This window comes from Nocardioides ochotonae (genome assembly GCF_011420305.2).
In the GTDB taxonomy this organism is placed as follows: domain Bacteria; phylum Actinomycetota; class Actinomycetes; order Propionibacteriales; family Nocardioidaceae; genus Nocardioides; species Nocardioides ochotonae.
This window is the reverse complement of record NZ_CP061769.1, coordinates 3,969,256-4,023,152: the sequence shown is the minus strand read 5'-3', so window position 1 is coordinate 4,023,152 and position 53,897 is coordinate 3,969,256. Positions and strand designations below refer to the sequence as shown.

General features: G+C 73.6%; 62 protein-coding genes (2 of these 62 only partly in view). 32 read left to right on the top strand and 30 right to left on the bottom strand.

All coding sequences use genetic code 11. The features are described 5' to 3' along the window. Both HBO46_RS19345 and HBO46_RS19340 read right to left on the bottom strand, forming a co-directional pair. Positions 1–151, bottom strand: the beginning of a protein-coding gene (locus tag HBO46_RS19345) for a (Fe-S)-binding protein (protein ID WP_166134616.1). 3,386 nt of this gene lie to the left of the window's left edge; only the first 151 of its 3,537 coding nucleotides appear in the window; the start codon lies at positions 149–151; its stop codon lies off the left edge, out of view. Positions 152–427: 276 nt separating this feature from the next. Then, positions 428–1,789, bottom strand: coding sequence for a choice-of-anchor P family protein (locus tag HBO46_RS19340; RefSeq protein ID WP_166134613.1), 1,362 nt, complete (start codon positions 1,787–1,789; stop codon positions 428–430). A gap of 198 nt (positions 1,790–1,987) precedes the next feature. Between HBO46_RS19340 and hutH the strand changes: the two genes are divergently transcribed. The 4 genes from hutH to HBO46_RS19320 are packed head-to-tail and all read left to right on the top strand — an operon-like array spanning position 1,988 to position 5,859. Further along, entirely contained in the window at positions 1,988–3,529 is a 1,542-nt protein-coding gene (hutH, locus tag HBO46_RS19335) for a histidine ammonia-lyase (RefSeq protein ID WP_166134611.1), read from the top strand. Then, positions 3,526–5,172: a urocanate hydratase gene (gene hutU / locus HBO46_RS19330; RefSeq protein ID WP_166134609.1), complete on the top strand. Its 1,647-nt coding sequence runs from the start codon at positions 3,526–3,528 to the stop codon at positions 5,170–5,172. Before hutH ends, hutU begins: the two co-directional genes overlap by 4 nt. A gap of 59 nt (positions 5,173–5,231) precedes the next feature. Beyond that, positions 5,232–5,519, top strand: coding sequence for a DUF1330 domain-containing protein (locus tag HBO46_RS19325; protein WP_166134607.1), 288 nt, complete (start codon positions 5,232–5,234; stop codon positions 5,517–5,519). Positions 5,520–5,562: 43 nt separating this feature from the next. After that, positions 5,563–5,859, top strand: a complete 297-nt coding sequence (locus tag HBO46_RS19320; RefSeq protein WP_166134605.1) for a hypothetical protein — start codon at positions 5,563–5,565, stop codon at positions 5,857–5,859. A gap of 68 nt (positions 5,860–5,927) precedes the next feature. On the opposite strand, the gene HBO46_RS19315 is transcribed toward HBO46_RS19320, so the two are convergent. Then, positions 5,928–6,920, bottom strand: coding sequence for an NAD(P)/FAD-dependent oxidoreductase (locus HBO46_RS19315; protein WP_166134603.1), 993 nt, complete (start codon positions 6,918–6,920; stop codon positions 5,928–5,930). A gap of 65 nt (positions 6,921–6,985) precedes the next feature. Here HBO46_RS19315 and HBO46_RS19310 point away from each other — a divergent pair, with 65 nt between their 5' ends. Continuing rightward, complete coding sequence (locus HBO46_RS19310) at positions 6,986–7,558, top strand: helix-turn-helix domain-containing protein (protein ID WP_224769258.1); 573 nt, start codon at positions 6,986–6,988, stop codon at positions 7,556–7,558. 1 nt (position 7,559) lies between these two features. On the opposite strand, the gene HBO46_RS19305 is transcribed toward HBO46_RS19310, so the two are convergent. Beyond that, positions 7,560–8,090, bottom strand: a complete 531-nt coding sequence (locus HBO46_RS19305) for a cupin domain-containing protein (protein WP_166134601.1) — start codon at positions 8,088–8,090, stop codon at positions 7,560–7,562. A gap of 71 nt (positions 8,091–8,161) precedes the next feature. Between HBO46_RS19305 and HBO46_RS19300 the strand changes: the two genes are divergently transcribed. Both HBO46_RS19300 and HBO46_RS19290 read left to right on the top strand, forming a co-directional pair. Further along, entirely contained in the window at positions 8,162–8,368 is a 207-nt protein-coding gene (locus HBO46_RS19300) for a hypothetical protein (RefSeq protein WP_166132902.1), read from the top strand. A gap of 324 nt (positions 8,369–8,692) precedes the next feature. Further along, entirely contained in the window at positions 8,693–8,881 is a 189-nt protein-coding gene (locus HBO46_RS19290; RefSeq protein ID WP_166134599.1) for a DUF1918 domain-containing protein, read from the top strand. Between the two features lie 24 nt (positions 8,882–8,905). Here the strand turns inward: HBO46_RS19290 and HBO46_RS19285 are convergent, their stop codons facing one another. Beyond that, entirely contained in the window at positions 8,906–9,559 is a 654-nt protein-coding gene (locus HBO46_RS19285) for a class I SAM-dependent methyltransferase (RefSeq protein ID WP_224769257.1), read from the bottom strand. Between the two features lie 183 nt (positions 9,560–9,742). Here HBO46_RS19285 and HBO46_RS19280 point away from each other — a divergent pair, with 183 nt between their 5' ends. The 3 genes from HBO46_RS19280 to HBO46_RS19270 are packed head-to-tail and all read left to right on the top strand — an operon-like array spanning position 9,743 to position 11,227. Next, positions 9,743–10,414, top strand: a complete 672-nt coding sequence (locus HBO46_RS19280; protein ID WP_224769256.1) for a class I SAM-dependent methyltransferase — start codon at positions 9,743–9,745, stop codon at positions 10,412–10,414. 40 nt (positions 10,415–10,454) lie between these two features. Continuing rightward, on the top strand, positions 10,455–10,853 hold the full coding sequence (locus tag HBO46_RS19275) for a rhodanese-like domain-containing protein (RefSeq protein WP_166134595.1): 399 nt from the start codon (positions 10,455–10,457) through the stop codon (positions 10,851–10,853). Between the two features lie 32 nt (positions 10,854–10,885). Then, on the top strand, positions 10,886–11,227 hold the full coding sequence (locus tag HBO46_RS19270; protein WP_166134593.1) for a DUF1801 domain-containing protein: 342 nt from the start codon (positions 10,886–10,888) through the stop codon (positions 11,225–11,227). Between the two features lie 10 nt (positions 11,228–11,237). Here HBO46_RS19270 and HBO46_RS19265 read toward each other — a convergent pair whose 3' ends face one another. Beyond that, positions 11,238–11,687: a MarR family winged helix-turn-helix transcriptional regulator gene (locus HBO46_RS19265; RefSeq protein ID WP_166134591.1), complete on the bottom strand. Its 450-nt coding sequence runs from the start codon at positions 11,685–11,687 to the stop codon at positions 11,238–11,240. A 72-nt stretch (positions 11,688–11,759) separates the two neighbouring features. Here HBO46_RS19265 and HBO46_RS19260 point away from each other — a divergent pair, with 72 nt between their 5' ends. Further along, positions 11,760–12,410 (top strand): maleylpyruvate isomerase family mycothiol-dependent enzyme, encoded by a 651-nt coding sequence (locus HBO46_RS19260; protein ID WP_166134589.1) that lies wholly within the window; start codon positions 11,760–11,762, stop codon positions 12,408–12,410. Between the two features lie 29 nt (positions 12,411–12,439). On the opposite strand, the gene HBO46_RS19255 is transcribed toward HBO46_RS19260, so the two are convergent. Then, the gene (locus tag HBO46_RS19255) at positions 12,440–13,024 is read right to left on the bottom strand and encodes a TIGR03086 family metal-binding protein (RefSeq protein ID WP_166134587.1); all 585 of its coding nucleotides are present in this window, start codon (positions 13,022–13,024) and stop codon (positions 12,440–12,442) included. A 91-nt stretch (positions 13,025–13,115) separates the two neighbouring features. Here HBO46_RS19255 and HBO46_RS19250 point away from each other — a divergent pair, with 91 nt between their 5' ends. Further along, positions 13,116–14,120 carry an NAD-dependent epimerase/dehydratase family protein gene (locus tag HBO46_RS19250; protein ID WP_166134585.1) on the top strand — a complete coding sequence of 335 codons (1,005 nt, stop codon included), beginning with the start codon at positions 13,116–13,118 and terminating at the stop codon, positions 14,118–14,120. Here HBO46_RS19250 and HBO46_RS19245 read toward each other — a convergent pair. Together HBO46_RS19245 and HBO46_RS19240 are read right to left on the bottom strand one after the other, a co-directional pair. Beyond that, positions 14,108–14,815 carry an alpha/beta hydrolase gene (locus tag HBO46_RS19245; protein ID WP_166134583.1) on the bottom strand — a complete coding sequence of 236 codons (708 nt, stop codon included), beginning with the start codon at positions 14,813–14,815 and terminating at the stop codon, positions 14,108–14,110. The two genes, HBO46_RS19250 and HBO46_RS19245, sit on opposite strands and share 13 nt — an antisense overlap. Before the next feature lie 51 nt (positions 14,816–14,866). Continuing rightward, entirely contained in the window at positions 14,867–15,073 is a 207-nt protein-coding gene (locus HBO46_RS19240) for a hypothetical protein (RefSeq protein WP_166134581.1), read from the bottom strand. Between the two features lie 93 nt (positions 15,074–15,166). Between HBO46_RS19240 and HBO46_RS19235 the strand changes: the two genes are divergently transcribed. Together HBO46_RS19235 and HBO46_RS19230 are read left to right on the top strand one after the other, a co-directional pair. Beyond that, entirely contained in the window at positions 15,167–15,748 is a 582-nt protein-coding gene (locus HBO46_RS19235) for a dihydrofolate reductase family protein (RefSeq protein ID WP_166134579.1), read from the top strand. A 73-nt stretch (positions 15,749–15,821) separates the two neighbouring features. Continuing rightward, positions 15,822–16,667 carry a hypothetical protein gene (locus HBO46_RS19230; protein WP_166134577.1) on the top strand — a complete coding sequence of 282 codons (846 nt, stop codon included), beginning with the start codon at positions 15,822–15,824 and terminating at the stop codon, positions 16,665–16,667. Between the two features lie 105 nt (positions 16,668–16,772). On the opposite strand, the gene HBO46_RS19225 is transcribed toward HBO46_RS19230, so the two are convergent. The 8 genes from HBO46_RS19225 to HBO46_RS19190 all read right to left on the bottom strand — a co-directional run bounded on the left by HBO46_RS19225 (position 16,773) and on the right by HBO46_RS19190 (position 23,627). Continuing rightward, positions 16,773–16,916, bottom strand: coding sequence for a hypothetical protein (locus HBO46_RS19225; protein WP_166134575.1), 144 nt, complete (start codon positions 16,914–16,916; stop codon positions 16,773–16,775). Between the two features lie 107 nt (positions 16,917–17,023). Beyond that, positions 17,024–17,896, bottom strand: coding sequence for an HpcH/HpaI aldolase/citrate lyase family protein (locus tag HBO46_RS19220; protein WP_166134573.1), 873 nt, complete (start codon positions 17,894–17,896; stop codon positions 17,024–17,026). A gap of 1 nt (position 17,897) precedes the next feature. Then, positions 17,898–18,986: an HpcH/HpaI aldolase/citrate lyase family protein gene (locus tag HBO46_RS19215; protein WP_166134571.1), complete on the bottom strand. Its 1,089-nt coding sequence runs from the start codon at positions 18,984–18,986 to the stop codon at positions 17,898–17,900. A 90-nt stretch (positions 18,987–19,076) separates the two neighbouring features. Then, positions 19,077–19,661, bottom strand: coding sequence for a DnaJ family domain-containing protein (locus tag HBO46_RS19210; RefSeq protein ID WP_166134569.1), 585 nt, complete (start codon positions 19,659–19,661; stop codon positions 19,077–19,079). A 45-nt stretch (positions 19,662–19,706) separates the two neighbouring features. Continuing rightward, positions 19,707–21,182, bottom strand: a complete 1,476-nt coding sequence (locus tag HBO46_RS19205; protein ID WP_166134567.1) for an MFS transporter — start codon at positions 21,180–21,182, stop codon at positions 19,707–19,709. After that, entirely contained in the window at positions 21,179–22,519 is a 1,341-nt protein-coding gene (locus HBO46_RS19200; protein ID WP_166134565.1) for a M20/M25/M40 family metallo-hydrolase, read from the bottom strand. The genes HBO46_RS19205 and HBO46_RS19200 overlap by 4 nt, the downstream gene beginning before the upstream one ends. A 45-nt stretch (positions 22,520–22,564) precedes the next feature. Next, positions 22,565–22,822, bottom strand: coding sequence for a DUF6458 family protein (locus tag HBO46_RS19195; RefSeq protein ID WP_166134563.1), 258 nt, complete (start codon positions 22,820–22,822; stop codon positions 22,565–22,567). 190 nt (positions 22,823–23,012) lie between these two features. Then, positions 23,013–23,627, bottom strand: a complete 615-nt coding sequence (locus tag HBO46_RS19190) for a nitroreductase family protein (protein WP_166134561.1) — start codon at positions 23,625–23,627, stop codon at positions 23,013–23,015. 16 nt (positions 23,628–23,643) lie between these two features. Here HBO46_RS19190 and HBO46_RS19185 point away from each other — a divergent pair, with 16 nt between their 5' ends. The 5 genes from HBO46_RS19185 (at position 23,644) to HBO46_RS19165 (ending at position 30,652) form a co-directional block, all read left to right on the top strand. Continuing rightward, entirely contained in the window at positions 23,644–24,834 is a 1,191-nt protein-coding gene (locus HBO46_RS19185) for an allantoate amidohydrolase (protein WP_224769255.1), read from the top strand. Next, positions 24,831–26,162, top strand: coding sequence for a formimidoylglutamate deiminase (locus HBO46_RS19180; protein ID WP_166134559.1), 1,332 nt, complete (start codon positions 24,831–24,833; stop codon positions 26,160–26,162). Before HBO46_RS19185 ends, HBO46_RS19180 begins: the two co-directional genes overlap by 4 nt. Then, entirely contained in the window at positions 26,159–27,322 is a 1,164-nt protein-coding gene (gene hutI, locus HBO46_RS19175; RefSeq protein WP_166134557.1) for an imidazolonepropionase, read from the top strand. The genes HBO46_RS19180 and hutI overlap by 4 nt, the downstream gene beginning before the upstream one ends. A 163-nt stretch (positions 27,323–27,485) precedes the next feature. Next, on the top strand, positions 27,486–27,629 hold the full coding sequence (locus HBO46_RS19170; protein ID WP_166134555.1) for a hypothetical protein: 144 nt from the start codon (positions 27,486–27,488) through the stop codon (positions 27,627–27,629). 92 nt (positions 27,630–27,721) lie between these two features. Then, positions 27,722–30,652, top strand: a complete 2,931-nt coding sequence (locus HBO46_RS19165; protein WP_166134553.1) for a helix-turn-helix transcriptional regulator — start codon at positions 27,722–27,724, stop codon at positions 30,650–30,652. Between the two features lie 152 nt (positions 30,653–30,804). Here HBO46_RS19165 and HBO46_RS19160 read toward each other — a convergent pair whose 3' ends face one another. After that, positions 30,805–31,062: a GlsB/YeaQ/YmgE family stress response membrane protein gene (locus HBO46_RS19160; RefSeq protein ID WP_207950245.1), complete on the bottom strand. Its 258-nt coding sequence runs from the start codon at positions 31,060–31,062 to the stop codon at positions 30,805–30,807. 54 nt (positions 31,063–31,116) lie between these two features. Next, entirely contained in the window at positions 31,117–31,839 is a 723-nt protein-coding gene (locus HBO46_RS19155; RefSeq protein ID WP_166134551.1) for an SDR family NAD(P)-dependent oxidoreductase, read from the bottom strand. A 127-nt stretch (positions 31,840–31,966) separates the two neighbouring features. Between HBO46_RS19155 and HBO46_RS19150 the strand changes: the two genes are divergently transcribed. Genes HBO46_RS19150 through HBO46_RS19140 form a run of 3 tightly spaced genes read left to right on the top strand, consistent with a single transcriptional unit; the run spans position 31,967 to position 34,889 of the window. Beyond that, the gene (locus HBO46_RS19150; protein WP_224769254.1) at positions 31,967–33,340 is read left to right on the top strand and encodes a flavin-containing monooxygenase; all 1,374 of its coding nucleotides are present in this window, start codon (positions 31,967–31,969) and stop codon (positions 33,338–33,340) included. Next, positions 33,337–33,939: a TetR/AcrR family transcriptional regulator gene (locus HBO46_RS19145; protein ID WP_207950244.1), complete on the top strand. Its 603-nt coding sequence runs from the start codon at positions 33,337–33,339 to the stop codon at positions 33,937–33,939. The genes HBO46_RS19150 and HBO46_RS19145 overlap by 4 nt, the downstream gene beginning before the upstream one ends. A gap of 38 nt (positions 33,940–33,977) precedes the next feature. Beyond that, positions 33,978–34,889 (top strand): alpha/beta hydrolase, encoded by a 912-nt coding sequence (locus HBO46_RS19140; RefSeq protein ID WP_224769253.1) that lies wholly within the window; start codon positions 33,978–33,980, stop codon positions 34,887–34,889. Between the two features lie 13 nt (positions 34,890–34,902). Here the strand turns inward: HBO46_RS19140 and HBO46_RS19135 are convergent, their stop codons facing one another. Beyond that, complete coding sequence (locus HBO46_RS19135; RefSeq protein WP_166134545.1) at positions 34,903–35,157, bottom strand: hypothetical protein; 255 nt, start codon at positions 35,155–35,157, stop codon at positions 34,903–34,905. Positions 35,158–36,001: 844 nt separating this feature from the next. On the opposite strand from HBO46_RS19135, the gene HBO46_RS19130 reads away from it, so the two are divergent. Beyond that, entirely contained in the window at positions 36,002–37,399 is a 1,398-nt protein-coding gene (locus HBO46_RS19130) for an HNH endonuclease signature motif containing protein (RefSeq protein WP_166134543.1), read from the top strand. A gap of 36 nt (positions 37,400–37,435) precedes the next feature. Beyond that, positions 37,436–37,834, top strand: coding sequence for a hypothetical protein (locus HBO46_RS19125; protein WP_166134541.1), 399 nt, complete (start codon positions 37,436–37,438; stop codon positions 37,832–37,834). 44 nt (positions 37,835–37,878) lie between these two features. Here HBO46_RS19125 and HBO46_RS19120 read toward each other — a convergent pair whose 3' ends face one another. Genes HBO46_RS19120 through HBO46_RS19090 form a run of 7 tightly spaced genes read right to left on the bottom strand, consistent with a single transcriptional unit; the run spans position 37,879 to position 43,781 of the window. Then, positions 37,879–38,667, bottom strand: coding sequence for an acyl-CoA thioester hydrolase/BAAT C-terminal domain-containing protein (locus tag HBO46_RS19120; RefSeq protein WP_224769252.1), 789 nt, complete (start codon positions 38,665–38,667; stop codon positions 37,879–37,881). Between the two features lie 21 nt (positions 38,668–38,688). Then, positions 38,689–39,156 carry a GNAT family N-acetyltransferase gene (locus HBO46_RS19115; protein WP_166134539.1) on the bottom strand — a complete coding sequence of 156 codons (468 nt, stop codon included), beginning with the start codon at positions 39,154–39,156 and terminating at the stop codon, positions 38,689–38,691. Between the two features lie 42 nt (positions 39,157–39,198). After that, positions 39,199–39,678 carry an anthrone oxygenase family protein gene (locus HBO46_RS19110; protein ID WP_224769251.1) on the bottom strand — a complete coding sequence of 160 codons (480 nt, stop codon included), beginning with the start codon at positions 39,676–39,678 and terminating at the stop codon, positions 39,199–39,201. Positions 39,679–39,683: 5 nt separating this feature from the next. Further along, a complete protein-coding gene (locus HBO46_RS19105) occupies positions 39,684–40,868 on the bottom strand; it encodes a sulfotransferase family protein (protein ID WP_224769250.1) in 1,185 nt (394 codons plus the stop codon). Beyond that, positions 40,865–41,710: an SDR family oxidoreductase gene (locus HBO46_RS19100; protein WP_224769249.1), complete on the bottom strand. Its 846-nt coding sequence runs from the start codon at positions 41,708–41,710 to the stop codon at positions 40,865–40,867. Before HBO46_RS19100 ends, HBO46_RS19105 begins: the two co-directional genes overlap by 4 nt. Beyond that, the gene (locus tag HBO46_RS19095) at positions 41,707–42,906 is read right to left on the bottom strand and encodes a hypothetical protein (RefSeq protein ID WP_166134537.1); all 1,200 of its coding nucleotides are present in this window, start codon (positions 42,904–42,906) and stop codon (positions 41,707–41,709) included. Before HBO46_RS19095 ends, HBO46_RS19100 begins: the two co-directional genes overlap by 4 nt. Beyond that, the gene (locus HBO46_RS19090; RefSeq protein ID WP_166134536.1) at positions 42,903–43,781 is read right to left on the bottom strand and encodes a TIGR03619 family F420-dependent LLM class oxidoreductase; all 879 of its coding nucleotides are present in this window, start codon (positions 43,779–43,781) and stop codon (positions 42,903–42,905) included. The genes HBO46_RS19095 and HBO46_RS19090 overlap by 4 nt, the downstream gene beginning before the upstream one ends. Before the next feature lie 99 nt (positions 43,782–43,880). Between HBO46_RS19090 and HBO46_RS19085 the strand changes: the two genes are divergently transcribed. From HBO46_RS19085 to HBO46_RS19075, 3 genes are all read left to right on the top strand, one after another. Further along, positions 43,881–44,351, top strand: coding sequence for a nuclear transport factor 2 family protein (locus HBO46_RS19085; RefSeq protein ID WP_224769248.1), 471 nt, complete (start codon positions 43,881–43,883; stop codon positions 44,349–44,351). An 8-nt stretch (positions 44,352–44,359) separates the two neighbouring features. Then, a complete protein-coding gene (locus HBO46_RS19080) occupies positions 44,360–44,854 on the top strand; it encodes a nitroreductase/quinone reductase family protein (protein ID WP_224769247.1) in 495 nt (164 codons plus the stop codon). A gap of 118 nt (positions 44,855–44,972) precedes the next feature. Further along, positions 44,973–45,530 carry a hypothetical protein gene (locus HBO46_RS19075; RefSeq protein ID WP_166134532.1) on the top strand — a complete coding sequence of 186 codons (558 nt, stop codon included), beginning with the start codon at positions 44,973–44,975 and terminating at the stop codon, positions 45,528–45,530. Positions 45,531–45,536: 6 nt separating this feature from the next. Here the strand turns inward: HBO46_RS19075 and HBO46_RS19070 are convergent, their stop codons facing one another. Next, positions 45,537–46,475, bottom strand: coding sequence for an EamA family transporter (locus tag HBO46_RS19070; RefSeq protein ID WP_166134530.1), 939 nt, complete (start codon positions 46,473–46,475; stop codon positions 45,537–45,539). 40 nt (positions 46,476–46,515) lie between these two features. Between HBO46_RS19070 and HBO46_RS19065 the strand changes: the two genes are divergently transcribed. After that, positions 46,516–47,022 (top strand): MarR family winged helix-turn-helix transcriptional regulator, encoded by a 507-nt coding sequence (locus tag HBO46_RS19065; RefSeq protein WP_166134528.1) that lies wholly within the window; start codon positions 46,516–46,518, stop codon positions 47,020–47,022. A gap of 21 nt (positions 47,023–47,043) precedes the next feature. Here the strand turns inward: HBO46_RS19065 and HBO46_RS19060 are convergent, their stop codons facing one another. Then, entirely contained in the window at positions 47,044–47,892 is an 849-nt protein-coding gene (locus HBO46_RS19060) for an aldo/keto reductase (RefSeq protein ID WP_166134526.1), read from the bottom strand. 64 nt (positions 47,893–47,956) lie between these two features. On the opposite strand from HBO46_RS19060, the gene HBO46_RS19055 reads away from it, so the two are divergent. Together HBO46_RS19055 and HBO46_RS19050 are read left to right on the top strand one after the other, a co-directional pair. Beyond that, the gene (locus HBO46_RS19055; RefSeq protein ID WP_224769246.1) at positions 47,957–48,442 is read left to right on the top strand and encodes an NUDIX hydrolase; all 486 of its coding nucleotides are present in this window, start codon (positions 47,957–47,959) and stop codon (positions 48,440–48,442) included. A gap of 9 nt (positions 48,443–48,451) precedes the next feature. Continuing rightward, positions 48,452–49,837 (top strand): CapA family protein, encoded by a 1,386-nt coding sequence (locus tag HBO46_RS19050; protein WP_166134522.1) that lies wholly within the window; start codon positions 48,452–48,454, stop codon positions 49,835–49,837. Between the two features lie 7 nt (positions 49,838–49,844). Here HBO46_RS19050 and HBO46_RS19045 read toward each other — a convergent pair whose 3' ends face one another. Beyond that, entirely contained in the window at positions 49,845–50,648 is an 804-nt protein-coding gene (locus HBO46_RS19045; RefSeq protein ID WP_224769245.1) for a M28 family metallopeptidase, read from the bottom strand. A gap of 338 nt (positions 50,649–50,986) precedes the next feature. On the opposite strand from HBO46_RS19045, the gene HBO46_RS19040 reads away from it, so the two are divergent. Then, on the top strand, positions 50,987–52,054 hold the full coding sequence (locus HBO46_RS19040) for a hypothetical protein (protein ID WP_166134518.1): 1,068 nt from the start codon (positions 50,987–50,989) through the stop codon (positions 52,052–52,054). Positions 52,055–52,278: 224 nt separating this feature from the next. Beyond that, positions 52,279–53,897: the 5' portion of a molecular chaperone DnaK gene (gene dnaK / locus HBO46_RS19035; RefSeq protein ID WP_166134516.1), read on the top strand. The gene runs 232 nt beyond the window's last position; only the first 1,619 of its 1,851 coding nucleotides appear in the window; the start codon lies at positions 52,279–52,281; its stop codon lies off the right edge, out of view.

Here is a 53,897-nt window from a genome sequence, read left to right as displayed (position 1 = left end):
TCGTCCAGGAGCGGCGCCCCGGCTGGTCGGTGCGGCCCGTGGTCGGGCCACCGACGCGCAGGGTCGCAAGGATGCTGCGGACGGCGATCGCGGTCATGGTGACGGCGACGACGGTGAAGGCCAACGAGACAACGATGGCGAAGATCTGCATGGACTACGGCTCCTCGTCGTGGTGCGTGCCCGGCACCGGGCACGATCGCGAGCCTAGGGGGCTCGCCCAGAGCGGTGGTCGCCCGCTCGGCATGAGAGCGACTCTACCCGTCGGTAACATGCCGTGCGAGTCCGATCCTGACCTGCGGGGCGACCTCGGTGTGATGCGTGTCTCCCTGTCTCGCCGGGTAGGACGACCGGACCGGACGAACGGGCGGGGACCCGTGGGTCCCCGCCCGGCGAGGTGGTGCTGGGTGATGCGAGTGGTGCGGGTCGCTCAGCGCTTGGCGTCGTAGATCTTCAGCATCGCGGTGCCCAGGTTGATCTTGGCGCCGTAGAGCTCGCTGCTGGCGTCGAGCACGCTGAGCTGGACGGCGATCGCCTTGGCCCCCCACTTGCCCCGCTCGATGACGTTGAACTTCACCGAGAGCAGCGGCAGGCCGGGGATCTCGATCGAGGGGATGTCCTTCGGCAGGCTCAGCTTCTGGCCGTTGAGGGTGATGCTGCCGACCGTGGTGCCGGACGTGTCGACCTGGGTGCGGCTGTTCGGCTTCTGCGAGCGCAGCCGGTTGGCCTTCACCGAGGCCTTGATGCCGTCGATGACGAGCAGGTCGCCGCCGAGTGCGACGCGGGCCAGGCTGGACTCCTCATGGCCCCAGGCGCGACGGGCGTTCTGCTTGCCCATCTGGCGGCTGCCGCCCACCGAGACCTCCAGGACGCCGGGCAGGTCGACGTCGAGCACCGAGTCCTTCTTGACCTTGCCGCCGGTGCCCGAGCACGGCATCACGATGTTCTGGGTGCGACCGACGTCGAGCAGGCCGGCCAGGGCCTTGGCCTCGAGGGTGCCGGCGCGGCCGCGGAACAGGCCGGTCCGGATGTCGCTGAAGATCTTCGCCGAGCTGTGCGCGACCCGGATGCGGGTCTTGGTCGGGGCGATGTAGACCTCGAGCGCGTCGGCGCGGGCGACGGCGCGCGACTTGTTGACGACGCTCTCCTTGTTGCCCAGGGAGACGCGGCCGAGGCCGGGGATGTTGACCGGCTGGCCGGGCAGCGGGACGTCGAACCCGGTCCGCTTGCCGCCCTGGGGGGTGAACCAGAGGCTGAGCAGGTTGGTCGAGACATTGGTGCCGAAGCCGGACTTCGGGTCGTGGTAGGCCTCGGCGCGGGTGCTGATCGCGCCGAGCTCGAGCTTGCCGAAGGCGTTGTTGGCCAGCGTGATGCCGGCGATCTTCTGGGTGGTGATCGATGCGACGCGGCCCGACTTGTAGCGGCGGGTGCGGTTGGTGGTCTTGATCGCGCCGACCTCGCCGAGACCGGGGATGGTGACGCCGGCGAGGCTGTTCTGGCGCTTGAGCCCGACCTCGTTGGTGCAGCCGATGACCTTGTGCGCCGTACGACCCGAGGAGGCAGGCAGGTCGCCGCCCTCGACCCGGGTGCCGTAGCCGCCGCCGGCCAGGGCGAACTCGGTGAAGCGCCCCTTCTTGGTCGTGGCGGACTTCGAGGTCGCCGCGGTGGTGATGATCGTCCGTTCGGACGAGGCCTTCACCGGGGTGGGGGCGGGTGCGGCCTGGGCTGCGGGCAGGGCCGGCAGGACGAGCGCGATCGCGAGCGCGGTGCCGAGGGGCAGCAGACGGCGCATGGAGGCTCCTGACAAGAGGGGGTGGGGGATGACCGGACAACGAGTTACTTCGTGTCGGGCTACGCATTCGCGCGAGATCCCTACCCGCGCCCCGCCGTCGTGTGACCGCGGAGGCCGAGGCGGCGGCAGTGGTACGGACCAGTGCGCCGGGTCCCGCAGGGGGTCGACGCGCCGGTCTCCCGGGCGTTGGATGGGGCGATGGTCAGCACAGTGGTCGTCGACGTCGCCCCGGTCAGCCCCGCCGACCTGGTCGCGGTGGCGCGGGACGGTGCCGCGGTGGAGCTCTCCGCGGCCGCCCGCGCCGCGATCGTGCGCGGGCGGCGGACCGTCGACGCCCTGGCCGCCGCCCCCGACCCGGCGTACGGCGTCTCGACCGGGTTCGGAGCGCTCGCGACCCGGCACGTGCCGTTGCCCGAGCGCGCCCGGCTGCAGCGCTCCCTGGTCCGCTCGCACGCCGCGGGATCGGGTCCGGAGGTGGAGCGCGAGGTGGTGCGGGCGCTGATGCTGCTGCGCCTCTCCACCCTCGCGACCGGTCACACCGGCGTGCGTCCGGGGACCGCCGAGCTGCTGGCCGGGCTGCTGAGCCACGGGATCACCCCGGTGGTGCACGAGCACGGCTCGCTCGGGTGCTCCGGCGACCTCGCGCCGCTGGCGCACTGCGCGCTGGCGCTGCTCGGCGAGGGTCCGGTGCGCGACCGCTCCGGGGCGCTGCGTCCGGCCGCGGAGGCGCTCGCCGAGGCCGGGCTGGTCCCCGTCGAGCTGGGCGCCAAGGAGGGACTCGCGCTGATCAACGGCACCGACGGCATGCTCGGCATGCTGGTGCTGGCGCTGGAGGACCTGCGCCTGACGCTGCGCACCGCCGACGTCGCCGCAGCGATGTCGGTGGAGGCGCTGCTCGGCACCGACCGGGTCTTCGCCGCCGAGCTCCAGGCGCTGCGTCCGCACCCGGGCCAGGCCGACTCCGCCGCCAACCTGCGCACCCTGCTCGCCGGCTCCGGGGTGGTGGCCTCGCACCGCGGCCCGGACTGCAACCGGGTGCAGGATGCCTACTCCCTGCGGTGCGCGCCGCAGGTCCACGGCGCGGCCCGCGACACCGTCGAGCACGCCGCGACCGTCGCCGGGCGCGAGCTGGCCGCCGCCATCGACAACCCGGTGGTGCTCGGGGAAGGGGTGGAGTCCAACGGCAACTTCCACGGGGCGCCGCTGGGCTACGTGCTGGACTTCCTCGCCATCGCGGCCGCCGACGTGGCGTCGATGAGCGAGCGGCGTACCGACCGGTTCCTCGACGTCGCGCGCAGCCACGGGCTGCCGGCGTTCCTCGCCGCAGACCCGGGCGTCGACAGCGGCCACATGATCGCGCAGTACACCCAGGCGGCCGTGGTCTCGGAGCTGAAACGGCTGGCGGTGCCCGCATCGGTCGACTCGATCCCCTCCAGTGCGATGCAGGAGGACCACGTCTCGATGGGCTGGTCGGCCGCGCGCAAGCTGCGTCGCAGCATCGAGGGGCTCCGCCGGGTGGTGGCCATCGAGGTGCTGACCGCGGCGCGGGCCCTCGACCTGCGCGCCCCGCTGACCCCGGCCGCGGGGACCGGTGCGGTGGTCGCGTTGCTGCGCGGCGCGGGAGTGCCGGGACCGGGACCGGATCGGTTCCTGGCGCCGGAGATCGAGAGGGCGGTCGACCTCGTGCGCTCCGGCGCCGTGGTCGCCGCCGCCGAGGAACGGATCGGAGAGCTGCGATGAACGAGCGAGGGCCCACCCGGGCGGCGCGTGGCAGCGGGCTGACGGCGCGCTCGTGGCAGACCGAGGCCGCGCTGCGGATGCTGATGAACAACCTCGACCCGGAGGTCGCGGAGCGCCCCGAGGACCTGGTCGTCTACGGCGGCACCGGCAAGGCCGCGCGCAGTTGGGCGGCGTACGACGCGCTGGTGCGGACCCTGACCACGCTCGGCGACGACGAGACGATGCTCGTGCAGTCGGGCAAGCCGGTCGGGGTGGTGCGCACCCACGCGTGGGCGCCGCGGGTGCTGATCGCGAACTCCAACCTGGTCGGCGACTGGGCGAACTGGGAGGAGTTCCGCCGCCTCGAGGACCTCGGGCTGACGATGTACGGACAGATGACCGCCGGGTCGTGGATCTACATCGGCACCCAGGGGATCCTCCAGGGCACCTTCGAGACGTTCGCGGCGGTGGCCGACAAGCGCTTTGGCGGCACGCTGGCCGGGACCATCACGCTCACCGGGGGCCTCGGCGGGATGGGTGGCGCCCAGCCGCTGGCGGTGACCATGAACGACGGGGTGGCGATCTGCGTCGAGGTCGACCCCGGCCGCATCGAACGCCGCCTCGAGCACCGCTATCTCGACGTGCGTGCGGAGTCGCTGGAGCACGCGCTCGCGCTGGCGGTCGCCGCGCGCGACGAGCGGCGGGCGCTGTCGATCGGCCTGCTCGGCAACGCCGCGGAGGTCTTCCCCGCGCTGCAGGCGGCGGGGGCGCCCATCGACGTGGTCACCGACCAGACCTCCGCGCACGACCCGCTGGCCTACCTGCCCGTCGGGGTCGCCTTCGAGGACTGGCGGCGGGTCGCGGGCGAGGACCCCGCGGGCTTCACCGAGCGGGCGCGGGCCTCGATGGCCGCCCAGGTGGGGGCGATGGTCGCGTTCGCCGACCGGGGCGCGGAGGTCTTCGACTACGGCAACTCGATCCGCGACGAGGCGCGCAAGGGCGGCTGCGCCCGCGCCTTCGACATCCCCGGCTTCGTGCCCGCCTACATCCGCCCGCTGTTCTGCCAGGGCAAGGGCCCGTTCCGCTGGGCGGCGCTGTCCGGCGACCCCGCCGACATCGCGGCCACCGACGCGGCGGTCCTCGAGCTGTTCCCCGATGACGAGCGGCTGCGGCGCTGGATCACGCTGGCCCAGGAGCGGGTGGCGTTCCAGGGGCTTCCGGCGCGGATCTGCTGGCTGGGCTACGGGCAGCGCCACCTCGCCGGGCTGCGGTTCAACGAGATGGTGCGCACCGGCGAGCTGCGCGCGCCGGTGGTCATCGGCCGCGACCACCTCGACTGCGGCTCGGTCGCCTCGCCGTACCGCGAGACGGAGGCCATGGCCGACGGCTCCGACGCGATCGCCGACTGGGCGGTGCTCAACGCCCTGGTCAACACCGCCTCGGGCGCCACCTGGGTCTCCTTCCACCACGGCGGCGGCGTCGGGATGGGCCGCTCCCTGCACGCCGGCCAGGTCTGCGTCGCCGACGGCACGGACCTGGCCGCCGAGAAGCTCGAGCGGGTGCTCACCAACGACCCCGCCATGGGGGTGTTCCGCCACGTCGACGCGGGCTACGAGATCGCGGAGCGGGTGGCGCAGGAGCAGGGGCTGCACGTGCCGCGGTGAGGTGGGGCTGTCGGGATGTCGGGCGGCCCGGATGTCGGGCGGTCGGCGAGGATGGCCCCATGAGCGCTTACTGGATCAGCATCTACCGCGAGGTCCTCGACGAGTCGAAGATGGCGGCGTACGCCGCGCTCGCCGGCCCCGCCCTCGAGGCCGCCGGCGGCACCTTCCTCGCCCGGGCCCTGCCCGAGCAGACCTGGGAGGCCGGCGAGACGACCCGCACGGTCGTCATCCGCTTCGACTCCGTCGAGGCCGCCCGCGCCGCCCACGACGGCCCGGCGTACCAGGAGGCGCTCGCCGCCCTCGACGGCGGCGCGGTGCGGGAGATCCGGGTGGTCCCGGGGGTCTAGCCCCCGCGTAGGCTGCGGGGTCGAGGACAAGGGGTGTGGTGACATGGTGGCGAGCCGTTCGGCGCGCGAGCGCAAGGCCGCTGCGGAGGCGGGTCCGCTGGCGAAGGTGAAGATCGACCTCGGCCCGGACAAGGAGTTCCTCTACCGGTTCACCTGCACCGAGTGCACCGTGAAGGGCCGGGGCCCGTGGTCGACGCATCGCGCCGGCGAGGACAACGGCTACATGGCCGCGATGGACCGCTGGATCTTCCACCTCCACGAGAAGCACCCGGGCGCCGAGGCGCCGTGCCTGGCCTACCTCCCCGCAGCCCAGCAGCGGCTGCACGAGCGCCGCGGCTGAGCCCACGCTTTCGCAGATGGCGGTGTCCTGCGGTCAGCAGGTGACTGGGGAGCACCGCCATCCGCTGATCAGGCGAGCGTCCGCCGGGCGGCGACGGCAGCCCGGGTCTCCTCCTCGACCAGGTCGGCGTTGATCATCGCGCCGGCGCGCAGGCCGGCGGCCGCGGCGGCGATCACCTGGGCCGTCGGGTCGGCGACGTTGCCGGCGACCCACACCCCCGGTACGGCGGTCGCGCCGGTGGGGTCCGCGGGCACCGCCGTGCCGAGCAGGACCCCGCCCGCCTCGAAGGGTTCGGCGGTGAGGCCCAGGGGCGCGAGGAAGTCGGCGCGGGCCTCGAAGCGTGGGGAGACCACCACCGCGTCGCAGGCCAGCACCTCCCCGGAAGCCAGCCGCAGGCCGCTCAGCACGCCGTCGATGCTCAGCACCTCCACCGGCGGGTCACTCAGCACCGCGATGCCCCGAGCGGCGAGCCGCTCGAGGTCGTCCTGGCCCGGGTGCGCCGCGGGGTCCGCGACCACGACCGTGACGTGCTCGGTGAGCTGGCGGAAGAGCAGCGCCTGGTGCGTCGCCATCGGGCCGGTGGCCAACACCACCACCCGCTGCCCGCGCACCTCCCAGCCGTGGCAGTAGGGGCAGTGCAGCACGTCGCGGCCCCAGCGCTCGGCCAGTCCAGGCACGTCGGGGAGCACGTCGACCAGCCCGGTGGCCACCAGCACCCGGCGGGCGGAGTGCTCGCGCCCGTCGTCGGTGGTGACGGTGAAGGCGAGGTCGTCGCCGTCCCGCGTGCGTACGCCGGCGACCCGCGCCTCGAGGACCTGTACGCCGTACTGCGCGACCTCCTCGCGGCCGATCGCGAGCAGCTCGCGGGGCGGCACGCCCTCGCGACCGAGGTAGTTGTGGGCATGGGCGGCCGGGGCGTTGCGGGGCTCGCCCGCGTCGAGGACCAGCACGGAACGGCGCGAGCGGCCCAGGGCGAGGGCGCCGCTGAGGGCGGCCGCCCCGCCGCCGACGACCACCACGTCGTGCTCGACGGGCGGCAGGGGATCGGGTGCCGGGTTCATCCCACGAGTCTCCGAGCGACCGGCGCGGTTGACAAACATCCTTGCCATAGCGGCAAACTGCGGGAATGGTCACCGACGACGACATGGCCGCCGCGCTCCAGCAGGTGGGCCCGCGGCTGCGCCAGCTGCGCCTGGAGCGGGAGGCCACCTTGGCCGACCTGTCGGCCGAGACCGGGATCTCGGTGAGCACGCTCTCGCGGCTGGAGTCGGGCGGGCGCAAGCCCACCCTGGAGCTGCTGCTCGCGCTGGCGAAGGCGCACCGGGTCTCCCTCGACGACCTCGTCGACGCCCCGGAGACCGGCGACCCGCGGGTGCGCTCGCGGCCGGTGCAGCGCCACGGGATGACGTTCCTGCCGCTGACCCGCCGCCCGGGCGGGCTCCAGGCCTACAAGCAGGTGCTGCCGCCGCGCCCCGACGCGGTGCCGGACCTGCGCACCCACGAGGGCTACGAGTGGCTCTACGTGCTGTCCGGTCGGTTGCGGCTGGTGCTCGGCACCCGCGACCTGCTGCTGGCGCCGGGCGAGGTCGTCGAGTTCGACACCCGTACGCCGCACTGGCTCAGCAACCCCGGGCCGGCCCCCGCCGAGGCGCTGGCCGTCTACGGCCCCCAGGGCGAGCGGATGCACGTGCGCTCCTGACTCACTCCGGGATCGGCGGACCGAGCACCTCCAGGCCGTAGCGCGGCGCGACCTCGTTCCAGCGCCCGATCTCCTCCTCCGCGGTCCGCCCCTCGCCCTCGCCCGGGATCCGCATCGCGGTCGCCGGCACCCCCACCTCGTCGTACAGCTCGAGCAGCCCGCCGGGCAGGGTCAGGCTGAGGAAGCGCGCCGGCTGCTCGCCGCGGATCCGGAAGGCGTGCGGCAGCCCGCGCGGGAGGAAGAGGAACCAGCCCGCGGTCAGCTCGTACGTCGTGTCGCCCGCGCGGTAGCTCATCTCGCCCTCGAACAGGTAGAGCGCTTCGGCCTCGCGGGAGTGGCGATGCAGCGGGGTGGCGATGCCCGGCGGCTGGGTCACCAGCGCGGCGCCGAGGGCGCCCTCGCTCTGCCCCGGGCCGACGAGGTGCTCGAAGAGCGAGCCCATCGCCCAGGTGCCGCGCCCGGCTCCCGGGGGCGTGGCCATCACGGCGCGGCGCGATCTCGTCGGCTGGGTCTGCTTGTGTCCCGCTGCCATGGCTGCCACCGAGGATCGGCCCGGACCGTTCCGGGCGGGTCTGTCCACGCTACGCCTGCGGGGCCGGGGAGGTGCTCACGATCGACGGCGCCGGGCGTCGCGAGGTCTGCACGACCCCGCGCGGCGTCGTGGTCGGTCCCGACCTCGCGGCGTACGGCGGCACCGGCCGGCCGTGGAACGAGATCGTCGTCGACCCGCGCGGCCGGGTCTTCGTGAACATGCCCGGGTCGATGGGCTGCCGATCTCGATCGACTGGCTGCCCGACGGCATGGCGGTGACCCCTGACGGGATCTGCCTCGATGCCGAGGGTGCGGTCTGGTACGCCGACGTTCCGCACCAGCACTGCCGTCGGGTCGCCGAGGGTGGGCGGGTCCTGGACGCCGTCGAGGTGGACCGGGCTGCTTCGCCTGCATGCTCGGCGGCCTCGACGGGCGCACGCTCCACATCGTCGCCACCGACTGGGAGCGGAGGTGCTCACCGTCCGCGCCCCCGCGCCGCACGCCGGCCGCCCCTGAGTGCGGATCCGCAGCAGGCTCCCGTCAACCTGTTGCCTCCTCGCCCGTCGGAGGCGCATCGTGGGAAGCACCGCAGGAGGTGGGCAGATGAAGGCGAACGTGGGCGACCAGCTGGTCGTGGAGAGCAACTCGGCCGAGACGCACCGGCGCGAGGGCGAGATCATCGAGGTGCAGGGCCCGGACGGCGGTCCGCCGTTCATGGTGCGCTGGGGCGACGGGCGCGAGGGATTGTGCTTCCCGGGCCCGGACGCGCGGGTGATGCCGCGCGGCTTCTGACCGCGGGTCCGGCCTCAGCCGAACTCAGCTGGTGGAGACCCGGCGGGCCAGGAGCGTGGAGTCGGCGATGTCGTGGGTGACCCCGTCGCGGGTCACCGTGCGCGGACGCTGCTCGGCAAGCACGACCTCGAAGTCGTCGGGGAGCGCGGGCAGCAGGTCCGCGGCGAGGAACATCGCGCGGTGCTGGGCGGGGCTCCGGTGCGCCGAGGTCTCCGACGGCGCGTGCCCGACGACCAGCAGGTACCCGCCCGGGGCGACCGCCGCCGCGAGGCGACGGGTCACCTCCACCATCCCGCCCTCCGGCGGGTGCAGGAAGTGCGTGGTGACCAGGTCGAAGGTGCGCCCGGCCGGGTCGAAGGTGCGGGCGTCGACCTGCCACCAGTCGGTGCGCTCGGCGACCCCGGCCTGCTCGGCGTGGCGGGCCGCGCGGGCCAGGCCGTTGGCCGAGAAGTCCGCGCCGGTGACCCGCCAGCCGTGCTGGGCCAGCCAGATGACGTCCCCGCCCTCGCCGCAGCCCACGTCCAGCGCGGTCCCGGGTGTGAGGCGGGAGGCCTCGGCGACCAGTTGAGGGTTCGGTTCGCCGCTCCACATCTGCTCGTCGGAGGAGTAGCGCTCCTCCCAGCCCTGCGGCTCGAAGTAGTCGGTCGCGGAGGTCTCGTCGTGCTGGTGCTCGCTCACGGGTCCAGCGTGCCCTCCGGGTGGCGTTAGGGCAAACATCCTTGCTGGATCAGCAAACAATGTCTGTGTCGTGTCGGGATAGTCCGCCACACAGGGGTCGCGTTCTGGCCCGCGGACGACCGTGGTGTGGCGGACTATCCGCGCGGGGTGCCCGCCGGGTCGACGTGTGCGAGCCTGTCGCCCGTGACGCCAGACGAGCTCGAGCGCGGCGTGCGCGGTGCCTACGACACGGTGGCCGCCGACTACGCGGCGTACTTCGCGGACCTCGCGGCCGAGGCGCCGCTGGACCTGGCGATGCTCGACGCCTTCGTGGAGGCGGTCACCGGCGCCCGGGGCGAGGAGGGGCCGCCGCTGGTGCTGGACGCAGGGTGTGGCACCGGGCGGGTCGGTCGCCACCTCCTCGCACGGGGGTGTCGGGTCGCGGGCGTCGACCTTTCCCCGGGTATGGCCGGCCAAGCCCACCGGGGGAGTCCCGGCCTGCCGGTGGTCGTCGGATCGCTGGCCGCGCTGCCGTACGCCGACGCGCGCTTCGACGCCGTCCTGCTCTGGTACTCGACCATCCACACCCCGCCCGCGGGCCAGCCACGCCTGCTCGCCGAGGCGTCCCGGGTGCTGCGACCCGGGGGGCATCTGCTGATCGGGTTCCAGGCCGGTGCCGGCACGCGGGACGTCGCCCCGGCGTACCGCACCGTCGGGCACGAGATCGAGCTGGAGCGCCACCTCGTCGCCGCCGACCAGGTGAGCGACTGGCTCGCAGCGGCGGGGCTGCGCGAGCTCGCCCGGTTGGTACGCCGGGCGCGGGACGGCGAGCTCGACGACCAGGCGTCGGTGCTGGCGCAGCGGCCGGTCACCTGAAGCCCTCGCGCTGCGCCGGACCGCTCCGTATCGTCGGGCCATGACCACCACCGACGGCTCGGCGATCAGCCGCCTTCTCGAGCAGAGCCGGAGCGGGCTCGACCGGGTCGCGGCGGAGGACCTGCCCGCCGTGCGCGCCGAGGGTGCCCTGATCGTCGACATCCGCCCGCTCGAGCTGCGCGACCGCGACGGCGAGCTGCCGGGCGCGGTGGTGATCGGGCGCAACGTGCTCGAGTGGCGCCTCGACCCGACCAGCCCGCACCGCCTGCCGGGCGCCGACGACCCGCACCGGCGCATCGTGCTGGTGTGCGACCAGGGCTACAGCTCCAGCCTCGCGGCGCACACGCTGCAGCAGCTCGGGCTCGCGCGCGCCACCGACCTCGTCGGCGGATTCCAGGCCTGGGCGCAGACCCCCGACGCCCGCCGTCTCACCCGCTGACGCAGGCTGCGGACCGGCGTAGGGTCGAGAAGATGAGCGAGGACTGGCGCAGCGAGACCATCGACACCGTGCGGTCGCTGATCATGGCCGCCGAGCCGGCCGTGGTCGAGGAGGCGAAGTGGGTGAAGCCCTCCAACCCGGCGGGCGTCCCGACCTTCTCCTGCGACGGCCTGATCTGCACGGCCGAGACCTACCAGGACAAGGTCAAGCTGACCTTCGCCCGGGGCGCCTCGCTCGACGATCCCTCCAGCCTCTTCAACGCCAGCCTCGGCGCCGGTACCCGGCGCGCGATCGACCTGCGCGAGGGCGACCTGCTCGACGAGGCGGCGTTCGTGGAGCTGGTCCGCGAGGCCGTCGCCCGCAACCGGTCCTGAGCCCGCCGGCCTACCCCCACGGGTCGGTGATCTCGCGCAGCAGCGCGAGGGTCGAGCGCAGCTCCCGCATCCGACGTGGCCCGACGTGCGCCTCCCACTCCGCCTCGACGCGGTCCTGCTCGACCCGCGCCACGGCGATCACCGCGCGGCCGCGATCGGTGATCCGGATCAGCCTGGCCCGGCCGTCGCGCGGATCGGGGACGCGTACGACGTACCCGCTCCGCTCGAGCTCGTCGACTAAGAAGCCGGCCGCCTGCTTGCTCGTCTGGGCGGCGGCCGCGAGGTCGGTGAGCCGCGAGCCGTCCGGGTCCACGCGCTGGAAGATGCGCGCCTGGGCGAGGCTGATCTCGTGCCCGGCCGCGGCCACCGCGCGCAGCACCCGGTCCTCCAGGTGCCGGTAGGGCAGGAGGAGCAGGACGCCGGTGCTCGGGGCGGACTCGGCGGGCGGGTGGAGGGACATGCGAGACCCCTTGTCAGCGGGCGGCACGAAGGCGCAGAGTAGTCAAAGACCTTGACTAGTTGGGAGTCTCTCATGGACGACGATGCCTGGGACCTGCTCCGCGATGAACGCCTGAGCCTGGCCCGAACCCTCGCGACGCTGAGCGACGCCCAGTGGGCGACGCGGACGCTGTGCACGGAGTGGACGGTGCGCGAGGTGGTCGCGCACCTGGTGATGACGTCAGTGGGTGAGCCGAGCCTCTCGGTCATGGCCGCGGCGACGGCGCGTGCTCGCGGCAACGTCTGGCACGCGAGTCGCGACCTCACTCGGACGGCGGCGGCGAGGCGGTCGCCCGGGGAGCTGGTGCGGGCGGTGGAGGAGAGCGCCGACTCGCGCCGCAGGCCGGTGTTCGTCGTCGACGCCAACATCCTGCCCGACGTGGTCGTGCACGGGCAGGACATCGCGGTACCGCTGGGGCTGCACCGCCAGGTGCCCGCCGTCGTCGCCGGGGTGGCGCTGGCGCGGCTGTGGTCGATGGGCTTTCCCTTCCACGCCCGGCGCCGGCTGGCCGGCGTACGCCTGTGCTGTGCGGACGGCACGAGCTGGGCGGCGGGGGAGGGACCGGAGGTCTCCGGCTCGGCCGGGGCGCTCGCGCTGCTGATGACCCAGCGGACCACGGCAGCGCTGTCGATGCTGCAGGGCCCCGGCGTGGCGCGGCTGGAGGCGCGGCTGGCGCACGCCTGAGCCGGCAGCCGGCCGGGTCGGCGGGTGGGTCAGCCTGCCGACCAGCCCGGGTCGCGCCCGGCGCGCGCGACCAGCCGGTCGAGGAGCGGGGCGCCGTCGTCGACCGGTACGGCGGGGCCGAACAGGCCCGGGGTCCCGGCGGTGTCGAAGCCCTCCACGAACGCCAGGCACGCGGCCGCCGTCGCCTCGTCCGGGCGGTAGTCCTGGCCGGTGGCGCGGGCGAGGTCCCAGCCGTGCAGGACCAGCTCGTCGAGGGCGACCAGCCCCGCGACCGCTCCCGGCAGCTCCACCCCGCCGGCCCGGGTCATCCCCTGCCAGGCATCGTCCTCGCGCCATGCCTGCGCCAGGGCCGGCACCTGGCGCTCGAGGGCGGGGCGCCAGCCGGGCTCCAGGGCGGGCCAGCCGTCGGCGTCGGGACTGGTGTCGGTCAGCACCCCGAGCTCCTTCTCGGCCGTCGCCCGCAAGCCGAGCGTCAGCCCGACGAGGTGCTGGAGCAGCTCGGCGACCGTGGTCCCGGAGCAGGGGGTGGTGAGCTCGAGGTCGGCGTCGGTGACCCCGGCGAGCGTCGCCAGCAGCGCGTCCCCGGCCGCCTCCAGATCGATCTGTGCGGTCATCCCAGCAGTCTGTCCCTCGGGCCGGGCGCTGTGAAGGGGCCGTCGCTGGGTGGTGGTTCCGCTCGTGCGCGGACTGCGGCACCATCGAGAGATGAAGGTGCTGCTCACCGGCGGTACGGGTTTCGTGGGATGCCACGCGGCAGCGGCGATCGCCGCCGCCGGGCACGGGGTGCGCCTGCTGGTCCGCCGCCCCGAGCAGGTCGCCGTCTCGCTCGGCCCGCAGGAGGTGGCGGTCTCCGACGTCGTGGTGGGCGACGTCCTCGACGAGGCGGTGGTCGCCGACGCCGTCGCCGGCTGCGACGCGGTGGTGCACGCGGCGGCGGTCTACTCCCTCGACCCGCGCCGTGCGGCAGAGGTCCGTCGTACCAACCTGCGTGCCACCGAGCTGGTGCTCGGTCGGGCGGTCGCCTCGGGACTGGACCCGGTGGTGCACGTGTCGACGACCGTCGCGTTGACGCGGTACGCCGGGAGTGGCCCGGACCTGCCGCTGGGCGACATCGACCTGCCCTACGCCCAGTCCAAGATCGCCTCCGAGCTCGTCGCCCGGCGACTGCAGGAGGCCGGCGCCCCCGTGGTCACCGTCTACCCCGGGGCGGTCTACGGCCCGGGCGACCCCTACCGCGGTGACCAGGGCGAGCGGCTGCGCTGGATCCTCACCGGGCGCTTCCCGCTCTGGCCACGGGGCGGCCTGCACGTCACCGATGTGCGCGACGTCGCCGCAGTGCTCGCCGGGGTGCTCGAGCCCGGACTTGGCCCGCGCCGCTTCGTCGTCCCCGGCCATCACATGGACGGCGATCAGCTGTACGCCGCGTTCGCGACGGCGACCGGGCGCCGCTTCCCGCACGTGCTGGTGCCTGGTCGGCTGATGGGCCCTCAGGCCCGAGCGCTCGATGCGCTGCAGCGCCGGCTGCCTGCGCGCTGGCACCTCCCGGCCGACCGCGAGGGGGTCGAGATCGTGCTGCGTGACACGCGGGTCGACGACACGGCGGCGCGCGCCGAGCTCGGTGTCACTCCCATCCCGCTGGTGGGCACGATCGGCGACACGATCGACTGGCTCGTCGAGTCCGGCCGGGTGGCGCCGCGCTACGGGCGCTGACGCGGGGGCGACCCGGCCGCGCCGGTGAGCACGGCGGCCAGCTCGTCGGGCCGGCTGAGGTGGGCGCAGTGCCCGGCGGCGATCTCGTCGGGCACGCGGATCCCGAGGCGGGTGCGGGCCACCTGGCGCTGGAGCGCCGGCGGCAGGAAGCGGTCCTGCGTGGTCACGACGTACCTCGCCGGGACTGCGGGGCCGGGGCCGGGCCACGGGACCTCGCCCAGCGCGTCGCTCGTCTCGCGCTCGTGGGCGACGGCCTCGCGGGCGAGCCCGGGCGCGACGTCGTGGAAGAAGACGACCATCGGGTCCGGGTTGCCGGTGCGTCCGCCGTCGTCGTGGGCGCCGACCGCGACGGCCTCGTCCCAGCCCACCGCCGCGAACCAGTCCTGTGCGCTCTCGCCGGGGCGCGGCACCATCCCGGCGACGAAGACCTGCGGCGCGTCCAGGCGGGCCGCGGCCAGTGCCGCCACGAAGGCGCCGGAGGAGTGTCCGACCACGACCACGTCGCCGCCCGCGCCGGTGGTCGCTCCCACGGCCTCGGCCACCACGTCGACGCAGTCCGCCCAGGTGGCGTCGTCGCGATCGGTGGGGAGGTCGGGTGCGACGGCGTCGTGCCCACGGCTGCGCAGCGCCTGCTGCACGAGGTGCCAGGCCCACCCGCCGTCGCCCGAGCCGTGCACGAGCGCGAAGGTCGTCATCTGACTGAGACAACCGCCGCGGCCCAGACTCATCGCCGCGAGCGCGGAACCTCAGTCCGCGTCGGCGGCGCCGTTCTTCTCGGGCCGGCCGCGGCCGGAGGGCACGGCGGCGGTGACGAGGCCGAGCACCGCGCCGACGGCGACCATGGCCCAGCTGTTCGAGATCAGGAACAGGACGACCCCGGCAGTGATGCCCACGGCGGCGCCCAGCGCGATCCGGATCTGCAGCTCGTCCGCGCCGCGCCTCTGCTCGTCCATCCCCCCATCCTCCCCGGAGTCCGCGATTCCGATGACTTCGGGGGCGGTCCCTGGTCGGATATGCACCGGCCGAACCCTTCCGACAGGAGCACCATGAGCGCGACCTACACCTTCGACGTCTTCGCCAGCCTCGACGGCTACGGCTCCTACGGCCACGGCGGCGACTGGGGCGGCTACTGGGGCAAGCAGGGGCCCGAGCTGCTCGAGCGCCGCCGCTCGCAGTACGCCGGCGACCAGCGCCTGGTCCTCGGCGCCACGACGTTCCGGGACTTCGTGCGCATGCTGTCCACCGGCGCGGAGGACTCCGAGGTGCGTGACTCCTGGGTCACCGAGATGACGAACCTGCCCGCGACCGTGGTGTCCTCGACGCTCGAGGGACCCCTCGACTGGCCCGACGCCACCGTCGCGTCGGGGGATGCCATCGACGTCGTCGCCCGGCTCAAGGAGGAGTCCGACACCCCGCTGCGCTCCCACGGCAGCCTCTCGCTGAACTGGGCGCTGATGGCGGCCGGCCTGGTCGACCGGGTGCAGGTAACGGTCTTCCCGGTCATCACGGGCACCACCGGCACGCTCCCGGTCTTCGGCGGCGCCGGCGACTTTGACCTCGAGCTGCTGGAGAGCCGCACGCTCGACGGGCGCACCCAGGAGCTGATCTATCGCCCCACCCCGCACTGACGGGTGCGAGCCCAGCGACGCACGGGGACAGGAAGGCAGCGACAGATCCGCGCGGCAGATCTACGCTGCTGAGGTGAGGCGCTCGGCGGGCATCCTCGGCACGCTGCTCCTCGCCGTGCTCGCGCTCGGCTGCGAGGCCGACGATCCGACGCCGCGCGGTGGGGCCGCGGTGCCCGCGAGCCTGGCCGATCTGCTGGGCGGCGGCGGGCTCGACCCCGACGCGGTGACCGTGCGCGACGCGCTCCTGCAGGAGATCGCCGAGAGGGGCGGCGTGCGCGCGGTGGTGAGGGGCGGGGAGTCCGCGACGACCGTCGAGCTGGACGCGTCGTCGGACCTGCCGCTCCGTGCGGCGCGGCGGTACTCCTGGGTGCAGGACGGTACGACGCGGGAGGTGATCCAGCTCCCGCACGGGCGGGTGTGCGTCAACCGTGCGACCGGTCGGGCGGTTCGCGCCTGGGGCAACGCCGCCACGGGCTGGATCCAGGCGAGCGCCCGCCCGTACAGCTGCACCGAGCCCGGCAGCACGGTCGGCGCCCTGGTGGTGCAGGGCCTGCGGCCGCTCGACCCGGTGATCCGGCTGGGCTCGTTCGTGGGCCGGCCGGGCCTCGCCGACCTGGGCACCGAGACCGACGAGGACGGCGTACCGACGCGCCACCTGCGGATGGAGGGCGCCGAGAACGGCACCAGCGAGCCGACCGTCCCGACCAGCCACGACCTGTGGGTCGACGACGAGCTGCGCCTGGTGCGCGCGGAGTTCAGCGGTCTCGACGAGGCGAGCGGCCCCTACTCTGCGACCTTCTCCTACGAACGGTTGCGGGACGTGAGGCTGCCGCCCGCCGCCGATCGTGGCCTGCTGGTCTTCCGCCCCGGGGTCGGCGCAGGCTCCCAGCAGGGCTCAGGCACCCGCGCGCCCGAGTGACCCGGATTGGTCACCGGGGGTGGCCGCCGGTGGTGCCAACGACAGCGAGGGGCCCCGGACCGCATGGTCCGGGGCCCCTCGCAGGGTGCAGCTGGTGAAGTCAGGTCAGAAGACCCTGCGTCGCGTACCGCCGACCGGCACGAAGTTGAGGATCAGGCCGACCACGAGCAGGATCGCGCCGATCGTGGTGAGGATGTTCATCGTCGTCACGAGACCGATGATCAGCAGGATAAGTCCGAGGACAACCATGTCGTACTCCCTCTAGTAGGTGATGAGCGACCGTTAACCGGTCATTCACATTCGCAAACGTCGCTCATTTCGCAGAGGGCTTCTGAGGGCCTCAGAGGGGCTCGGTGTCACTCCTCGAGGGCGAGGATCGCCTCGTGGATGCTCAGCGTGCGCCGCGCCGACTCGACGTGCAGGTTCTCCACCATGCGGCCCTGGTAGGTCACCACCCCGGCGCCCTGGCCGTCCTCCCACGCCTGGATGAGGCCGCGGGCGTGCTCGACCGCCTGCGCGGAGGGGGCGAACGCCTCGTTGGCGCCGGCCACCTGTCCGGGGTGGATCAGGGTCTTGCCGTCGAAGCCCATCTCCCGGCCCTGACGGCACTCGGCGAGGAACCCGTCGGTGTCCTTCACGTCGTTGTAGACGCCGTCGAGGATCGCGATCCCGGCCGCGCGGGCGGCCAGCAGGGCGGTGTGCAGCGAGGGCAGGATCGGGGCGCGACCCGGCACGTGCTCGGCGTAGAGCTCCTTGACCAGGTCGTTGGTGCCGATCACGAACGCCGCGAGCCGCTCGGAGGCGCGGGCGATCGCGAGCACGTCGAGGATCGCCACCGGCGTCTCGATCATCGCCCAGAGCTTGGTGTGCTCCGGGGCCCCCGCGCGCTCCATCGCCGCCACCAGCTGCTTGACCTCGGCGGCGCTGTTGACCTTCGGCACGACGATCGCGGCCGGGCCGGCCTGCGCGGCGGCCGCGAGGTCGGCGTGGTGCCAGTCGGTGCCGAGGCCGTTGACCCGGATCGTGACCGTACGCCGTCCGTAGTCGCCCGACGCGGCCGCGGCGCAGGCGGCCTCACGTGCGGCGTCCTTGGCATCGGGGGCGACGGCGTCCTCGAGGTCGAGGATCAGCGCGTCGCACGGGATCGAGGTGGCCTTCTCCAGGGCCCGCGCGTTGGAGCTCGGCATGTAGAGCACCGAGCGCAGCGGGGTGTAGGTGGTCTCGCTCATCTCAGTCCTCCAGCTCGATCGCGTCGTAGGCCTTCTTGAGCTCGGGGTCGATGGCGGCCAGCTGCTCGGCCAGCTCCACCATCACCAGGCACTGCTTGAGCGAGGCGTCGTCCTCCATCTTCCCGTCGAGCATCACCGCACCGGTGCCGTCGCCCATCGCCTTGGCGACCCGACGGGCGTGCGTGACGTCCTCCACGCTCGGGGAGAAGACGCGGTTGGCGATCGCGATCTGCTTGGGGTGCAGGCTCCAGGTGCCGACGCAGCCGAGCAGGAAGGCGTTGCGGAACTGGTCCTCGCAGGCCACCACGTCGGTGATGTCGCCGAACGGGCCGTAGTAGGGGTAGATCCCGTGCGTCGCGCACGCGTCGACCATCCGCGCGATCGTGTAGTGCCACAGGTCCTGCTGGTACGTCGTGCGCGGGCCGTTGATGTCGCCGGCGACCGGGTCCTGGCGCACCAGGTAGCCGGGGTGGCCGCCGCCGACGCGGGTGGTCTTCATGCGGCGGTCGGCCGCCAGGTCGGCCGGGCCGAGGGAGAGGCCCTGCATGCGCGGGCTGGCGCCGCAGATCTCCTCGACGTTCGCGACGCCGCGGGCGGTCTCGAGGATCGCGTGGATGAGGATCGGGCGGGTCAGGCCGGCCTTCGCCTCGAGCTGGGCGAGCAGCCGGTCGACGTAGTGGATGTCCTCGGCGCCCTGCACCTTCGGCACCATGATCACGTCGAGCTTGTCGCCGATCGCGGGCACCAGCGTGGTCAGGTCGTCGAGCGCCCACGGGCTGTCGAGGGAGTTGATCCGGGTCCACAGCTGCGTCGGGCCGCTCTGCCCACCGAGATTGGCAGTGTTCCGGGCGATCTCGACCAGGCCCTCGCGCGCGGCGACCTTGTTGTCGGCCTTGACGGCGTCCTCGAGGTTGCCCAGCAGCACGTCGACGGTGCCGACCATGTCGGGCACCTTCGCAGCCATCTTGGGGTTGCTCGGGTCGAAGAAGTGGATGGCCCGGCTCGGCCGCGCCGGCACCTCGCGCAGCGGCTCGGGGGCCCCGACGGCCAGGGGTCGGAAGAAGTCCTTGGGACTCTGGGTGCTCGACATGGCCGGAACGTAGCAGCGGGAGGCTACTGCCCGGTATGAGGCATGTCTCGCTGCCGCGAGCGGGTCCGTCGCCGGTCTGGTCCGCTGCGCTCAGCGGCGCCGGGGGCGCTGCCACCAGCGCCGGCGCGGCTGGTCGGGCCCGGTGCGTCGGTCGAGCTGGTCGAGACCTCGGTCCAGCCGCCGGGCCGCCCGACGCTCCTGCCACGCGGCGACCTCGACGTCCACGTCGCGGGGCATCGTGATCAGCGGTGGGCCCTCCGGGAGGCGGTAGCGCGCGGCGATCACCCGGGAGTTGAAGTCCTCGAGGTGCTCGCGGACCTGGCCCTCGGTGTTGAGGGTGTCGAGGTGGTCCTCGAGGCCGGCGTCCTCCTTGCGCAGCTCGACGCTGGGCGGGAGCACGACCACCCGCTCGCGCTCGATGAGTCCCTTGAGCCACCAGTCCGGGTCGTGCTCGCTGCCGAGCCCCTCGATCGGGCGCCCGGCGCCGGGGAGGTCGTCGAAGTCGCCGCGCTCCATCGCGCGGCGTACCTGCAGGTCGACCCAGGTCTGCTGCTGGACGATGCGGGCGCGGGCCGCGGCCTGCTCCTCCGCGCGTGACGGCGCACGCTCGGGTGACGGCCCGGGCTCCTCCTGGGACCCAGGCCCGGTCCCGCGGTCGGGGTCGGTCCCGGTCATGCCACCGATCCTAGGTCGCGGGCCGAGGGCCGCGGCGGTCGCTGATCAGACCCCGGCGGGGGTCTCCGGCAGCGCGGACCCGCCCACGTCGGCCGCGACCTGGCGCGGCAGCGCGAGCAGCGCCACCGCGGCGAGCAGGGCGGCGCCGGCGCAGACCGCCCAGACGGTGAGGTAGCCCGAGAACGGCGCCCTGCCCGCGTCGGGGCCCTCGAGGGAGCCGGTGGCGGTGAGCGCGATCGCGAAGACGGCCGAGGCGATCGCACCGCCGATGGTCTTGGTCGCGTTGGTCATGCCGGTCGCGAAGCCGGTGCGCTCCGGCGGGGCCGCCGCGGCGGCCGTCGCGGGCAGGGCGGCCACCAGACCGCCCGAGCCGATGCCGATGATCGCCATGTTGACCAGGCCCTGCGCGGTGGTGTCGTGCAGGACCAGCCACAGCGCGTAGCCGAGCGCGACCAGCAGCGCCGAGAGCACCAGCGCCCCCCGCGGTCCGCAGAGCCGGGCGGTGAGCGGCAGCCCCAGCGCGCCCGCGGCCATGCACAGCACGTAGACGCCGATCAGGGTCGAGACGAACGCCGAGGAGGCGCCGAGCCCGTAGCCCGCGACCTCGGGGTCGCTCTGGGCGAAGGTGGACAGCGGGATCTGCGCGCCGAGCACCGACATGCCGAACAGGAACGCGGTCAGCTGCACCGGCCACTGGCCCGGCGTGGCCAGCAGACGTACGTCGACGAGCGGCTCGGGCAGCCGGCTCTCCAGCCGGGCGAACGGCACCAGCATCGCCAGCCCGGCGAGCACCAGCAGCCACGCGGGCACGCTGTCCGCGCCGTCGAGGCGCACCAGCACCAGCCCGGCCATCACCAGGCCGAGCGCGAGGGTGAGCAGGCCCAGGCCGTGCCAGTCGATGCCGCCCGTCGACTGCCCGGGGGTGTCCTCGATGCCCCACCAGATCAGCGCCAGGCAGGCCGTGACCACGATCGCGGGCAGCATCAGCAGGGTGCTCATCGAGAGCCGCTCGACCAGCAGCCCGGAGGTCAGCGCGGCCACGATCACCGACAGCTCGAGCGCGCCGACCAGGATCGCCGCGGCCCGCCGGGTGAGGAGCGACTGGCGCCCGGTGCCCGCCGTACGTCGGTAGATGATCGCCACCTCGATCGGCAGCCACACGACGTAGGCGCCCTGGAGCGCCCAGGCGAGGAGGAAGGTGGAGAAGCCCGGCGCCAGCGCGAGGCCCCACGAGCCCAGCGCGGTGACGAGGGTCGAGAGCAGCAGGACCCACTTGTGCCCGACCAGGTCGCCGAGGCGGGCCAGCAGCGGCACGCACAGCGCCGACACGATCAGCTGCGCGGCCTCGAACCAGTTGATGTCGCCCTCGGCGATCGACAGGTGCTCGGCGATCTGCGGATAGATCGGGGTGTAGTAGCCCTGGAGGACGCCGCTGGCGACCTCGACGCAGACCAGGAAGCCGACCACCGCGGCCAGGCCGCGCACCGGGGTCAGCGCGCGCGACGGCGCGGGGGTGCTCATGCGGGCAGCCGCTCGATGAGGAGCCGGTAGAAGTCGATGCCGTCGAGGAACGCCTCGACGCCGAGGTGCTCGTCGACCGTGTGGATGGACTGGCGCTGCGCCCTCGTCATCCGGAACGGCGCGAAGCGGTAGACCCGCTCGCAGATCGCGGCGAAGTGGCGCGCGTCGGTGGCCGCCATCAGCACGTACGGCGCGGGGACGGCGTCGGGGAACACCTCGGTGATGGTGCGCTCGATCAGCCCGAACGCCGGGTCGTCGGTCGGGGAGACCGGTGTCGGCTCGCCGGCCTCGAGCAGGTCGATGTGGACCTGGTCGTCGCGGACCGCGCGGCGCACGTGGTCGAGCACGCCGGCGACCGAGTCGCCGATCGCGATCCGGGCGTTGACCCCGGCCCGTGCCGTCGCCGCGAGCACGTTGATCGCCGGACTGGCCGACAGCGTGGTGACCGCGAACGTCGTGCGCGCGAGCGCCGCCGGCTCCGGGCCCGCGGCCAGCAGCACCCGGGCGAGCACCGGGCGGACCCTGGCGGCGTGGGCCATCACCGGGCGCAGCGGGCCGGGCGCGTGGGCGGCGAGTCGGCGGAACAGCTCGAGGGTGGGCTCGGGGACCCGGGGCGGCATCGGGGAGCGCTCGAGGCGGGTGATCGCGCGGGCGAGCCGGGCGGTCGGCCCGTGGCGGGAGGGCGTGGAGGCGTGGCCGCCCGGGCCCTCGACGCGCAGCGCGAAGGACGTCACGCCCTTCTCGGCGACGCCGACCACGCCGACCGGCGCGCCGACCCCGGGGAACGCCTCGCTGGCCACCGCGCCGCCCTCGTCGAGCACCATCCAGGGGCGTACGCCGCGGCGGCGCAGCTCCTCGACGGCCATCGGGGCAGCGACGCCGACGACCTCCTCGTCACAGCCGAAGCTGAGCCACACGTCCTGCGTCGGCACGTGGCCGCGCTCGAGCAGGGTCTCGACGGCCTCGCAGATCGCGACCAGCGAGCCCTTGTCGTCGAGGGTGCCCCGGCCCCAGATCTGCCCGTCCACCACGTCGCCGGAGAACGGTGGGTGGGTCCACTCGCCCTCGACCGGCACCACGTCGAGGTGGGCCATCAGCACCACTGGCCGGGCGTCGGTGACGCCCGGCCAGTGGAACAGCAGCCCGTGGGTGTGGATCCGGGTCAGCTCGAGTCGCTCGTGGAGCAGCGGGAACTGCGCGGCCAGCTCGACGAGGAACTCCTCGAAGCACGCGGTGTCGACCGCGGCCGGGTCGGCGTGGCTGACCGTCGGGATCCGGACGAGCGCCTGCAGCTTGGCGACCGCACGCTCTCGCGAGCGGTCCTCGGGAGCGACCATGCCCGCAGGCTAGGGGCCACGGTCGCCCGCGTGGAGGCTTCCGGCTCAGATGGTGGCCGGCGGGTCGACGTCGCGGCGCTGCTCGCTGACGCTCTGGCGGCCGTCGGCGTGGGTGGTGCGCGAGACCGCGGTGGCGCTGCGACGCGCGTTGAGCTGGATCGCGGTCAGCACGATGATCAGCGCGCCGGCGCCGGCGAGGATGTAGCCGACCATCGTGAGGTCGATGTTGTTGATCGCGTCGGTGACGGCGAAGGCCAGGATCAGCCCGATCGCCAGCAGGAAGACGCCGAGTCCGTAGCCCATGGTGCGTACCTCTCCATCGTGCCCCCGGTGTGTCCGGGCGGCTGCCGGCCTCGGTGCCCGAAGGCGTGCGGAGGCAAACGAGCAGGCCATGGCGAGGGGTGTCCTGTCGAGACCACCGGGTCGGCGGGCACCGACCATGCCGAGGGCCGTTGACCCCGGGCCGCCGGGACGCTGGACTGGCCCGGTGATCTCAGCCCGACGAGCCCCAGCTGCCGCGGTGGACGACCTCCTCCAGCGGCCGGCGCCGGCGCCGGGCGGGGGAGCCCGCGGAGCCCGGCTCGGTCGCGGGGTGCCCGAGCGTGATCACCCCGATCGGGTCGTGGTCGTCGGGGATCACGAACTCCGCGCGCAGCCGGTCCAGGCGGTGCGGCGGGATGCCGAAGAAGCAGCCGCCGAGGCCCACGTCGACGGCGGTCAGCAGCACCAGCAGGCTGGCCATCGCGGTGTCCATGTGCCAGTACGGCACCGGCCACCGGGCCTCCTCGCGGTCGGTCCAGCCCTTGTCCGGCTCGGCGTAGCGGCCGAGGTAGGCCGCCTTGCTGCTGCACGGCACGATCACCACCGGCGCGGTCATCATCCCGGCCAGCCAGCTGTCCGGGGACCCGGTGTCCTCGGCGGTCGCGGCCCAGAACCGGCCCACGTCAGCCGGGGTGTCCAGCACCAGGAAGCCCCAGCCCTGGGTGAAGCCCGCGCTGGGTGCGCGAGTCGCGTGGGCCAGCGCGCGGTCCACGACCGCGGGGTCGACCGGCGTCGGGTCGTAGCGGCGGACCATGCGGCGGCGGCGTACGACGTCCTCGAACTCCATGGGAGGCATTGTGGTCGTGCCTGATGACCTCGAGCGGATGTGGGCCGACCTGCTGCCGATCGGGCGGACCGCGGGCGGGGGCTACCGGCGCCAGCCGTGGACCGGCGCCGAGACCGAGATGCGGGAGTGGTTCGGCGAGCAGGCGCGGGCGCGCGGGCTGCGTCTGGTGGGCGACGGCGTCGGCAACACCGTGGCCTGGTGGGACGCCGGCGCCGGTCCCGGGGTGCTCAGCGGGTCCCACCTCGACTCCGTCGTCGACGGGGGTGCGTACGACGGGCCGCTCGGCGTGGTCTCGGCCCTCGCGGCGCTGGACCGGCTGCGCGCCGAGGGGTTCGAGCCGGTCCGGCCGCTCGGGGTGGGCTTCTTCGTGGAGGAGGAGGGCTCGCGCTTCGGGCGCGCCTGCCTCGGGTCGCGCCTGGCCACCGGGTCGCTCGCCTGGAGCGAGGCCCGCGGGCTGCGCGACGACGACGGTGTCCGCCTCGGCGACCTGGTGCCCGGGCTCGAGGCCGACCGCTCCCGGGTCCTCGGCGGCGTGGCGGCCTTCGTCGAGCTGCACGTCGAGCAGGGCCGCGGGCTGGTGCATCTCGACGCGCCGGTCGGCCTGGCCAGCGGGATCTGGCCGCACGGGCGGTGGCGGCTGCGCTTCACCGGGCGAGCCGACCACGCGGGCTCGACCCGGATGGAGGACCGCGCCGACCCGATGCTGACCTTCGCCTCGACCGCGCTGGCGGCCGACGAGCAGGCCCGCCTGCACGGGGCGCGTGCGACCGTCGGACGGGTCGCGGCCGCGCCCGGGGTCACCAACGCGATCCCCGGCTCGGTCACCGCCTGGCTCGACGCGCGCGCCGGGTCCGCGGACGTCCTGGACGCGCTGGTGGGCGCGGTCCTCGCCCAGGCCGAGGGCCGCGCCGCGCGCGACGGCACCCGGGTCGAGGTCGAGGCCGAGTCGGTCTCGGGACCGGTCACCTTCGACGCGGGGCTGGCCGGGCTGCTCGCCGACGGCCGCCCGCTGCTGGCCTCCCAGGCCGGCCACGACGCCGGCGTCCTCGCGGCCGCCGGCATCCCGACCGCGATGCTGCTGGTGCGCAACCCCTCCGGGGTCAGCCACGCCCCCGAGGAGTCGGCCGAGGCCGAGGACTGCCGACACGGCGTGGCCGCGCTCACCGAGACGCTGCGGCGCCTTGCCGGCCCGGGCTGGCAGCCGTGAGTGCGGCGTACCTCCTGGAGCGGGCCTGGGTGGACGGCGCGACCCGCGACGGGGTGCTGGTCGAGATCGCCGACGGCCGCTTCACCGCCGTGCTGCCGGAGGCGTCCCCGGAGCGGACCGGCGCGGCGGTGCGGCTGCCCGGGCTGACCCTGCCCGGCCTGGCGAACGCCCACAGCCACGTGTTCCACCGCGCGTTGCGCGGGCGCACCCAGGCCGTCGCCCCCGGCGGGCGCGGCGGCGGGAGCTTCTGGACCTGGCGCGAGCAGATGTACGCCGTGGCCGCGGTGCTCGACCCCGACTCGCTGCGCTGCCTGGCGCGCGCGGCGTACCGCGAGATGGCGGCGGCCGGGATCACCGGGGTGGGGGAGTTCCACTACCTGCACCACCAGCCCGACGGGACGGCGTACGACGAGCCCAACGCGATGGGCCTCGCGCTGCTCGAGGCCGGCCGGGAGGCGGGCGTGCGGGTGACGCTGCTGGACGCGTGCTACCTCTCCAGTGGGTTCGGGGCGCCGCCGCAAGGGGTGCAGCGGCGCTTCAGCGACGGCGACGTCGACACCTGGGCCGCGCGGGTCGCGGCGCTGCCCGGCCCGGCGCGGGTCGGGGCGGCGCTGCACTCGGTGCGCGCGGTCCCGCCCGAGCAGCTGCGCCGCTGGTCGGGGCCGCTGGTCCACGTGCACCTCTCCGAGCAGCGCGCGGAGAACGAGGAGTGCCTGGCGCGTCTCGGCGCGACGCCGACGCAGGTGCTCGCCGACGCCGGCCACCTGCACGCCGGCACCACCGTCGTGCACGCCACCCACCTCACCGACGGTGACGTCGCCGCCCTCGGGTCGGCCGGCGTGACGGGCTGCCTGTGCCCGACCACCGAGCGCGACCTCGGCGACGGGATCGGCCCCGGCCGCCGCCTGCACGAGGCAGGGGTGCGGCTCAGCCTCGGCAGCGACAGCCACGCGGTGATCGACCCGTTCGAGGAGATGCGCGCGGTGGAGCTGCACGAGCGCCTGGCCACCGAGCGGCGCGGGCACTGGCCCGCAGCCGAGCTGCTGGCGGCGGGGCTGCGTCACGACAGCCTCGGGGTGCCGGACGCCGGCCGGATCGCGGTGGGCGCCCGGGCCGACCTGGTCACCCTCGACCTCGCCAGCCCCCGCACCGCGGGCACCGGCGCCGACGAGGCCACCGCCGTCTGGGCGGCCGGACCCGCCGACGTCACCCACGTCGTCGCCGACGGCCGCGTCGTCCACACCGCCGCCGACCGCGCGGACGTCGGCCGCGCGGTCACCGACGCCGTGACGGGCGTGTGGCGCCTGGTCGAGGAGGCCGCGCGATGACCAGCACCCTGCTCACCGGCATCGCCGAGCTCGTCACCGGCGACCCGTCGCTCGGCCACGGGTCGCTCGGCGTCCTCGAGGGCGCGGCGCTGGTCCTCGAGGGGGCCACGGTCGCCTGGGCGGGACCGGCCGCCGAGGCACCTGCCGCGGACACGGCGTACGACGTGGGCGGGCGGGCGGTGCTGCCGGGGTTCGTCGACAGCCACAGCCACCTGGTCTTCGCCGGGGACCGGGCGGCGGAGTTCAGCGCCCGGATGAGCGGCACGCCGTACGCCGCCGGCGGGATCCGCACCACCGTGGCGGCCACCCGGGCGGCGAGCGACGAGCACCTCACCGCCCAGGTCGCGCGCCACGTCGCGGAGATGCGCGCCCAGGGCACGACCACCGTGGAGATCAAGAGCGGCTACGGGCTCACCGTCCGCGACGAGGCCCGCAGCCTCGCGATCGCGCGGCAGTTCACCGACGAGACCACCTTCCTCGGCGCGCACGTGGTGCCCGAGGGCAGCACCGCCGAGGAGTACGTCGCGCTGGTCACCGGTCCCATGCTCGAGGCGGCCGCGCCGTACGCCCGCTGGATCGACGCCTTCTGCGAGGAGGGCGCCTTCGACGCCGACCAGGCCCGGGCCGTGCTCGAGGCGGGGGCGGCGGCCGGGTTGCGCGGCCGGCTGCACGCCAACCAGCTCGGCGCCGGCCCCGGCGTGCGGCTGGCCGCCGAGCTGGGGCTGGTCGCGGTCGACCACTGCACGTTCCTCACCGACGCGGACGTCGACGCGCTGCGCGACTCCGGCACCATCGCCACGCTGCTGCCCGGGGTCGAGTTCTCCACCCGCACGCCGTGGCCCGACGCGCGCCGGCTCCTGGACGCCGGGGTCGAGGTGGCGCTGGCCAGCGACTGCAACCCGGGCTCGTCGTACACCTCGAGCCTGCCGTTCTGCATCGCCCTGGCGGTGCGCGACCTCGGCATGACCCCGGCGGAGGCGGTGCGGGCGGCGACGGTCGTGGGCGCGGCCGCGCTGGACCGCGACGACGTCGGTGTGCTGGCGCCCGGTCGCCGCGCGGACCTGCAGGTGCTCGACGCGCCCAGCCACGTCCACCTGGCCTACCGCCCCGGCGTACCGCTGGTGCGCAGCACCTGGATCGGCGGCCGACCGGTCGGCTGACCTCCACACGAGCCGACTCGCGGAGGGCCGGAGGTACCTCAGGCGGGACGTAGGGCGACGGGGAGGGCAGGGATAGGGAACCTGCCCGATGTGGGCGGGCACCTCAGGCGCGCAGTGTCGTCGTCACCACCGAGAGCCGGTGAGGGCGAGCACGGGAGCAGAGATGTACGAGAGCACCAACCAGTTCTGGCGATCCGAGATGGACTACCGCAACGAGCGGATCCGTGCCGGGGCCAGCAGCCGCCGCCGGGACCGCCGCCGCGCCCGCGCGCGCCGGCCCGCCGAGGCCACCGACAACGCACGTTGAGCACCCGCGCCAACGGCGGAGCCGACCCGATGAGGCGATAGATGGCCGTTTCTCGCGCGCGCTCGCGGCCCGAAACCGTCAAGATGGAGGACGTGCCACACACCAGCGGGACCCTCGTCGGCCGTGACGCCGAGCTCGCCGAGCTCGCGGCGCTGCTGGGCGTGCGCGACCCGGGCGGGGCGAGTGGCGTGGTGCTGCTCGCCGGGGACGCCGGGGTCGGCAAGACCCGGCTGCTGACCGAGCTGCGCGACCTCGCGGTCGCCGCCGACTGGCAGGTGGCCGCCGGGCACTGCCTGGACTTCGGCGACGGCGCGCTGCCCTACCTGCCCTTCTCGGAGCTCCTCGGCCACCTGGGGGCGACCCGTCCCGAGGTCGTCGACACCGTCGCGCGCAGCCACCCGGCGCTCTCGCGGTTGCAGCCGGGACGCCGCGTGCTGGCCGCGCAGCCCAGCGACGCCGACCCCGCCACCCTCGACCGTGGCGACCTGTTCGAGGCCGTGCACGTGCTGCTCGAGCGGATCGCCGCCGAGGCGCCGCTGCTGCTCATCGTCGAGGACGCCCACTGGGCCGACCGCTCGACCCGGGACCTGCTCAGCTTCCTGTTCTCCCGCGCCTTCGCCGGGCCGGTCGCGCTGGTCGTGTCCTACCGCGCCGACGACCTCTTCCGCCGCCACCCGCTGCGCCGCCAGGTGGCGGAGTGGTCGCGCGTGCAGGGCGTCTCGCGGCTCGCGCTCGGCCCGCTCGACGACGACGCCGTACGCCGCCTGGTCGCGGAGCTGGCCCCGCCCGGCCTCGGCGCCGCCGCGCTGGCCGCCCTCACCGACAGCGTCGTGGCGCGCGCCGAGGGCAACGCGTTCTTCGTCGAGGAGCTCACCAGCGCCGCCGCCGGTCCGGGCCGGTGGCTGCCCGCCGATCTCGCCGACGTGCTGCTGCTGCGCCTGGACCGCCTCGACGACCTCGCCCGGCAGGTGGTGCGCACCGCCAGCGTCGGGGGCCGCTCGGTCGCCCACGAGATGATCCAGGCGGTCTCCGGGCTCGACCCGATCGCGCTCGACGCCGGCCTGCGCGGCGCGGTGGAGATGAACGTGCTGGTCGCCGAGCGCGGCACCTACTCCTTCCGCCATGCCCTCCTCGGCGAGGCGGTCTACGACGACCTGCTGCCCGGCGAGCGGGTCCGCCTGCACGCGGCGTACGTCGCGGCGCTGCAGAAGGGCGACGCCCGCGGCACGGCCGCGGAGCTGGCCCGCCAGGCCCGGCTGGCCAACGACCTCGACACCGCGCTGAGCGCGAGCATCCAGGCGGGGGAGGAGGCGACGCGTGTCGGTGGCCCCGACGAGGCCGCCTACCACTACGAGCAGGCGCTGGAGCTGCTGGCCGATCCCGAGCGCTGCCTGGCCTGCCACGACGTCGAGCCCTCACGGCTGGTCGTGCGCGCCGCCGAGGCGCGAACCGCGAGCGGCGACCCCGAGCGGGCGGTCGCCCTGATCACCGACCACCTGCGCCGGATGCCCCAGGCGAGCGACGCCCAGCGCGCCCGGATGCTTGCCGCACAGGCCAACGCGCTCTACATCACCGAGACCGACACCGACCCCTCGCTGGTCTCCGCCGAGGCGGTCGCGCTCGCGCCGCCCGGCGACAGTCCGCTGCGTGCCCGGGCGCTGGCGACCCACGCGAGGATCCTCGCCGCGGTCGATCGCTACGACGAGGCCGAGGCGGTCGGCATGGACGCGCTGGCGCTCGCCGAGCGCCTCAACCTCCGCGAGCACGTCTCCGACGCGGTCACCACCCTCTCGGGCCTGAAGAAGGCCGGCCCGGTGGAGGGCCTGCGTGCGGCGCTGCGCGACGCGATCGCGCAGGCCGAGGAGTCCGGCGCGGTCGGTGCCGAGCTGCGCGGCCGCTTCCTGCTGGCCCGCTCGCACGCGGACTGGGGGGAGCTCGACGTCGCTGCGGAGGGGTTCCGGCGCGGTGTCGAGCGGGCCGCCGAGACCGGGCTGCAGTGGGCGCCGTACGGCTTCGAGGCGCGCTGGCAGCTGGCCTGGATCGAGTACGTCCGCGGTCGGTGGGAGGAGATGCTCGCCCTCACCGACAGCGGGGAGCACGCCCCGCCGATCCCGGCCGCGATCCTGACCTCCATGCGCCTGCTGGTGGAGCAGGCCCGCGGCGCCGACGTGAGCGCGGCGCTGCGCGAGCTGCGCGCCCTGTGGCACCGCGAGGGTGCGATCGGGATCCACGCCGCGAGCCTGGAGATCGTCGAGGCCGGGCGGTCGGGCGACCCCGCCGCCGTCGGAATGGCGTACGACGAGGCGGTGGACGTGCTGGGCGGCATCTGGCACGAGTGGTTCAGCGCGCGGATCCGGCTCGCTGCGGTGGCGGCCGAGCAGCTTGCGGCGCTGGTGCCCCGCGCCAGCACCGCGCAGCGCGAGGTCATCGGCACCCGGGTGACCCGGTTGCACGACGACGGGCGCACGGTGCGCGAGCAGTACACCGACCCCTCGGGCCACTGGGGCCCGGAGGGCCGTGCCTGGGAGCGCCGCCTCGACGCCGAGGTGCTGCGCGCCCGGTGGCTGTGCGGGGAGCAGACCTCGGTGGAGACGCTGGTGCAGACCTGGCGCGAGACCGAGGCGGCGTTCGCGGAGTTCGGCCACGTCCACGAGCTGGCACTCGTGCGCACCACCCTCGCCGGGATCCTGCGCGCGACCGGTGACCTGACCGGGTCGCGGGAGAGCGCCGACCTGGCCCGCACCGCTGCCCAGGCGCTCGGGGCGCGGCCGGTCCTCGAGGACCTGCGCACTCTCCGCTCGTCGCCGGTCCGCGCCGAGGCGTCGCCGGGCGCCCTGACTCCCCGGGAGGCGGAGATCCTCGCGCTGGTCGCCGAGGGCCGCTCCAACGGCGAGATCGCCCGCCAGCTCTTCATCAGCGCCAAGACGGTGTCGGTGCACGTGTCGCGGATCCTGGCCAAGCTCGGCGCCGCCGGGCGCACCGAGGCGGCCGCGATCGCGCGGCGCCGGGGCATGGTCGACTGACGCGAGTCGGCCCCGATGGTTGCGCGAGTCGGCGCTTGTGTGGCGCCTGCACGGTCCGCACGCACGAGGAGCCCGCACCGGACCGGCGCGGGCTCCTCGGAGCGTGATGGTTCTGGGCGCCTGCTCCGTGGGGGTGGAGCACGGCGGTCGGGTCAGCGCTTGTTGCTGGTGACGCTCTCCGCGATGCCGATCAGCAGCACCGCTGCGACGATCGCGACGATCGAGCCCAGGATGTTGAGCTCCCAGATGTCGCCGGTGCCGAGCGCCGAGGCGATCACGCCGCCGATGATGGAGCCCACGACACCGAGGCCGAGCGTGGCCAGGATCGAGAGGTTCTGCTTGCCGGGCTTGATCAGGCGCGCGAGCGCGCCGACGACGAGGCCGAAGACGAGGAAACCGATGATTGACATGCAGACCGAGTACCCCGTTCGGTCCGCGATGCCACATGCCGGCCGCGGCGGGGCTCAGCCGAAGGCGCGGGCGACGTGTCCGGGGAGGTCGGGGTAGCGCATCAGGTGGGCGCCGCCGTTGAGGTCGAGGTTCTCCCCGGTGAGCCACCCCGCGCGGAGCAGGTAGACGATCGCCTCGGCGACGTCCTCGGGCGTGCCGGCGCGGCCGAGCGGGGTGTTCGCGAGGTAGTCGGCCTCGATCCCGTCGATGTCCAGGGCGGGCGCGGTCAGCGGCGTCGGCACCAGACCGGGGGAGACCGCGTTGACGCGGATGCCGCGGGGCCCGAGCTCCAGTGCCGCGACCTCGGTCAGCATCGCCAGCCCGGCCTTGGAGGCGCAGTACGCCGCCATCCCGGCGCCGGGCTGCCGGGCGTTGAGGGAGGCGACGGAGACGATGGCGCCGCCGGGCCCGAGGACCCGGGCAGCGTGCTTGAGCACGGTCATCGCGCCGGTGAGGTTCACGTCGAGCACCCGGCGGAAGTCGGCGACGTCGTGCTCGGCCACCGCGGCGAGGGTGCTGGTGCCGGCGGTGTTGACGACCGCGTCGAGGCGCCCGTGGGCCTCGAGCACCCCGTCGAGGAAGGCCGCCACGCTCGCCTCGTCGGTGACGTCCACGGCCGGCGACGTGGTGAGGTCGCCGATCGCGACGTCGTACCCCGTCGAGTCGAGCAGGAACGCGGTGGCCGCGCCGATCCCGGAGCCACCGCCGATCACGGCGGCGGTCTGCTGAGTGCTCATCGTCGTGTGTCCCCCCGGTTCGCGTGGGTCCCGCCGGCTCGTTGACGCGTGTCAACTGCGGGCCTACTGTGCGTCAGGTCACATCCTTGCACCCGGGATGGACATCCGCGCTCTCCTTGGAGGACTCGTGCCTGGTCCCACCACCGCCGTCATCGGCGCCGGCATCAGCGGCCTGACGGCCGGCAAGATGCTCGGCGACTACGGCGTGCCGTACACCTGCTTCGAGGCCTCCGACCGGATCGGCGGCAACTGGGCCTTCGGCAACCCCAACGGCCACAGCAGCGCCTACCGCTCGCTGCACATCGACACCTCCAAGCACCGGCTGTCCTTCAAGGACTTCCCGATGCCCGAGGACTACCCCGACTTCCCGCACCACACCCAGATCAAGGCCTACCTCGACTCCTACGCCGAGGCGTTCGGGCTCCTCGACAACATCGAGTTCGAGAACGGGGTGGAGCACGCCGAGCGCCTCGACGGCGGCGGCTGGGAGATCACCGACCAGGCCGGCGCGACGCGGCGCTTCGACCTGCTCGTGGTCGCCAACGGCCACCACTGGGACCCGCGCTACGCCGACTTCCCCGGCGAGTTCACCGGCGAGTCCATCCACTCCCACCACTACATCGACCCCAGCGACCCCCTGGACTTCCACGGCAAGCGGATCCTGGTCGTGGGCATCGGCAACAGCGCCGCCGACATCGCCGTCGAGCTCTCCAGCCGCTCGCTGAGCAACGAGGTGACGCTCTCGACGCGCTCCAGCGCCTGGATCGTGCCGAAATACACCTATGGCCTGCCGGCCGACAAGTACTACGCGACCACGCCGTACCTGCCGCTGAAGTGGCAGCGCTGGGCGATGCAGAAGATGCAGTTCATGACCGGCTCGAACCCCGAGCTCTACGGGCTGCCGGCGCCCAACCACAAGTTCTTCGAGGCCCACCCCACGCAGTCCGTCGAGCTGCCGCTGCGCCTCGGCTCCGGCGACATCACCCCGAAGGGCAACGTCGCGCGCCTCGACGGCTCCACCGTGCACTTCGAGGACGGCACGTCGTCGGACTTCGACGTGATCGTCTACGCGACCGGCTACAACATCACCTTCCCGTTCTTCGACCCCGAGTTCCTCAGCGCCCCGGAGAACCGGATCCGGCTGTTCAAGCGGATGTTCAAGCCCGGCCTGGAGGACCTCGCGTTCATCGGCCTGGCCCAGGCCACGCCGACGCTGTTCCCGTTCGTGGAGGCGCAGACCCGGCTGCTCGCGGCGTACGCCGTGGGGCGCTACCGGCTTCCGGACCCCGCGGAGATGGAGCGCGCGATCGACGAGGACCAGGCGAAGTACACCGGCCACGTCCTGGACCGCCCGCGCCACACCCAGCAGCTCGACTACTTCATCTACGAGCACGACCTGCGGGCCAAGGAGATCCCGGCCGGGGTCGAGCGGGCGCGGCTGCAGGGCCCGCCGCCGTTCGTCGCCCGGGTCGCGCGGGAGGCCCAGGCGGCATCGGCGTGATCGCCGGGCGAGGCGACCGGCGCCGCAGTGCGCTGCTGGAGGCCCTCGACGAGCACCTGCGCGACGCGGGTCCCGCGGCCAGCCTCGAGGACATCAACGTCGCCGACCTGTCTCGGCGCGCCGGCGTGACCCGCTCGGCGTTCTACTTCTACTTCGACAACAAGGCCGACGCCGTCGCCGCGCTGCTGGAGGAGATGCACGACGACGGTCAGGGGGCCGCCGATCTGCTGGCCGGAGCCGGGGCGGTCCGCGACCAGGTCGCCGTGGCGATCCGTACCGTGCTCTCCGGCTGGGAGCGGCGCCGCCACGTCTACCGGGCGATGCTCGAGGCGCGCGCGACCAGCCCCGCGGTGCGCGAGCGGTGGGACAGCACCCAGGAGGCGTTCGTACGGATCGCCGCGGACGTCATCGCCGCCGAGCGGGCCGCGGGGCTGGCACCACCCGGCCCGGATCCGCACGCGATCGCGACCGTGCTGCTCGATGTCAACGACCGGGCGCTGGCCCGGCTCGTGCAGGGTGCCGCCGAGCTCGACTGGGACCGCCACGTCGAGGCGGTCGTCCATGTCTGGCTGACCACGATCTACGGGAGGAACGCATGACCGCGACACAGGGCTCACAGGGCTCACCAGGCTCCGAGGTGCCCCCCGCTTCGCACGGGTACGCCGAGACGTGGGTGCCCAGTCCCGACGGGGCCCGCCTGCACGCCTGGCACTTCACCGGCGTCGGCGACGCGCTCGCCACCCCGGCCGGTCGGCCGGTCGTGGTGATGGCCCACGGTCTCGGGGGGACCAAGGACAGCGGGCTGGCACCGTTCGCCGAGCGGCTGGCGGCGGCCGGGCTCGACGTGCTCGCCTTCGACTACCGCGGGTTCGGCGCGAGCGAGGGCGAGCCCCGCCAGACCGTCTCGATGGCCGCCCAGCTCGCCGACTACCGCGCCGCGATGACGGCGGCGGCCGCCCTGCCCGGGGTCGACCCGCAGCGCCTCGTGCTGTGGGGCGTCTCCCTGGCCGGCGGTCACGTGCTGGCCGCGGGAGCCCGGCGCGACGACGTCGCGGCCGTGATCTCGATGGTGCCGCTCGTCGACGGGCTCGCCGCCGCGCGCCTCGCGGTGCGCCACCACAAGCCCAGCGCCCTGCTGCGTTCCTCGGCCGCCGGCATGCGCAGCCGGGTCGGGCGTCGGGTGACGATCCCGGTGGTCGCGCGGCCCGGGGAGGTCGGTGCGCTCACGCTCCCGGGGCTCTACGAGGACTACCTGTCCGTCGCCGGCCCGACCTGGCGCAACGAGGTGGACGCGGCCGTCGGCCTCGAGCTCGGCAACCACCGGCCCGGCAAGGAGGCGCGGCACCTGCGCTGCCCGCTGCTGGTGCAGATCGCCGACTTCGACCGCAGTGCGCCGCCGCACGCTGCTGCCAAGGCGGCGGTCGCCGGGCGCGCCGAGGTGCGTCACTACCCGGCCGACCACTTCGACCTCTTCGAGGGCAAGGAGTGCTTCGAGCCCGCGGTGCGGCACCAGGTCGACTTCCTGGTGCGGCATCTGCGGGTGGGGTGAGGGCTGGAGGCGTTCAGTCGATGCACTGGCTCCACTCGCCCGCGTGCCACCGGCCGTCGGTGCGCCAGACCTCGACCTGGGCGAGGCGCCGGCCGTTGCGGCCCACCAGGTCGACCACGCGTACGGCGTCCTCGTCGCCGACCCCGACGTCCTCCCCACGGTCCTGTGTGCGCAGGGACGCGACGCGACCACGCTCGTCGCCCGCCACCATCGCGTCCCGAAGGCCCTGCCAGGTCGCGGCCTCCGCGACCGGCTCGTAGTGGCTCACGCAGTCGTCGCCGGGGCTGGTTCCGGCGTGCGCGCACGCGTTGAACGACCCGCAAGCCAGCAAGACGACACCACGCGCAAGAACGGCTTCATGCCCGTGGGACGCGATCTTCCGGCCGGCGGTTCCGGACGGCGGCCCCTATGGGAATGCCGTGTGATAGCCGTTGCTGGAACGCCCGATCATTCCGATGAGCGGAGACGTTTTAGAGCGCCGGAACCAAACGGCAACCGCTGACGTCCGAGGCATCATGACACCACGGTTGAAGGTCGCGTCCGTGCTGAGTGCGCTGCTCACGTTCGGCGCTACGTCCTGCGGTGAAGCACAGTCCATCCCAACAGAGCCTGCAAGTGCCGCAGAGGAATCTAAGCCCTCAGAGGTGCCCGCAGCTGCGACAGGGGAACCTGGGGAAACGAAAGTGCTCGTGTCGGCAGGAGGTCGGGATGCAATTGTCTCCGGTCTCCTGACCCGCGTGGGGGACTGCGCTGGCATCGGCGACGCAGTCGCGGCATGGCCTCTCGGAACGAAGATCGTGAGCGAGTCGCCTCTGACCCTGCGCATACCGGGACTTGGTGCAGTGAGTGCTGGGGAGAGTCTCAAGGGAGCTGGGGGCGTCTTCGATGCCGCCATCGACCAGGTCGGCTTCAAGGTGCCTGCTTCGTGTGGCACCACTGAGGTGGTCACTTTCCGGATTGAGTGAGCGCACGGCCATGCCGCGTGGCGTGCGCCCGCGGCGATCCGGCTCTGCCGCGAAGTGGGCGTCGCCGTGCCAGCTGCGCGAGGGCGGCTATCACGCCTCAATCACATGGGAGGCAGCTGTCGAGGAGTGACAGCCAGGGGCCCGCCTGTGTCGCCCCCCGCGCGACCACGAGGTTTTCCACAGATTCAGTCTTTACCTTCCAAGCGCTATTTCGAACGCTTTCGAACATCGATAGAATGGATCCTACGGAACCACTTCTCCACCACGCCCTCTCGGGAGGCGACGATGGCCGACACGGCTCATCCCTACCTCGCCGACGTGGGGTGCGCGGAGGCATTGCTCGACAAGATCGCCGACCGCGATCCGACATTCCTGTCGATCTCGGAGAAACGCCAGGCATTGCGGATGACCGCCCACCTGGCCTCACGCGCGCAGGCGATGCACGCACGGGTGATCGCGTGCGCCGACGACGTGGCCGACGCCGACGGGTGTCGCGACGTGGCCGCGTGGGTCGCGCACCGCACCCCCACCTCCGGTCCGACTGCGCGGCGCCTGCAGCGGCTCGGGGTCGCCTGCGAGCAGCGTTGGCACCGCGTCGGCACGGCGCTCGCGGGCGGGCACGTCAGCGTCGACCAGGCCCACGTGATGGTCGCTGCGCTCGACGACCTCACCGACGCCTTCGACCTCATCGAGGCAAGCGTGGAGGAGTGGGCCGACATGCTGGCTCGCGCCGAGACCTACCTGGTCGAGCAGGCCGCCGACTTCGGGCCCCGTGAGCTCGGCCGCCTGGCCGAGCGGCTGCTGGAGGTGGTCGCGCCGGAGTGGGCCGAGAAGGTCGAGGAGGAGCAGCTGCGCGCCGCGGAGCGCCGAGCCCGTCGGCGTACGACCTTGGGTGTGCGGCACCTCGGCGACGGGAGCGCGATCATCCGGGCGCAGGTGCCGGAGAGCATCGCGCTGCGGCTGACCACGATGCTGGAGTCCTTCACCAACCCCCGCCGGGCCGCGGACGAGCCGGCGGCGGACGGGCGGCGGGTGCCCTACGAGCGCCGGTTGGGTGAGGCGTTCTGCTCGCTGCTGGAGAGCATCGACCCGTCCCGCCTCCCGTTGCACGGCGGGGACGCCACGACGCTGGTGATCACGATGGACCTCCAGGCGCTCGTCGACGGCCTCGGCTCCGCGACGCTCGCGGACGGATCGCGCATCACCGCCGGCGAGGCACGGCGCCTGGCCTGCGCGGCGAATCTCGTCCCCGCCGTGCTCGGCACGCCTTCGGTGCCGCTCGACCTTGGCCGCACGAACCGGCTCTTCAGTCCGGGTCAGAGAAAGGCCTTGGCAATTCGAGACAAGGAATGTCGAGCCGACGGCTGCACGATTCTCTCGACCTGGTGCGAGGCGCATCATGTGGATCCGTGGTCAGCGGGCGGAAAGACCGATCTCGACAAAGGCATTCTTCTGTGCAGTCATCACCATCATCTGATCCACGACGACCGTTATCTGCGCCAACGGATGCCGAACGGCGATCTCCGATTCACTCGGCGGACGTGAGGGCTACGTCATGCCTTCCTGTGGGACCGTCGCCGCGTGAGGATCTACGTCGCCGGGCCGTTGACGGACATCGCTGCGGTGCAGGCGGTCCAGGCCGCGGTGATGGCGGCCGGGCACGAACTCGCCTTGGACTGGACGCGAGCTCCAGACGTGACCCTCGTGGAGGACTACGGATCGGCCCCCGCGCTCTCGGCCAGCCTGGCCTCGGACGACCTGGAGGCAGTGCTCAGGGCCGATGCAGTGCTGGTCGTCATGTCCGAGGAGGAGGGGAAGGGGATGTTCGTCGAGCTGGGGGCCGCGCTGGCCCGAGCGCACCGGGGGGAGCTCCAGCACGTGGTGCTCCTCGGCCCGATCAGCCAGGAGAGCGTCTTCTACTTCCACCCTGCCGTGCAGCGGATGACGTCGGTCGACGAATGGCTCGCCAGCATCGCGTGACTCGCTGTCTCTCATGCCGCGCTCTCCGTACCCGAGGGTGGCCCTCAGAGCAGAGTGCTGAGCTGACTCCATGCGGCCGCTCCGAGCCTGGAGTCCGACGCGGGGGTGCCGCCGCGGCGCATCCGCATTCCTCCCGCGGCGACGGGTTCGCCGGGCAACACGGTGCGATGGCCAGCATCGGGATCGAGGACAAGGAGCGTCTCCAGGCCCTGCGCGTCGCGCCGTGCCGCGATGGCTTCAGCCATCGTCTGAGAGGGCCACACCTGGTCGTCCCCGCCGGCGACCAGGAGCACCTGATCGATGTGCTCGACCGGGATCGCGGCCGAGGAGAGTGCCTCTCGGAATCGGTCACGGGACGCCTCGTAGTGGCCGCGGAAGGCGGGTGGGTCGGTTTCGGGCTCCCAGTCGTCGACGAGGTCCACGTACGGCAGCGGGGTGCCGCCGAGGGTCCAGTGCGACGCCGGGCTTCCGTCGGGTCGAACGCCCGCCCACACCACGTCGGAGGGCGCGAATGCCGCAACGGCGCTGACGTGCGGGCTGTGAGCGCCGGTCAGGAGCGCGGCTTCAGCTCCGAACGAGGTGCCGAGGACCACGACTCGATCGGAGGTCCGTGCGAGGTCGTCCACGCGTGCGAGGAAGAGCTCCAGCGGGATCTCCCACGGTCCCTCGTTCTGGCCGGCGCCTCCGAACCAGCGGATCGACTCGGCGAGGACTCCGTGGCGTGCCAACAGCTCGGCACGGGCCGAGTCGACGCGGCCGCTGGAGCCAGCGAGGACCAGGGCCGCGACGCCCGAGGGCGATTCGGGGATCCAGCGCACGCCCTCGACGTCCACGAGCTGTACCGGCCGCACGCCTCAGAGCACCAGCGTGAAGAAGCTGCTGTTCCGGCTGGGCGAGTAGTCGCCGAAGGGCTCGCACGGGACGAAGCCCGCGGCGGCGTACAGCGTGCGGGCGGGGGCGAAGGCGTCCATCGAGCCGGTCTCGAGACTGACCCGGGTCGCGCCGCGCTCGCGGGCGAGGGCGAGGAGGTGGAGCAGCATCCGGCGCGCGTGGCCTTGGCCGCGGTGCTCGCTGGCGGTGTGCATCGACTTCAGCTCCAGGTGGCCGTCGCCGAGGTCGCGCAGCGCGCCGACCGCGACCAGCGTGCCGTCGACCCGGGCCGAGCAGAAGGTCATCCCCGGGCCGAGCAGCCTGTCGACGTCGAGGGTGTGCACGTCCTCGGGCGGGCTGTGCTGGTGCCCGAAGGCCATGTGGCGAGCGAGCAGGGCGCGCACGTCGTCGGCGCGCGGGTCGTCCGGGCCGAGCACGGGGGCGGCAGTCATGGGCAGATCCTTGCGGACGACGCGGCGACGGCGCACCCCTTCTCAGGACAGGTACGCCGCGGCGCCCAGGCAGGCCACCGAGACGGTCGAGGTGAGGGCGCGCGCGGCGTTCCAACGCCGCCACGCGCCCTCGAAGCCGGCTCTCGCGGCCGCCGGGTCGCCCGTGCCGCGGGCCTCCAGCGCGTCGTTGAGCGGGATGTTGCGGGCCACCGTGACCACGACCGTTGCGACCGCGAGGACGGCCCCGCCGACAGCCCACCAGCGCGCGGTGCCCTCGGCGAGGAACGCTGCAGCCGCGGCGGCGAGCGGGGCGCCGACGAAGCTGGCCAGGAAGACCGGGTTCACGATCGCGAGGTTCACCTGCCGCATCACCTCCACGAAGGCGCGGTCCTCGACCCGGGCCAGCCCGGGCATCACCCCGCTGGCCCAGGCGTAGTAGGTGCCGGCCTGGAGCCCGCCCAGGACGAGGGCGAGCATCAGGGCGACGGGGAGCAGGGTGTCGGGGAGGACGGTGTCGGTCACGACGGCTATCCGCGGTCGAAGGCGGCGCGCACCTGGTCCTCGGTGAGCCCGTAGTCCTCGAGCGCGTAGCGGTGCGAGGGGGCCGCCTTGCCCTCCTTGGACTCCCGGTCGATCTCGGTCACGGCCGCGCGGGCCTCGTCGGTCCACTCCAGCCCGAACCGCTCGTGGATCATCGCCACCGTGCCGAGCGGGTCGCGGCGCAGGTCGGCGAAGGCGATGTCGACGAACTGCTCGGGGGCGTAGCGGGACCGGGCGTCGTGGAAGGCGTGGAAGGAGCGCGACCACAGGTCCAGCTGGGTGCGCCCGATCGTCTCCCCGACGTACGTCATGGAGTGCCCGGCGGTGGTCTCGGCCGACAGCGAGCAGGATGAGGCGATGCAGACGACCGGGTCGCGGTGGGTGTAGACGATCAGCGCGTCGGGATAGACGCTCATCAGGGCGTCGAGTGCGGTCATGTGCGAGGGGTTCTTGAGCACCCATCGCTTCTCGGGGTCGTTGAGCCCGACCAGCTGGAGGTTCTGCTTGTGGCGGGCGTAGGCGTCGGTCCAGTCCTGCTCGGCCAGCCACGCGGTGTAGCGCGGCACCTCGGCGAGGGACTCATAGGAGTTCGACTTGCCGGTCTGGCGCAGCAGCCGCCAGCACTCCTCGACGGTGGCGGCATCCATGTAGTGGATCCCCATGTACTCCGGGCTCTCCACGTGGTGCGCGGCGAAGCCCTGCTGCATGGCGGCGAAGACCGGGTCGGCCTCCCAGGTCTCGCGCGGAGGACGTGGCTGGGGGAACTGGGTCAGCCACATCTCCAGGCCCTGGGTGGCGGGGTCGGCGTGCAGCAGCCGGTGCAGCGCGGTGGTGCCGGTGCGGGGCAGGCCCATCAGGAAGATCGGGCGCTCGACCACGACGTCGGCGTGCTCGGGGCGCGCCGCGAACTGCGCCTGGGTGAGCAGCCGGCCGACCAGGGCGCTCTTGACCTCCGAGCGCTGGAAGTAGTTGCCCAGCGGGGTCAGGCCCGCCTCGGGGGACGCGAGGTCGTCGACCAGGATCCGCAGGCCCTCCTCGTGGGCGTCGCCGCCGAAGTCGCTCAGCCCGGTGGTGCGCATCGCGGCGGCGGCGATGTCGTCGTAGGAGCCCACGTCGGGGCGGGTGCGCGACATGACGTTGAGGCCGCCGGTGTCCAGGTCCCCGGTGCTCATCGGTGGAACTCCCCGCAGTCGACGTTGAGGACCTGCCCGGTGACCGCCGAGCTCAGGTCGCTGGCCAGCATCAGCGCGGCCCGCGCGACCTCGGCGGGGCTGGCCAGCCGCTGGAGGTCGGTGGGGGCGGCCTTCTCGGCGTACACCTCGTCGTGGGTGCGCCCGGACTCCGAGGCCATCCAGTCGAAGTAGCCCTTGTTGACGTCCTCGTAGATGTAGGACGGCGCGACGCTGTTGACCCGGATCCCGCGCGGGCCGAGCTCGGTGGCCAGCGAGGAGGACAGGTGCTCGAGCGCGCCCTTGGAGAGCTTGTAGCCGGCGTACTCCTCCTGGGACTGGTAGAGCACGCAGGAGTTCACCATCAGCACCGAGCCGCGGGTGGCGGCGAGCGCGTCGGCGAACAGCGCGGTGAGCCGCAGCGGGGCGAAGACGTTGGTCTCGTTGGCCGCGCGCAGCCCGTCGAGGTCGAGGGTGGTGAGCGGGTCCATCGGCGGGATGCCGAAGGCGTTGTTGAGCAGGCAGTCGACGCGTCCGAACTCCTCGAGCGTGCGCTCCACCAGCCGCTGCCGGGACTCCTCGTCGGTGATGTCGGTGGGGACCACGAGCGCCCGGCGCCCGTGCCCGCGGACCACCTCGGCCATCTTGTCCAGGCGCCGCTCGGTGCGGCTGGCGAGCACCAGGTCGGCGCCCATCTTGGCGGCCTCCTCGCCGAGCGCGCGGCCGAGGCCGGGGCCGACGCCGGAGAGCACCAGCACCTTGCCCTCCAGCAGCGGCAGGGGGCGGTAGCGGGCCTCGACCTCGGCGTCGGTCTCGAGGTGGACGGCGGCGGTCTGCGGGCTCAACTGATCATCCTTCGGGCCACGGAGCGCTGCCGGGCGGCGATCCGCGCGGCGTACTCCTCGTCGGTGAGCGGTACGGCGTGGGGCAGGCGGGCCGCGACCTCGGCCAGCGGCACCACCTCGGTGCGGGGGCCGTCGTCGGCACCCGGGTCGCGCGCCAGGCACTGCCAGCGCAGCATCACCGCGCCGGTGCGGTGCCCTGTCGTCTCCAGCCAGTTCGCGGTGGGGCGCCCGTCCAGCGGCGGGTGCTCGGAGACGACGAGGCGGATCATCCCGTCCGGGTCGGTCGTGGCCTGCGCCTTGGTGAGCGAGGTCTGGTGGGTCTCGTAGTCGGTCGAGGCGTACCAGTCCGAGCCGATCTGGGCGGCCTGGTAGGCGCAGTCCTCCCAGTGCGGCACCGTGATCACCAGCGCCTCGTCCGCGCCGATCGCGTAGTGCCCGATCGAGGAGCGCTGCGAGGAGAGCCCGCCCGGGGTGGACTGGGCCGGGGTGAGGGTGTTGACCGGCTGGGCGTACTGGAAGAAGTGCGGGAAGGCGAACCAGGTGCGGATCGAGCTGGTCACCGAGCGCGCCGCGACCTCGTAGCGCCGGGCCAGCCCCTCGCGGGTCAGCGGTGCCCGCGGGCGCCCGATCGTGTCGGTGCGCTCGATGGTGAGGGTGCCGCGCTCCTCGGTGTCCCAGTCGTTGAAGACCTCCCGCACGATCAGCGTCTTCGCGCCCGGCTCGGCGACGTAGGTGAAGGTGAAGGTGCCGTCCTCGGCGATCTCCAGCTCGCGGTCGTCGAAGGCCATCAGCGACGCCGGCGCCGACCCGGCCTGGTAGCCGCCGCCCATCACCTGGAAGGACAGATCGGCGGTGGTGCCGCGGCGCCCGCGCACGACGTACTCGACCCCCTCGACGAGGTAGGCGTGGAAGTAGATCGCGTCGGGGTTGTCCAGGCCCTGGCGGGAGAACTGGTGCGTGGGGTTGATGAACAGCGGCTGCTCGAGGTCGTAGTCGAACGCCGCCTGGACCGCCATCCGGATCCGGCCGGCGAGGTAGTCGTAGCCCTCCAGCAGGTCGGCCTCGGTGCGGATGAACGGCGCGTCGGCGATCAGCTGCTCGGCCTGCGCGATCGCCTCGGCCAGCGGCCGGGTGAGGTCGAGGTTCTCGCCCGCCCCGGGACCGTCCTCGAGGCCCCAGTGCGCGTGGCTGCTCACGGGTTGACCTTCGCGATCACGCGCTCGGCGAACCGCTCGAGCGCCTCGACCTTCTTCTCGACCGGCTCGGTGTCCGGGCCGATGATGTAGGGCACCCGGAAGCCCACGATGCAGTCGGTGACGCCCTTGTCCTCGAGGCGCTTGATGCCGTCGGGGGTGTAGGCGTCGGCGGAGATCACGTGCACCTCGAAGTTCTCGCGGGTGTCACCCTCCTCGGCGCGGATCTCGCGCAGCCGGGCGAGCATCCGGTCCAGCTCCTCGCCGTCGCCGCCGGCGTGCATCCACCCGTCGCCCTTGCGTACGGCGCGGCGCAGCGCGGCGTCCGCGTGCCCGCCCACCAGCAGCGGGATCGGCTCGGTCGGCGCCGGGCACTGCTGCACCGGCGCGAAGGAGTGGAACTCGCCCTCGTAGCCGAAGAACTCGCCGCTGGTCAGGCCACGCACGATGTCGAGGCACTCGTCCATCCGCTTGCCGCGCTTGGCCCACGGCACCCCCATCGCCACGAAGTCCTCGGGCCACGGCGAGAGGCCGACCCCGAGGCCGAGGCGGTTGCCGGACAGGTAGGCCAGCGAGGCGGCCTGCTTGGCGACCAGCACAGGCGGGCGCACCGGGAGCTTGAGCACGAACGGGGTCAGCCGCAGCGTGCTGGTCACCGCGAACAGGTGGGCGCACAGGATCATCGCCTCGATGAAGTCCTTGCCCTCGAGGAACTCGCGGTCGCCGGTGTCGGTGTAGGGGTAGGTCGAGTCCGACTCGCGCGGGTAGACCAAGCTGTCGGCGATGGTCATGCTCGTGTAGCCGGCCGCCTCCGCGGCCTGGGCCAGTGGGGCGTAGTTCTCGGCCCGGGTCATGGCCTCGGCGTAGGTGAACCGCATTGCTCTCCTCGTGTCGTCCTCGACGTCGGCCCCGATGCCCGGGACGGCGCGTTGGACGAAACATAGAACGCGTTCCACCTCTGTGCCACAGTTCGTCCCGTGGACTCGAACCAGACCGACCCGCGCCTGCGCGACCTGTGCGACCGGGCGGAGATCACCGAGGTGCTGCACCGCTACACCCAGGCCGTCGACGCCGACGACCGCTGGGACCTGCTGGACACGGTGTTCACCCCCGACGCCGAGATCGACTACACCGAGACCGGCGGCATCGCCGACCGCTACCCGGTGGTCAAGGCGTGGCTGGCCGAGGTGCTGCCGGCGTTCTTCCCACGCCGCATGCACTCCCTGCACCAGGTGATGGTCGAGCTCGCGCCGGACGGCGACCGCGACGCCGCGCAGGTCACGGCGTACTTCCACAACCCGATGCCGGTGGGCGAGGGCCCGGGCGCCAAGATCCTGGAGTACGGCGGGATCTACCACCACCGGATGGTGCGGACCCCCGACGGCTGGCGCAGCCGGCGGCTGCACGAGGAGCTGGTCTGGAAGCGCGAGACCAGGGCGGCGCTCTGATGGGGCTGATGGACATGCCCGAGGAGCGCCCGGCCGGGCTGGACTCCCCGTGGGCGGTGCGCGCGATCAAGCTGATGTCGCGGGTGCAGGTGCGCGTCTTCCGGCTCACCGGCGGCCGGGTCGGCAACATGTGGCGCGTGGGCGCCGGGTGGCGCAAGCCGGTGCCGACGCTGCTGCTCGACCACGTCGGGCGCAAGTCCGGGACCCGGTTCACGACCCCGCTGCTCTACCTGCGCGACGGGTCCGGGGCCGAGGAGCGGCTGGTCGTGGTGGGCTCGCAGGGCGGGCTGCCGCACCACCCGCAGTGGTACCGCAACCTGCTCGCCTCTCCCGACACCACCGTCCACCTGCCCCGGGAGGCACGCCGGGTGCACGCGCGGGTCGCCGGGCCCGAGGAGCGCGCCGCGCTGTGGCCGCGGCTGGTCGACCTCTACGCCGACTTCGAGAAGTACGCCCGCTGGACCGACCGGGAGATCCCGGTGGTGGTGCTCGAGCCCCGCTGAGCCCTGATGGGCCCCTGATGAGGCCCAGAGTGGTGCGGCTTGCCCCTGTCCACGACAATGGCCCGGACGGCCACCGTAGGGCCGCTCAGCGCCGACCACCTCCGGGAGTGACGACATCGTGGCCCAGAACGAAGACCGCCCTGTCGTGGCGGGACTGCTCGCGCTCGCGGGCGTCGGCGTCGTGGTGGGGGTCGTGATCGGGCTGGTCGCCCTGTTCGGCATCCGGCTGCTCGGCATCGGCGGTGACGAGGACGGCGGCACGGCCGGCTCCCAGCAGTCGATGTACATCCCCAAGCCGGTGCGCACCACCGACGACTCGGGACCGCAGATCACGCTGGCGCCGGGCGACGAGGAGACCTCCGAGGGCTCCGCGAGCGCGAGCCCGAGCGAGTCGGAGAAGGCCGAGAAGGGCATCACCCTGCAGAGCGTGCAGAGCTCGGTGGCGGCGATGGAGCAGATCGACCTCACCGGGGTCTACCCCGACGGCGAGGGCGCGATCCTCCAGGTCGAGCGGTTCGTCGACGGCGGCTGGACCGACTTCCCGGTGACCGCCTCCGTCAGCGACGGCACGTTCTCCACCTACGTCCAGACCGGCCAGAGCGGCGAGAACCGCTTCCGGGTGCGCGACACCAGCAACGGCGAGCTGTCCAACGAGGTCAAGGTCCGCGTCGGCTGAGTCGCCTCAGACCAGCGCCCGGGCCCTGCGCTGCTCGTCCGCCGGCTGCGACGGCGCCGGCTCTGCCCCCGGCCCGGCGAGGTGCCGGCGTACGGCGGCGATGACCGCCGGCTGACCGGTCAGTACGCCGAGGAGCACCAGCAGCATCCCGAGTGCGTGGGTCGGGCCGAAGAGCTCGCCGGCCAGCGCCACCCCCACGACGGTGCCGGCGACCGGATTGAGCAGCCCGACCAGCGACACGGCGGCCGCAGGGAGCTCGCGCAGCCCGCGGAACCAGACCGCGTAGGCGACGACCGTGCCGACGATGCCGAGGTAGAGGTAGCCGCCGATCGCGCCGCCGTCGAGGGCCGGCGGAGGGCCCTCGACCAGCAGCGCCACCGGCAGCAGGACCAGACCACCCAGCACCAGCTGCCAGCCGGTCATGGTGAGCATGTCCACCGGGGAGCGCCACCGCTTGACCAGTACGAACCCGACCGACGACAGCGCGACCGCGCCGAGGGCGGCCGCCACGCCCACCCAGTCCACGCCGCCGTTCCCGCGCAGCACCAGCAGCGCCACGCCGACCGCCCCGAGGACGGCGCCGAACAGGGAGGCGGGGTGCGGGCGCTCGCGGACCAGACCCCAGGCCAGCAGCATGATCGCGATGGGCGCGGTGGCGGTCAGCGTGGCGGCCAGACCGCTGGGAAGCCGCGCCGCGGCGACGAAGAACAGCACGAAGAACGCCGCGATGTTGAGCACGCCCAGGACCCCCGCACGCCACCACCAGCTGCCCTGCGGCAGCCGCGGTCGCAGGGCGAGCACCAGCAGGCCGAACGGGAGCGCGCGGACCGTGGCGCTGAACAGCGGCCGGTCCGCCGGGAGGTAGGCGTCGGCGACGTAGTAGCCGGACCCCCACGCCACGGGGGCGATCGCGGTCACGGCGAGGACCTGCCGCTTGCTTTCCATGGAAGGCATAATGCTTTCCGTGTCAGATAGATTCCCGCCCATGACACCTGATCGCCGTGAGCCCGACCACGTTGCCCGGGTCATGGCCCAGTGGTCGCGCGAGCGACCCGACCTCGACCCGTCGCCGATCGGTGTCATCGGCCGCCTGCACCGGGTGGCGATGCGGCTCACCGAGGAGCTGGTGCAGGTCTACGCCGCGCACGGCCTCGGGGAGGGCGAGTTCGACGTGCTGGCGACCCTGCGGCGCTCCGGGGCGCCGTACGAGCTCACGCCCTCGGAGGTCGCCGCGGGGACGATGGTGACCTCGGGTGCCGCGAGCAAGCGCATCGATCGCTGCGAGGCGCGCGGCTGGGTCACCCGGCGGGCCAGCGACACCGACGGCCGCGGCCGGGTGGTCGCGCTGACCGAGGACGGTCGGGCGCTGATCGACCGGGCGATGACGGCCCACCTCGCCAACGAGCACCGGCTGGTCGAGATGCTCGAGCCGGACGACCGCGCCCGGCTCGCACATCTGCTCCAGGTGTGGGGCCGGGCGCTGGACGCCTGATCGTTCTTCAGTCGGTCTGGCTCAGGCCTCGGGCACCCAGTCGAAGGTGTCCGGGTCCGGGCCGGTGCGACCCTCGGCGCCGCGGTCGAGGGCCGCGATCTCGGCGACCTCGTCGGCGGTGAGGGTGAAGTCGAAGATCTCGAAGTTCTCCCGCATCCGCTCCGGGCTCATCGACTTGGGGAAGACGATGTCGCCGCGCTCGATGTGCCAGCGCAGCGTGACCTGGGCGGGCGTGCGCTCGTGGGCCTGGGCGATCCGGTTGATCACCGGGTCGGCGAGCACCTGGCCCTGGGCGATCGGGGACCACGCCTCGACCTCCGCGCCGTGGCGGATCGACGCGGCGCGGGCGGCCTCGTTGGTGAAGTAGGGGTGCACCTCGATCTGGTTCACCGCCGGCACGACGCCGGTCTCCGCCACGATCCGGTCGAGGTGTTCGGGCTGGAAGTTCGAGACGCCGACCGAGGTCACCCGGCCGTCGGCGAGCAGCTCGGTGAGTGCGCGCCAGGTGGAGACGTAGTCGCCGTCGTAGCGGGTCGGCAGCGGCCAGTGGATCAGGAACAGGTCCAGCCGGTCGACGCCCAGGGCGTTCAGCGTCTCGTCGAAGGCGCGCTTCGCGTCGTCGGGACGGTGTACGTGGTTGTGCAGCTTGCTGGTGAGGTAGAGCTCGTCGCGGGGGATGCCGGAGGCGCGCACGGCCTCACCGACGCCGCGCTCGTTGCCGTACATCTGCGCGGTGTCGATGTGGCGGTAGCCGACCTCGAGGGCGGCGGCCACCGTCTCGGCGGTCTGCTCCGGCGGCACCTGGTAGGTGCCGAAGCCCAGCTGCGGGATGGTGGTCTGGTCGTTCAGGGTGATGCTCGGAACGGTCATGAATGTCCAATGCCCGAGGCTTCGTCGGGCATTCCCCGGAACCGGCGTCCGCGACAATGCTCACGTGAGCACCGACCAGCCTGCCGACCAGCCCGCCGACCAGCCCGGCGCCCCCTACGACACGCGGCTGGCGGCGTACGCCGTCGTGCTCGACGAGCAGGAGCGGGTGTTGCTCGCGCTGTGGAACGAGCCCGCCCAGAAGCGCTGGACCCTGCCCGGCGGTGGCGTCGACCTGCACGAGACCCCCGAGCAGGGCGTGGTCCGCGAGGTGCGCGAGGAGACCGGGTACGACGTGGAGCTGATCGGCCTCCTCGGCGTCGACACCGGGGTGATCCCCGCGTCGCGCCGGCTCAAGGGCGAAGGGCGTCCGCTCAAGGCGGTGCGGGTGCTCTATGCCGCGCGGGTCATCGGCGGCGAGCTCACGGCCGAGCTGGACGGCAGCACCGACGAGGCGCGCTGGCACCCGCTCGCGGAGGTCGAGCGGCTGCCCCGGGTCGGGGCCGTCGACGTGGCCCTCGAGCTGCAGCGCCGCAGCGCCGCGCGGCCCTAGGATCACGCCATGTCCCGCCGGGCGCTGCTCGCGGCGGCCGTCCTGGTGCTGGCCGGCTGCGACGCCGGCACGGGCCCGTCTGTCCCGGCGCCGGACCAGACCCGGGACCAGATCCGGGGCCAGCCCCAGGATCAGCCCCAGGATCAGCCCCAGGGCGGGACCGGATTGCGCCCGCGCGCCGACGAGCGGCTGGTCGTGGTCACCCATGCGACGGCACCCGTGCTCCGGCTGCGACCGCGCGAGGCCCGTCGACTGGTGGCCGTGCCGGCTGACTCCCCGCTGCGCTGGCGGGGCCGCCCGGTGCACCGTGGTGTCGGCCCCCGCGACGCTGCGCGCGCCCTGGACCGCGTCGAGCGGGACCCGGGGGCGCTCGGGGTGGTGCCGCTGGCGCAGGTGCGGCCGACCGTGCGCGCCGCGCTCGTCGCCGGGAGCGACCCGGTGCGCACGGCCCCCGGAGCGGTCCACCTCACCGTCGTCGGCGACCTGATGCTGGTGCGCGGGGTGCCGGACCCGGCGCGCGCCCTGGCGCAGGTGGCGCCCCGGCTGCACCGCGCCGACCTCGTCGTCGGCAACCTGGAGAGCACGCTGTCGACCGCGGGCGCCCCCACGCAGGGGTCGGACTCCTTCGGCGCCGGCCCCGGGCTCGTGGGACACCTTCGCCGCGCGGGCCTGGACGCGGTCTCCCTGGCCAACAACCACGCCGGCGACTACGGCACCGGCGCGCTCCTGGACACCGTCGCCACCCTGCACCGCAGCCCGCTGGCGGTGTTCGGCGCCGGAGCCGATCTCGCGGCGGCGAGCCGCCCGGCGTACGTCGAGCGCGGCGGGGTGCGCTTCGCGCTCCTGGGCTTCAACGCGATCGGCGAGACCCCGCGGGCCACTCGGTCCGGGCCGGGAGCGCTCTCGGTGCGGATGCCGCCGCGCACGGGCCCGCTGGTCCGTGCCGACCTCGAGCACGTCACCGGGCTGGTGCGGCGCGCCGGGAGGCATGCCGACGTGGTCGTGGTGCTGCCGCACTGGGGCACGCAGTACACCCATGAGCCGGAGCCGGTGCAGCGCGAGGTGTCCCGTGCCCTCGTCGCGGCCGGCGCCGACCTGGTGGTCGGGGGCCACCCGCACTGGGTGCAGGGCATCGACGTCGTCGAGGGTCCCGACGCCGCGGTGCCGGTGCTGCACTCGCTGGGCAACCTCGTCTTCGACATGGACTTCATGACCCAGACGATGGAGGGGGTCGTGCTGGAGGCGACGTTCCTCGGCGACCGGCTGGCGGCGATGCGCCTGGTGCCCTACGTGATGGACCCCGGGACCTTCGCGCCGCGCCCCGTCGGTGGCGCGGCCGGGGCGCGGATCCTGGGCGAGGTGTGGCGGGCCTCCACCGGGCCGTTCGCACGCTGAGGACGGGTCAGCCCAGCCAGGCCGCCACGGTGCGCGCGGCGCGGTGCAGCTGGGCGGCCTCGACCACGCCGGGCAGGTCGCCGGCCGAGTGGTAGCCGGCGTACGGCGTGCTGCCCAGGCGCACGCCCGGCAGGCCGGCGCGCACGAAGGACCAGTGGTCGCTCGAGCGCTGGTCGGTCTCTGGCAGTGTCGCCACGCCGGCGCGGCGCGCGGCCGCCAGTACCTCGGCGTGCAGCGGGTCGGGCCCGCCGGCGCTGCCCACCGGCAGCGCCGCCCCCACACCGACGCGGTCCAGCGAGATCATCCCGCGCAGGGTCCGGCGCTGCACGGGGTCGAGGCGCGCGACGTAGGCCCGCGAGCCGTAGTGGTGGTCCTCGTCGCCCGGGCCGCGCGGCTCCTCGGAGCCGAAGACCGCGAGGACCACCGGCAGCCGCGTCCGCCGATCCGCGAGCGCCTCGGCGACCGCGAGCAGCACCCCGACACCGGAGGCGTTGTCCTCGGCGCCCGGGGCCTGCGGCACCGTGTCGAGGTGGGCGCCGACGAGCAGCCACGGGCGTCCGGCGCGGATCTCGCCGCGAGTGGCGAGGAGGTTGAGCGACGGGCCGGCTGGCACCGGAACCCCCCAGGACACGCCGGCGGGCGTCGCGAACCGCTGCCGATCGACGCGCCAGCCGGTCTTGAGCAGGCGGTGCTCGACCCACGCCGCGGCCCGGCGGTACGCCGCCGACGTCCCCGGACGCGGGCCGATCCGCCCGGCCAGGTGGCGCACCGCGGCCACGGCCGTCTCGACCCGGACGTCGTCGGGGGTCACCCGGGGCACCCGCAGCGGCGCCACGGTCGCCGGGGGCGTCCCGGGCGGCGTCCCGGGCGTCCCGGGCGTCGTTGGGGGCCCGGTCGTGGCGGACCCGGGTGCGGAGGCCGCGGGTGAGGACGGGGCGGCGGGGGAGCGGTCCGCCTGCGTGCACCCGGTGGCCAGTGCTCCGGTGGCCAGTGCTCCGATGGCCGCTGTGCCGAGCGCGAGGCGCAGGCCACGGCGCGCGGCAGAGCCGCCTCCCGACCGCGTGACCGGTCGCGCGATCCGTCCCGTGGGCCCCGTCATCGCCCCAGTGAAGCACCGGGCGCCCATGTGACGCGGGGCATGATGGAGGCATGCGCACCGCATCCGCCGCCCTGGCCACCCTCGTGCTGGCGACGGCACTCGGCGCGTGTGGCACCGACGACGGCGAGGACGCGCCGGCGCAGGCCGCGTCCTCCGCTGCCCCCACGAGCGTGCCCGAGGTCCTCGACGTGGGTCGCCCGGTCGCGCTCGCCGAGGACGGCGCCGGCCGGCTGCTGGTCGCCCATCTTGTCGAGGAGGGACCGCGCACGAGCGTCGCGGCCGCCTGGCGTCTGCAGGACGCCGACGGCGAGACGGTTGCGGAGGGCCCCGGGCGCCAGGTGCGCAACGAGGGCTCGATCCCGGGCGTGTGGCCGCTGGACGACGGCTTCCTGGTCGACCTGGGCGGCAATGGCCGCTACGACCTGCTCGACGCCGACGGCGAGCTGACCCCGGTCGAGGAGGTCGACGCCCCGCGCGCCCTCGGCCCCGGGGACGTGGCCGTCGAGGGGGCGCGTGCGGTGTACTCCCCGACGGAGGGGACGATCGCCCCCGCCCCGCCGCTGCCCGGTGGCGCGGTGGCCGTGGAGCTGGTGATCGACGCCGACGGTGGCGCCTGGGCCCTGCCCGAGAGTCCCGACGGCGCGACGCTGCTCCACCTGCCCGCCGGCCAGACGACCTGGCAGGAGTCGACGCTGGACCTGCCGACCGGGGGCTACCCGATCGGGCTCGCGGTCACCGACGACCTGGTCGTGGTGCCGGTCGCCGTCACCCGGCGCGCCGGCGACGAGCTCGATGCGCTGCTGGTGCGCCCGCGCGGCGACGAGGACGCGCCCTGGCGCCGGCTCGAGGCCCCGCAGGGGCTCGGCTCGAGCTGGTTCTCCGCCACGGTCCTGGGTCTGCCCGACGGCCGGCTGCTGGTCTTCGACGACGTCGACGTCGCCCGGGTCGTCGACCCCGAGGCCGGCACCTGGGAGGAGCTCGCCCTGCCCGCCGCGGAGGGCGGCCACGGCTGGCTGCTGGCGCTCGCGGGGGAGCGTCTGTACGCCCTGGACTGGGTCGGCGGCGCGGCGTACGTCTCCCGCGACCTCGGAGGTGAGTGGACCGACCTCGCCGGCTGATGCCGCGCTCGGACGCCTCGTCCGAGAAATTCTCGTCCGGACCGGGAACATCCCCCGGCGCCCGGGACGTTGCACCGTGTGAGGAAACTTGAGTTGACCTGACTCAAGTTATTTGCCAGTCTGAGCCGCACGGCGCAGACTGGCCCCGGTGGGGCCGAACGTGAACCCCGCCAACGTCAGACCCGCAGCCCGAGTGCGCTGCGTAACCCAACGGAGGTAGTCCCATGGCACGTGCAGTCGGCATCGACCTCGGTACGACGAACAGCGTCGTGTCGGTCCTCGAGGGTGGCGAGCCCACCGTCATCACCAACGCGGAAGGTGCGCGCACGACCCCCTCGGTCGTGGCGTTCGCCAAGTCCGGCGAGGTGCTCGTCGGCGAGGTCGCCAAGCGTCAGGCGGTCACCAACGTCGACCGCACCATCCGCTCGGTGAAGCGCCACATGGGCACCGACTGGACCACGAAGATCGACGACAAGACCTTCACGCCCCAGCAGATCAGCGCCTTCGTGCTCCAGAAGCTCAAGCGCGACGCGGAGGCGTACCTCGGTGAGCCCGTCACCGACGCGGTCATCACCGTGCCGGCGTACTTCTCCGACGCCCAGCGCCAGGCGACCAAGGAGGCCGGCGAGATCGCGGGCCTCAACGTCGCCCGCATCGTCAACGAGCCCACCGCGGCCGCGCTGGCCTACGGCCTCGACAAGGGCGACGACCAGACCATCCTCGTCTTCGACCTCGGTGGCGGCACGTTCGACGTCTCCCTGCTCGAGATCGGCGAGGGCGTCGTGGAGGTCAAGGCGACCTCCGGCGACAACCACCTCGGTGGTGACGACTGGGACGCCCGGATCGTCGAGTGGATGATCAAGAAGTTCAAGGACAACAACGGCGTCGACCTCGGGGCCGACAAGATCGCCAAGCAGCGCCTCCAGGAGGCCGCGGAGAAGGCGAAGATCGAGCTGTCGTCCTCGTCCGAGACCACGATCCACCTGCCCTACATCACCCACGGCGAGTCCGGCCCGCTGCACTTCGAGGAGCGGCTGACCCGCAGCGAGTTCCAGAAGCTCACCGAGGACCTGCTCCAGCGCACCAAGGCGCCGGTGCAGAACGTCCTCAAGGACGGCGGCGTCGCGCTCAAGGACATCCACCACGTCGTGCTCGTCGGTGGCTCCACCCGCATGCCCGCCGTGAGCGACCTGGTCAAGGACCTCACCGGCCGTGACCCCAACAAGGGCGTCAACCCCGACGAGGTCGTCGCGCTCGGCGCGGCCCTCCAGGCCGGCGTCCTCAAGGGCGAGGTCAAGGACGTGCTGCTCCTCGACGTCACCCCGCTGTCGCTGGGCATCGAGACCAAGGGCGGCGTCATGACCACCCTGATCGAGCGCAACACCACCATCCCGACCAAGCGCTCGGAGATCTTCACCACCGCTGACGACAACCAGCCGTCGGTGGAGATCAAGGTCGCCCAGGGCGAGCGCCAGATGTGGTCGCAGAACCAGCCGCTGGGCAACTTCGAGCTCACCGGTCTCCCGCCGGCCCCGCGCGGCGTGCCGAAGATCGAGGTCACCTTCGACATCGACGCCAACGGCATCGTGCACGTCTCCGCGAAGGACCAGGGCTCCGGCAAGGAGCAGTCGATGACCATCTCCGGCGGCTCCGCGCTGAGCAAGGAGGACATCGACCGGATGGTCAAGGAGGCCGAGCAGTACGCCGAGGAGGACGCCAAGCGTCGCGAGGCGATCGAGGTCCGCAACCAGGCCGACCAGCTGGTCTACACGACGGAGAAGTTCCTCGCCGAGAACGGCGAGAAGATCCCCGACGACGTGAAGACCGAGGTCCAGGGCGACGT

Excerpts from the sequence above, each read along its gene's own strand:
- HBO46_RS19155 (WP_166134551.1), bottom strand. The coding sequence starts at position 31,839 with ATGAGCACTCAGCAGACCGCCGCCGTGATCGGCGGTGGCTCCGGGATC.
- HBO46_RS19170 (WP_166134555.1), top strand. The coding sequence starts at position 27,486 with ATGTACGAGAGCACCAACCAGTTCTGGCGATCCGAGATGGACTACCGC.
- HBO46_RS19080 (WP_224769247.1), top strand. The coding sequence starts at position 44,360 with ATGGACATGCCCGAGGAGCGCCCGGCCGGGCTGGACTCCCCGTGGGCG.
- hutH (WP_166134611.1), top strand. The coding sequence starts at position 1,988 with ATGGTCAGCACAGTGGTCGTCGACGTCGCCCCGGTCAGCCCCGCCGAC.
- HBO46_RS19070 (WP_166134530.1), bottom strand. The coding sequence starts at position 46,475 with ATGGAAAGCAAGCGGCAGGTCCTCGCCGTGACCGCGATCGCCCCCGTG.
- HBO46_RS19255 (WP_166134587.1), bottom strand. The coding sequence starts at position 13,024 with ATGACCGCACAGATCGATCTGGAGGCGGCCGGGGACGCGCTGCTGGCG.
- HBO46_RS19220 (WP_166134573.1), bottom strand. The coding sequence starts at position 17,896 with ATGAGCGAGACCACCTACACCCCGCTGCGCTCGGTGCTCTACATGCCG.
- hutI (WP_166134557.1), top strand. The coding sequence starts at position 26,159 with ATGACCAGCACCCTGCTCACCGGCATCGCCGAGCTCGTCACCGGCGAC.
- HBO46_RS19210 (WP_166134569.1), bottom strand. The coding sequence starts at position 19,661 with ATGACCGGGACCGACCCCGACCGCGGGACCGGGCCTGGGTCCCAGGAG.
- HBO46_RS19265 (WP_166134591.1), bottom strand. The coding sequence starts at position 11,687 with ATGTCCCTCCACCCGCCCGCCGAGTCCGCCCCGAGCACCGGCGTCCTG.
- HBO46_RS19245 (WP_166134583.1), bottom strand. The coding sequence starts at position 14,815 with ATGACGACCTTCGCGCTCGTGCACGGCTCGGGCGACGGCGGGTGGGCC.
- HBO46_RS19050 (WP_166134522.1), top strand. The coding sequence starts at position 48,452 with ATGTCCCGCCGGGCGCTGCTCGCGGCGGCCGTCCTGGTGCTGGCCGGC.
- HBO46_RS19310 (WP_224769258.1), top strand. The coding sequence starts at position 6,986 with ATGGTCACCGACGACGACATGGCCGCCGCGCTCCAGCAGGTGGGCCCG.
- HBO46_RS19160 (WP_207950245.1), bottom strand. The coding sequence starts at position 31,062 with ATGTCAATCATCGGTTTCCTCGTCTTCGGCCTCGTCGTCGGCGCGCTC.
- HBO46_RS19105 (WP_224769250.1), bottom strand. The coding sequence starts at position 40,868 with ATGAGCACCGGGGACCTGGACACCGGCGGCCTCAACGTCATGTCGCGC.
- HBO46_RS19225 (WP_166134575.1), bottom strand. The coding sequence starts at position 16,916 with ATGGTTGTCCTCGGACTTATCCTGCTGATCATCGGTCTCGTGACGACG.
- HBO46_RS19205 (WP_166134567.1), bottom strand. The coding sequence starts at position 21,182 with ATGAGCACCCCCGCGCCGTCGCGCGCGCTGACCCCGGTGCGCGGCCTG.
- HBO46_RS19320 (WP_166134605.1), top strand. The coding sequence starts at position 5,563 with ATGGTGGCGAGCCGTTCGGCGCGCGAGCGCAAGGCCGCTGCGGAGGCG.
- HBO46_RS19090 (WP_166134536.1), bottom strand. The coding sequence starts at position 43,781 with ATGCGGTTCACCTACGCCGAGGCCATGACCCGGGCCGAGAACTACGCC.
- HBO46_RS19065 (WP_166134528.1), top strand. The coding sequence starts at position 46,516 with ATGACACCTGATCGCCGTGAGCCCGACCACGTTGCCCGGGTCATGGCC.
- HBO46_RS19240 (WP_166134581.1), bottom strand. The coding sequence starts at position 15,073 with ATGGACGAGCAGAGGCGCGGCGCGGACGAGCTGCAGATCCGGATCGCG.
- HBO46_RS19260 (WP_166134589.1), top strand. The coding sequence starts at position 11,760 with ATGGACGACGATGCCTGGGACCTGCTCCGCGATGAACGCCTGAGCCTG.
- HBO46_RS19275 (WP_166134595.1), top strand. The coding sequence starts at position 10,455 with ATGACCACCACCGACGGCTCGGCGATCAGCCGCCTTCTCGAGCAGAGC.
- HBO46_RS19290 (WP_166134599.1), top strand. The coding sequence starts at position 8,693 with ATGAAGGCGAACGTGGGCGACCAGCTGGTCGTGGAGAGCAACTCGGCC.
- HBO46_RS19250 (WP_166134585.1), top strand. The coding sequence starts at position 13,116 with ATGAAGGTGCTGCTCACCGGCGGTACGGGTTTCGTGGGATGCCACGCG.
- HBO46_RS19315 (WP_166134603.1), bottom strand. The coding sequence starts at position 6,920 with ATGAACCCGGCACCCGATCCCCTGCCGCCCGTCGAGCACGACGTGGTG.
- HBO46_RS19200 (WP_166134565.1), bottom strand. The coding sequence starts at position 22,519 with ATGGTCGCTCCCGAGGACCGCTCGCGAGAGCGTGCGGTCGCCAAGCTG.
- HBO46_RS19190 (WP_166134561.1), bottom strand. The coding sequence starts at position 23,627 with ATGGAGTTCGAGGACGTCGTACGCCGCCGCCGCATGGTCCGCCGCTAC.
- HBO46_RS19305 (WP_166134601.1), bottom strand. The coding sequence starts at position 8,090 with ATGGCAGCGGGACACAAGCAGACCCAGCCGACGAGATCGCGCCGCGCC.
- HBO46_RS19340 (WP_166134613.1), bottom strand. The coding sequence starts at position 1,789 with ATGCGCCGTCTGCTGCCCCTCGGCACCGCGCTCGCGATCGCGCTCGTC.
- HBO46_RS19325 (WP_166134607.1), top strand. The coding sequence starts at position 5,232 with ATGAGCGCTTACTGGATCAGCATCTACCGCGAGGTCCTCGACGAGTCG.
- HBO46_RS19040 (WP_166134518.1), top strand. The coding sequence starts at position 50,987 with ATGCGCACCGCATCCGCCGCCCTGGCCACCCTCGTGCTGGCGACGGCA.
- HBO46_RS19195 (WP_166134563.1), bottom strand. The coding sequence starts at position 22,822 with ATGGGCTACGGACTCGGCGTCTTCCTGCTGGCGATCGGGCTGATCCTG.
- HBO46_RS19270 (WP_166134593.1), top strand. The coding sequence starts at position 10,886 with ATGAGCGAGGACTGGCGCAGCGAGACCATCGACACCGTGCGGTCGCTG.
- HBO46_RS19215 (WP_166134571.1), bottom strand. The coding sequence starts at position 18,986 with ATGTCGAGCACCCAGAGTCCCAAGGACTTCTTCCGACCCCTGGCCGTC.
- hutU (WP_166134609.1), top strand. The coding sequence starts at position 3,526 with ATGAACGAGCGAGGGCCCACCCGGGCGGCGCGTGGCAGCGGGCTGACG.
- HBO46_RS19115 (WP_166134539.1), bottom strand. The coding sequence starts at position 39,156 with ATGACTGCCGCCCCCGTGCTCGGCCCGGACGACCCGCGCGCCGACGAC.
- HBO46_RS19235 (WP_166134579.1), top strand. The coding sequence starts at position 15,167 with ATGAGCGCGACCTACACCTTCGACGTCTTCGCCAGCCTCGACGGCTAC.
- HBO46_RS19060 (WP_166134526.1), bottom strand. The coding sequence starts at position 47,892 with ATGACCGTTCCGAGCATCACCCTGAACGACCAGACCACCATCCCGCAG.